This window comes from Streptomyces sp. NBC_00490, assembly GCF_036013645.1.
In the GTDB taxonomy this organism is placed as follows: Bacteria; Actinomycetota; Actinomycetes; order Streptomycetales; family Streptomycetaceae; genus Streptomyces; species Streptomyces canus_F.
In genome coordinates, this window is record NZ_CP107870.1 from 171,781 (window position 1) to 229,451 (window position 57,671).

Annotated in this window: 47 protein-coding genes and 4 pseudogenes (2 of these 51 only partly in view); 32 read left to right on the forward strand and 19 right to left on the reverse strand. The window is 69.8% G+C overall.

Annotated features, from left to right (window positions below; translation table 11 throughout):
- The 5 genes from OG381_RS49155 to OG381_RS49175 form a co-directional block, all read left to right on the forward strand.
- A protein-coding gene (locus OG381_RS49155; RefSeq protein WP_327722936.1) for an NAD-dependent epimerase/dehydratase family protein crosses the window boundary here: on the forward strand, window positions 1-15 show its final stretch. Its footprint begins 954 nt before the window's first position; the window shows 15 of its 969 coding nt (coding positions 955-969); its start codon lies off the left edge, out of view; the stop codon is at window positions 13-15.
- A gap of 119 nt (window positions 16-134) precedes the next feature.
- On the forward strand, window positions 135-1,712 hold the full coding sequence (locus OG381_RS49160) for an NAD(P)/FAD-dependent oxidoreductase (RefSeq protein ID WP_327722937.1): 1,578 nt from the start codon (window positions 135-137) through the stop codon (window positions 1,710-1,712).
- On the forward strand, window positions 1,709-2,713 hold the full coding sequence (locus OG381_RS49165; protein WP_327722939.1) for an alpha/beta hydrolase: 1,005 nt from the start codon (window positions 1,709-1,711) through the stop codon (window positions 2,711-2,713). The genes OG381_RS49160 and OG381_RS49165 overlap by 4 nt, the downstream gene beginning before the upstream one ends.
- A gap of 34 nt (window positions 2,714-2,747) precedes the next feature.
- Window positions 2,748-5,006 (forward strand): MMPL family transporter, encoded by a 2,259-nt coding sequence (locus OG381_RS49170; protein WP_327722941.1) that lies wholly within the window; start codon window positions 2,748-2,750, stop codon window positions 5,004-5,006.
- A gap of 107 nt (window positions 5,007-5,113) precedes the next feature.
- A complete protein-coding gene (locus OG381_RS49175) occupies window positions 5,114-6,727 on the forward strand; it encodes an AMP-binding protein (protein ID WP_327722942.1) in 1,614 nt (537 codons plus the stop codon).
- Window positions 6,728-6,824: 97 nt separating this feature from the next.
- On the opposite strand, the gene OG381_RS49180 is transcribed toward OG381_RS49175, so the two are convergent.
- A complete protein-coding gene (locus OG381_RS49180; protein ID WP_327722943.1) occupies window positions 6,825-7,427 on the reverse strand; it encodes a TetR-like C-terminal domain-containing protein in 603 nt (200 codons plus the stop codon).
- A 218-nt stretch (window positions 7,428-7,645) separates the two neighbouring features.
- Here OG381_RS49180 and OG381_RS49185 point away from each other — a divergent pair, with 218 nt between their 5' ends.
- From OG381_RS49185 to OG381_RS49200, 4 genes are all read left to right on the forward strand, one after another.
- Window positions 7,646-8,887 carry a cytochrome P450 gene (locus OG381_RS49185; protein WP_327722944.1) on the forward strand — a complete coding sequence of 414 codons (1,242 nt, stop codon included), beginning with the start codon at window positions 7,646-7,648 and terminating at the stop codon, window positions 8,885-8,887.
- A gap of 35 nt (window positions 8,888-8,922) precedes the next feature.
- On the forward strand, window positions 8,923-9,666 hold the full coding sequence (locus OG381_RS49190; protein ID WP_327722945.1) for a nuclear transport factor 2 family protein: 744 nt from the start codon (window positions 8,923-8,925) through the stop codon (window positions 9,664-9,666).
- Between the two features lie 14 nt (window positions 9,667-9,680).
- Window positions 9,681-10,643: a bifunctional transcriptional activator/DNA repair enzyme AdaA gene (locus OG381_RS49195; RefSeq protein ID WP_327722946.1), complete on the forward strand. Its 963-nt coding sequence runs from the start codon at window positions 9,681-9,683 to the stop codon at window positions 10,641-10,643.
- Between the two features lie 372 nt (window positions 10,644-11,015).
- Window positions 11,016-12,698, forward strand: coding sequence for an FAD-binding oxidoreductase (locus OG381_RS49200; RefSeq protein ID WP_327722947.1), 1,683 nt, complete (start codon window positions 11,016-11,018; stop codon window positions 12,696-12,698).
- A gap of 66 nt (window positions 12,699-12,764) precedes the next feature.
- On the opposite strand, the gene OG381_RS49205 is transcribed toward OG381_RS49200, so the two are convergent.
- Complete coding sequence (locus tag OG381_RS49205; RefSeq protein ID WP_327722948.1) at window positions 12,765-14,729, reverse strand: FAD/NAD(P)-binding protein; 1,965 nt, start codon at window positions 14,727-14,729, stop codon at window positions 12,765-12,767.
- Window positions 14,730-15,144: 415 nt separating this feature from the next.
- Between OG381_RS49205 and OG381_RS49210 the strand changes: the two genes are divergently transcribed.
- Window positions 15,145-15,435, forward strand: coding sequence for an acyl carrier protein (locus OG381_RS49210; RefSeq protein ID WP_307038317.1), 291 nt, complete (start codon window positions 15,145-15,147; stop codon window positions 15,433-15,435).
- 83 nt (window positions 15,436-15,518) lie between these two features.
- On the opposite strand, the gene fdxA is transcribed toward OG381_RS49210, so the two are convergent.
- The 3 genes from fdxA to OG381_RS49225 all read right to left on the reverse strand — a co-directional run bounded on the left by fdxA (window position 15,519) and on the right by OG381_RS49225 (window position 18,794).
- On the reverse strand, window positions 15,519-15,839 hold the full coding sequence (fdxA, locus tag OG381_RS49215) for a ferredoxin (protein ID WP_327722949.1): 321 nt from the start codon (window positions 15,837-15,839) through the stop codon (window positions 15,519-15,521).
- A gap of 71 nt (window positions 15,840-15,910) precedes the next feature.
- Complete coding sequence (locus tag OG381_RS49220; RefSeq protein ID WP_327722951.1) at window positions 15,911-16,936, reverse strand: 2-oxoacid:ferredoxin oxidoreductase subunit beta; 1,026 nt, start codon at window positions 16,934-16,936, stop codon at window positions 15,911-15,913.
- Window positions 16,926-18,794: a 2-oxoacid:acceptor oxidoreductase subunit alpha gene (locus OG381_RS49225; protein WP_327722952.1), complete on the reverse strand. Its 1,869-nt coding sequence runs from the start codon at window positions 18,792-18,794 to the stop codon at window positions 16,926-16,928. Before OG381_RS49225 ends, OG381_RS49220 begins: the two co-directional genes overlap by 11 nt.
- A 321-nt stretch (window positions 18,795-19,115) precedes the next feature.
- Between OG381_RS49225 and OG381_RS49230 the strand changes: the two genes are divergently transcribed.
- Together OG381_RS49230 and OG381_RS49235 are read left to right on the forward strand one after the other, a co-directional pair.
- Window positions 19,116-21,476 (forward strand): ATP-binding protein, encoded by a 2,361-nt coding sequence (locus OG381_RS49230; RefSeq protein WP_327722954.1) that lies wholly within the window; start codon window positions 19,116-19,118, stop codon window positions 21,474-21,476.
- On the forward strand, window positions 21,476-23,116 hold the full coding sequence (locus OG381_RS49235; RefSeq protein ID WP_327722955.1) for an AMP-binding protein: 1,641 nt from the start codon (window positions 21,476-21,478) through the stop codon (window positions 23,114-23,116). Before OG381_RS49230 ends, OG381_RS49235 begins: the two co-directional genes overlap by 1 nt.
- Window positions 23,117-23,249: 133 nt before the next feature.
- Here OG381_RS49235 and dxs read toward each other — a convergent pair whose 3' ends face one another.
- The 6 genes from dxs to OG381_RS49265 all read right to left on the reverse strand — a co-directional run bounded on the left by dxs (window position 23,250) and on the right by OG381_RS49265 (window position 31,073).
- Window positions 23,250-25,577 carry a 1-deoxy-D-xylulose-5-phosphate synthase gene (dxs, locus tag OG381_RS49240; protein WP_327722956.1) on the reverse strand — a complete coding sequence of 776 codons (2,328 nt, stop codon included), beginning with the start codon at window positions 25,575-25,577 and terminating at the stop codon, window positions 23,250-23,252.
- A 73-nt stretch (window positions 25,578-25,650) separates the two neighbouring features.
- A complete protein-coding gene (locus tag OG381_RS49245; RefSeq protein ID WP_327722957.1) occupies window positions 25,651-26,589 on the reverse strand; it encodes a Gfo/Idh/MocA family protein in 939 nt (312 codons plus the stop codon).
- Window positions 26,586-27,695: an Ldh family oxidoreductase gene (locus OG381_RS49250; RefSeq protein WP_327722958.1), complete on the reverse strand. Its 1,110-nt coding sequence runs from the start codon at window positions 27,693-27,695 to the stop codon at window positions 26,586-26,588. The genes OG381_RS49245 and OG381_RS49250 overlap by 4 nt, the downstream gene beginning before the upstream one ends.
- Window positions 27,696-27,783: 88 nt before the next feature.
- Window positions 27,784-29,100 carry a M20/M25/M40 family metallo-hydrolase gene (locus OG381_RS49255; protein WP_327722959.1) on the reverse strand — a complete coding sequence of 439 codons (1,317 nt, stop codon included), beginning with the start codon at window positions 29,098-29,100 and terminating at the stop codon, window positions 27,784-27,786.
- Window positions 29,081-30,037, reverse strand: coding sequence for a sugar phosphate isomerase/epimerase family protein (locus OG381_RS49260; RefSeq protein WP_327722960.1), 957 nt, complete (start codon window positions 30,035-30,037; stop codon window positions 29,081-29,083). Before OG381_RS49260 ends, OG381_RS49255 begins: the two co-directional genes overlap by 20 nt.
- Complete coding sequence (locus OG381_RS49265) at window positions 30,027-31,073, reverse strand: Gfo/Idh/MocA family oxidoreductase (protein WP_327722961.1); 1,047 nt, start codon at window positions 31,071-31,073, stop codon at window positions 30,027-30,029. The genes OG381_RS49260 and OG381_RS49265 overlap by 11 nt, the downstream gene beginning before the upstream one ends.
- 806 nt (window positions 31,074-31,879) lie before the next feature.
- On the opposite strand from OG381_RS49265, the gene OG381_RS49270 reads away from it, so the two are divergent.
- From OG381_RS49270 to OG381_RS49305, 8 genes are all read left to right on the forward strand, one after another.
- A complete protein-coding gene (locus OG381_RS49270; RefSeq protein WP_327722962.1) occupies window positions 31,880-32,551 on the forward strand; it encodes a succinate dehydrogenase in 672 nt (223 codons plus the stop codon).
- Window positions 32,552-32,553: 2 nt separating this feature from the next.
- Complete coding sequence (locus OG381_RS49275) at window positions 32,554-34,503, forward strand: fumarate reductase/succinate dehydrogenase flavoprotein subunit (RefSeq protein ID WP_327722963.1); 1,950 nt, start codon at window positions 32,554-32,556, stop codon at window positions 34,501-34,503.
- Window positions 34,500-35,246, forward strand: coding sequence for a succinate dehydrogenase/fumarate reductase iron-sulfur subunit (locus OG381_RS49280; RefSeq protein ID WP_327722964.1), 747 nt, complete (start codon window positions 34,500-34,502; stop codon window positions 35,244-35,246). The genes OG381_RS49275 and OG381_RS49280 overlap by 4 nt, the downstream gene beginning before the upstream one ends.
- Window positions 35,247-35,324: 78 nt before the next feature.
- On the forward strand, window positions 35,325-36,020 hold the full coding sequence (locus OG381_RS49285; RefSeq protein WP_327722966.1) for a response regulator transcription factor: 696 nt from the start codon (window positions 35,325-35,327) through the stop codon (window positions 36,018-36,020).
- A 160-nt stretch (window positions 36,021-36,180) separates the two neighbouring features.
- Window positions 36,181-37,710, forward strand: a complete 1,530-nt coding sequence (locus tag OG381_RS49290; RefSeq protein WP_327722967.1) for an FAD-binding oxidoreductase — start codon at window positions 36,181-36,183, stop codon at window positions 37,708-37,710.
- 89 nt (window positions 37,711-37,799) lie between these two features.
- A complete protein-coding gene (locus OG381_RS49295; RefSeq protein WP_327722968.1) occupies window positions 37,800-38,039 on the forward strand; it encodes a hypothetical protein in 240 nt (79 codons plus the stop codon).
- Window positions 38,039-38,416, forward strand: coding sequence for a fic family toxin-antitoxin system, toxin component (locus OG381_RS49300; RefSeq protein ID WP_307038335.1), 378 nt, complete (start codon window positions 38,039-38,041; stop codon window positions 38,414-38,416). Before OG381_RS49295 ends, OG381_RS49300 begins: the two co-directional genes overlap by 1 nt.
- A 94-nt stretch (window positions 38,417-38,510) precedes the next feature.
- On the forward strand, window positions 38,511-39,089 hold the full coding sequence (locus OG381_RS49305) for a TetR/AcrR family transcriptional regulator (protein WP_327722969.1): 579 nt from the start codon (window positions 38,511-38,513) through the stop codon (window positions 39,087-39,089).
- A gap of 35 nt (window positions 39,090-39,124) precedes the next feature.
- On the opposite strand, the gene OG381_RS49310 is transcribed toward OG381_RS49305, so the two are convergent.
- Entirely contained in the window at window positions 39,125-39,724 is a 600-nt protein-coding gene (locus OG381_RS49310; RefSeq protein ID WP_327722995.1) for a TetR/AcrR family transcriptional regulator, read from the reverse strand.
- A gap of 176 nt (window positions 39,725-39,900) precedes the next feature.
- Here OG381_RS49310 and OG381_RS49315 point away from each other — a divergent pair, with 176 nt between their 5' ends.
- Both OG381_RS49315 and OG381_RS49320 read left to right on the forward strand, forming a co-directional pair.
- The gene (locus OG381_RS49315; protein ID WP_327722970.1) at window positions 39,901-40,833 is read left to right on the forward strand and encodes an alpha/beta hydrolase family protein; all 933 of its coding nucleotides are present in this window, start codon (window positions 39,901-39,903) and stop codon (window positions 40,831-40,833) included.
- A 611-nt stretch (window positions 40,834-41,444) separates the two neighbouring features.
- Window positions 41,445-41,621: pseudogene (locus OG381_RS49320) on the forward strand (DUF6009 family protein); the annotation flags it as partial.
- A 92-nt stretch (window positions 41,622-41,713) separates the two neighbouring features.
- On the opposite strand, the gene OG381_RS49325 reads toward OG381_RS49320, so the two are convergent.
- The gene (locus OG381_RS49325; RefSeq protein WP_327722971.1) at window positions 41,714-42,589 is read right to left on the reverse strand and encodes a LysR family transcriptional regulator; all 876 of its coding nucleotides are present in this window, start codon (window positions 42,587-42,589) and stop codon (window positions 41,714-41,716) included.
- 122 nt (window positions 42,590-42,711) lie between these two features.
- Between OG381_RS49325 and OG381_RS49330 the strand changes: the two genes are divergently transcribed.
- Both OG381_RS49330 and OG381_RS49335 read left to right on the forward strand, forming a co-directional pair.
- Window positions 42,712-43,710 carry an NADP-dependent oxidoreductase gene (locus OG381_RS49330; protein WP_327722972.1) on the forward strand — a complete coding sequence of 333 codons (999 nt, stop codon included), beginning with the start codon at window positions 42,712-42,714 and terminating at the stop codon, window positions 43,708-43,710.
- An 88-nt stretch (window positions 43,711-43,798) separates the two neighbouring features.
- Window positions 43,799-44,656, forward strand: a complete 858-nt coding sequence (locus OG381_RS49335) for a pentapeptide repeat-containing protein (RefSeq protein WP_327722973.1) — start codon at window positions 43,799-43,801, stop codon at window positions 44,654-44,656.
- 212 nt (window positions 44,657-44,868) lie between these two features.
- Here the strand turns inward: OG381_RS49335 and OG381_RS49340 are convergent.
- Window positions 44,869-44,963: pseudogene (locus tag OG381_RS49340) on the reverse strand (tyrosine-type recombinase/integrase); the annotation flags it as partial.
- Between the two features lie 16 nt (window positions 44,964-44,979).
- Between OG381_RS49340 and OG381_RS49345 the strand changes: the two are divergent.
- Window positions 44,980-45,138, forward strand: coding sequence for a hypothetical protein (locus tag OG381_RS49345; protein WP_327722974.1), 159 nt, complete (start codon window positions 44,980-44,982; stop codon window positions 45,136-45,138).
- 264 nt (window positions 45,139-45,402) lie between these two features.
- On the opposite strand, the gene OG381_RS49350 is transcribed toward OG381_RS49345, so the two are convergent.
- Window positions 45,403-48,063: an RICIN domain-containing protein gene (locus OG381_RS49350; RefSeq protein WP_327722975.1), complete on the reverse strand. Its 2,661-nt coding sequence runs from the start codon at window positions 48,061-48,063 to the stop codon at window positions 45,403-45,405.
- 19 nt (window positions 48,064-48,082) lie between these two features.
- Here OG381_RS49350 and OG381_RS49355 point away from each other — a divergent pair, with 19 nt between their 5' ends.
- Window positions 48,083-48,310, forward strand: a complete 228-nt coding sequence (locus tag OG381_RS49355) for a hypothetical protein (protein ID WP_327722976.1) — start codon at window positions 48,083-48,085, stop codon at window positions 48,308-48,310.
- Here OG381_RS49355 and OG381_RS49360 read toward each other — a convergent pair.
- A pseudogene (locus tag OG381_RS49360) lies at window positions 48,283-48,471 on the reverse strand (polysaccharide deacetylase family protein); the annotation flags it as partial. The gene OG381_RS49355 and the pseudogene OG381_RS49360 overlap by 28 nt on opposite strands.
- Here OG381_RS49360 and OG381_RS49365 point away from each other — a divergent pair.
- The 4 genes and pseudogenes from OG381_RS49365 to OG381_RS49380 all read left to right on the forward strand — a co-directional run.
- A pseudogene (locus OG381_RS49365) lies at window positions 48,463-48,702 on the forward strand (Tn3 family transposase); the annotation flags it as partial. The pseudogenes OG381_RS49360 and OG381_RS49365 overlap by 9 nt on opposite strands.
- A 1,021-nt stretch (window positions 48,703-49,723) precedes the next feature.
- The gene (locus OG381_RS49370; protein WP_327722977.1) at window positions 49,724-50,146 is read left to right on the forward strand and encodes a hypothetical protein; all 423 of its coding nucleotides are present in this window, start codon (window positions 49,724-49,726) and stop codon (window positions 50,144-50,146) included.
- Window positions 50,147-50,165: 19 nt separating this feature from the next.
- Complete coding sequence (locus OG381_RS49375) at window positions 50,166-50,504, forward strand: DUF6233 domain-containing protein (RefSeq protein WP_327722978.1); 339 nt, start codon at window positions 50,166-50,168, stop codon at window positions 50,502-50,504.
- A gap of 99 nt (window positions 50,505-50,603) precedes the next feature.
- A complete protein-coding gene (locus OG381_RS49380) occupies window positions 50,604-51,146 on the forward strand; it encodes a DUF6882 domain-containing protein (RefSeq protein ID WP_327722979.1) in 543 nt (180 codons plus the stop codon).
- An 813-nt stretch (window positions 51,147-51,959) separates the two neighbouring features.
- Here the strand turns inward: OG381_RS49380 and OG381_RS49385 are convergent.
- Window positions 51,960-52,952 carry an alpha/beta fold hydrolase gene (locus OG381_RS49385; RefSeq protein ID WP_327722980.1) on the reverse strand — a complete coding sequence of 331 codons (993 nt, stop codon included), beginning with the start codon at window positions 52,950-52,952 and terminating at the stop codon, window positions 51,960-51,962.
- 469 nt (window positions 52,953-53,421) lie between these two features.
- Here OG381_RS49385 and OG381_RS49390 point away from each other — a divergent pair, with 469 nt between their 5' ends.
- On the forward strand, window positions 53,422-53,934 hold the full coding sequence (locus tag OG381_RS49390; RefSeq protein WP_327722981.1) for a hypothetical protein: 513 nt from the start codon (window positions 53,422-53,424) through the stop codon (window positions 53,932-53,934).
- 1,147 nt (window positions 53,935-55,081) lie between these two features.
- On the opposite strand, the gene OG381_RS49395 is transcribed toward OG381_RS49390, so the two are convergent.
- Both OG381_RS49395 and OG381_RS49400 read right to left on the reverse strand, forming a co-directional pair.
- Window positions 55,082-55,399, reverse strand: a complete 318-nt coding sequence (locus tag OG381_RS49395) for a hypothetical protein (RefSeq protein ID WP_327722982.1) — start codon at window positions 55,397-55,399, stop codon at window positions 55,082-55,084.
- A 103-nt stretch (window positions 55,400-55,502) separates the two neighbouring features.
- A complete protein-coding gene (locus tag OG381_RS49400; protein WP_327722983.1) occupies window positions 55,503-55,832 on the reverse strand; it encodes a hypothetical protein in 330 nt (109 codons plus the stop codon).
- Between the two features lie 456 nt (window positions 55,833-56,288).
- Between OG381_RS49400 and fxsT the strand changes: the two genes are divergently transcribed.
- Window positions 56,289-57,671 carry the 5' portion of an FxSxx-COOH system tetratricopeptide repeat protein gene (fxsT, locus tag OG381_RS49405; protein WP_327722985.1) on the forward strand. 954 nt of this gene lie beyond the right edge of the window, so 1,383 of the gene's 2,337 nt are visible here — the first part of the coding sequence; the start codon lies at window positions 56,289-56,291; the stop codon falls past the right edge of the window.

Sequence of the window (57,671 nt, forward strand, 5' to 3'; positions counted from 1 at the left end):
TCAACCCCGAGCTGACACACCCGTACCTGACCGCCGGTCACCGGCACCGCCGCCCCACCGCGTCCCGCGGACCTGCCCCGGGACACGACGGCACCGCACCAGCATTCCCACAACGCACGAGAGAGGGCGCACACATGAGCGTCAACCCAGGTGCCCGAGGCGGGCACGGCGGTGACGGCCACGCCGTCGTGATCGGGTCGAGCCTCGCCGGAATGGCCGCAGCGGGGGCCCTGTCCCCGCACATGCGGAAAGTCACGATCATCGAACGTGACCGGCTGACCGTGGAACCTCGCTGGCGGCGAGGCGTGGCCCAGGCACGGCACGCCCACAACCTGATGGCCGCCGGCCACCAGGGCCTGGAGCAGCTCTTCCCCGGCATCACCGACGAACTCCTCACGGCCGGCATGGTCCGCGTCCGGATGCCCGAGGACATGCTGCTGCTCGCCCCCGGCGGCTGGATGTCACGCTTCGAGACCGACCTCGCGATGCTGACCGGCACCCGCGACGTCATCGACGCGGTGGTGCGCCAACGCCTGCGCTCGGACCCGAAGGTGGAGTTCGTCGAGGAGCACGAGGCCCTCGGACTCCAGAACGGACGCGGCGACACCGTCACCGGCGTGTGGGTGCGCGGCAGGGACGGCGAGACGCGCACCGGCTGGGGCGAGAAGTACCTCATCGACGCGGACTTCGTCGTCGACGCCACCGGCCGCAAGTCCAAAGCCCCGCAATGGCTGGAGGACCTCGGCTACGAGCGCCCGCGCGAGTGCGTCGTCGACGCGAAGACCGCGTACGCCACCTCCATCTACGAGCCTCCTGCCGGCCATGCCGCCGACTGGTCCTGCATGCTGCTGATGGCCTCGGCCGACGTCCCCCGCCAGGGCATCCTCAACCCGATCGAGGGCGGGCGCTGGATGGTGTCGGTCTCCGCCAGCGGCGGAGACCGCCCGCCCACCGACCACGAAGGGCTGCTGCGCGCCGCGGGCACCCTGCGTGACCCGGTGCTGCGAGACGTCATCGAGTCCGCCACCCCGCTCGAGCCGGTCCACGGCTCGGGCCGCACCGAGAACCGCTGGCGGCACTACGAGAAGCTGAGCCGCTGGCCCGACGGATTCCTCGTCATCGGCGACGCGTTCGGCGGCTTCAACCCCTCCTACGGGCAGGGCATGTCCGTCGCCGTCCAGTGCGCCCAGGTGCTGAGCGAACGACTCGCCGCGCACGGCACGCACATCGGACTGGCCGGCCGCCTGCGCAAGGCCTTCGCCCGCACCATGACACCCCCATGGCAGCTGGCCACCGGCATGGACTTCTCCTATCCCTGGGTCTACGAGGTCACCCGCCCCGACGCGGTGACGCGGATCGGCAAGCGCTACGTGGACCGCCTCACCGCCGCCGCGGTCACCGACCAGCACGCGGCCCTGCTGATGCTCCAGCACACCCAGCTCCTCGCCTCACCGGCCGCCATGTTCCGGCCGCGGGTGATCGCCGCCGCCCTGCGCGGCCCCAGCGGCCCCGGCCCGGCCGGACCGCCCAGCAACACCCATGGCATCGGCGCGCGGCACTCCCACGCCGCGGACCTCTCCGTCACGAGCATCGCGGACCTCACCGCCCGACGGAGCCCGAGACCTGCCGCGCCCGCACCCGAACAGGTGCCGTCCACGACCGCATCCAGCGCCCCCGGCAGGCCCCTGCACAACACGAGGAGAACCCCATGACCGTCGTCCCGGCGCCGCTGCCCGAGGCGGACACCCCGCCCTGCGTCGGCGAGGACCTCACCGTCCGCGTGCCCGTGGACGGCACCGACCGGCACATCGCCGGCCGGCTCCTGGTCCCCGAACAGGGGGCGGACACGGTCCAGGTCCTCATTCCCGGCCTCACCTACGACCGCCGCTACTGGACCCTGCCCGGCGCCTACGACTACAGCGCCCACATGCTGCGCGCCGGATACGCCGTGCTGCTGCTCGACCGCCTCGGCACCGGAGCCTCCAGCAGACCCCACGGGGACGACGTGAACCTGGACTCCCACGCGGAGAGCATCCACCAGGCGATCGCACTGCTGCGCTCGGGCACCCCGGCAGGCCACCGCTTCTCCCGTGTGGTGAGCGTCGGCCATTCCTACGGATCGGGCATCGCCCTCGTCGAGGCGGCCCGGTACGCGGACGTGGACGGCCTGGTCATCACCGGCATGCTGCACACCACGACCGACTTCTACGAAAAGGTCGACAAGGTCCACGACTTCTTCCACCCGGCGAACCAGGACCCCCTGCTCGCCGGTATCGGCGCGCCCGCCGAGTACCTGACACAGCGTCCCGGACGCCGCGCCAGGATGCTCGAGTTTGCGGGCGGCATCGATCCGGAACTGTCCGCGCACAACGAACTGATCAAGTCCACCGCCACCTGGGGCGAGGGCAATTCCCTGCCCGAGACCTACCGGCCCGAGCACTCGCGGGCCGTCAAGGTGCCCGTCCTGGTGGTGGTCGGGGAACACGACGCGCTCTTCAGCAGCTCGGACGTGGGCTTCGCGGCCCGCTCCGAGGCCGTGCACGCCTTCGAGCGGGACTACTACGCGCCCGAGGCCCAGCTGGAGACCCACGTGGTCCCCGGCGTCGGCCACTCGCTGAACGTGCACCGCGGCGCCGCCGAGTTCTACGACCTGGCACGCGACTGGTTCGACCGCAGATTTGCGGCCGTACGCGGACCCTCCCGGCCGGCGTGAAGCCGAAGCCCTCACCCACACCATAGGAGGAACGATGTTCGACAGGCTTTCACGCCTGGTGCTGCGCTCACCGCGCAAGGTGGTTCTCTTCACCTTGCTGCTGGTGTTCCTCGCCGGAGCCGCAGGCGGCGGCCTGCAAGACCGGCTCACCTCGGGCGGCTACGAGGCCACCGGCACCGAGTCCCGTGCTGCGGCAGAGGAGTTGGAGAAGACCTTCAAGCACGGCGAACCGAACCTGCTGCTGCTGGTCGAGGACAAGCGGGGCGTCGACGACGCCTCCGTCGCCGCGGCCGGCCGTGACCTGACACAGAAGCTGGCCAAGGAGTCCGACATCACCGATGTCGTCTCCTACTGGACCACCGGCAGTAAGGCGCTGCGCAGCAAGGACGGCGACAAGGCCATCGTGCTCGGCCGGATCGACGGCGACTTCGACGACCAGATCGACTGGGCGAAGAAGATCGACGAGAAGTACTCCGGTACCGTCGACGGCCTCGAGGTCAAGACCGGTGGCTCGGCCATGATGTGGCACGAGAACATCGAGACCTCCAGCAAGGACGCCTCCAAGGCCGAGGGCATGGTCTTCCCGCTGCTCCTCATCGTGCTGGTCGTCATCTTCGGCAGCGCCCTGGTCGCGCTGCTGCCGGTGGCCGTCGCGTTCGGCGCGATGCTGGCGTCGATGGGTGCGCTGTTCACCATCACCTTCTTCAACGACACCTCCAGCGTCGTCGTCAACACCACGACGTTCCTCGGTATCGGTCTGGGCATCGACTACTGCCTGCTGTTCGTGACCCGCTACCGCGAGGAACTGCGCCAGGGCCGGGACATCAACACCGCGATCACCACGACCCTGCGCACCGCCGGCCGCACCATCCTGTTCTCCGCGCTCACCGTGGCCGTCGCGTTCGTCGGCCTGCTCGTCCTGCCGTTCACGATGCTGCGCTCGCTCGCGATCGGCTGCATGACCACCGCACTGGTCGCCGCCGCGGTCACTCTCATCCTGGCCCCGGCGGTGCTGCGCTGGATCGGCCCGCGCGTCGACAAGTGGAGCCTGTTCAAGCGCAAGCAGAACCCGGCCAACGACGGCGGCGGCTTCTGGCACCGCACGTCCACCGCCGTGATGCGCCGTCCGGTGCGGGTCGCCGTGCTGATCCTCGCCGTCGTCATCACCCTCGGCCTGCCGTCCATGGACATGAAGCTGCGGCTGCCCGACGAGGCGGTCCTGCCCGCCGACGCCAAGTCCGCCCAGGTCGCCCAGGTGCTGAAGAAGGACTTCGACACCCGCGAGCAGCAGGCCCTGACCGTGGTCGCGGCCAACGCCGGCGACCCGAGCACGAAGACCGACACCATCGACGCCTACGCCAAGGACCTCTCGAAGGTCGCCGACGTCAGCCGCGTCGACGCCCTGACCGGCTCCTACGTCGACGGTGCCAAGGTCGCCGAGGCGACCGAGGCCAACACCCGCTTCGGGGTGACTGCGGGCACCTACCTGTCCGTGGTGCCGTCGGTCGACGCCTACGGCTCGCAGGGCGAGAAGCTCGTCGAGGCGGTGCGTGACACCAAGGCGCCGTTCGACATCAAGGTCGGTGGCCCGGCGGCGGTCAGCGTCGACACCTTCGACACGCTGCGCGAGAACCTGCCGCTGTCCGGGGCGATCCTGTTCATCGGCATGTTCCTGCTGCTGTTCCTGCTCACCGGCAGCATCCTGCTGCCGCTGCAGTCGATCCTGCTGACCGTGCTCAGCCTCACCGCCACCTTCGGCGCCCTGGTCTTCATCTTCCAGGAAGGCCACATGGCAAGCCTGTTCGGTGACTTCATCATCACCGGCAGCATCACCTGGACCGTGCCGATCATGTGCTTCGGTCTGGCCTTCGCCCTGTCGATGGACTACCAGGTGTTCATGCTGTCGCGGATCAAGGAGGAGTACGACCGTACCGGCGACAACGAACTGGCCGTCGCCAACGGTCTGGAGCGGGTCGGCAAGGTCGTCACCTACGCGGCCGTGCTGCTCTCGCTGGTCTTCCTGGTCCTCATCACCTCCGGCATCAGCTACATGAAGGCGATCGGCCTCGGTATGGCACTGGCGATCCTCATGGACGCCACCCTGATCCGCGGCGGTCTCCTGCCGGCCCTGATGAAGCTGTTCGGCAGCGCCAACTGGTGGGCGCCAGGCCCGCTGCGGAAGTTCCACGCCCGCTACGGCCTCAGTGAGGCCGAAACGGAGCCGGCACCGCCGATCCCCGGCGGGCGCACCGGAAGCGACACCGACACTCCGGTCCCCAGCCAGCCGCACTGACGCCGCACCGGCCGCCGCCGGCCCGACCCCGCACACAGCGGGGCGGGCCGGCGGCGGCCCCGGCTCCAGGCGTCCCCGAGAGGTCCTACGACGGAAGAGAACGGCCGATGCCCAAGACCAAGCGCCCCAAGAACATAGGGGCCCACTTCGACCACTTCGCCGGGAAGCCGGGGCCCATCTGGCACCTGGACCGGCCCTTCGACATCGCCCCCGACGCGGGCCGCGCCTACGACTCCACGTCCCTGGCGCACCTGGTGCAGGACATGTCGGGACGCCTGTACGCGGCGGGACTGCGCCGCGGCGACCGGCTGGCGATCATCAAGCACAACCACATGGACGTCGTCCTGCTGGCCGCGGCCGCCGCCCGGATCGGCGGCCTGCCCGCCATGATCACCTCGACCTTTGCGCCGGACACCCTCGGCAAGATGATGGAGCGTCTGGAACCGAAGGTGATCGTCGCCTCCGACGACGTGCTGGCGGCCGCCCACGAACAGGGCGTCCAGCTGGCCGGACCCGGCACCCGGGTGCTCGCCGTCGAGGGCGAGCTGCTGTCCGGCGACGCCACCCGCCTCGCCGACCTCGCCGGCAGCGACATCCCCGCGCCGGACCTGCGCCCGGACTCCGAGCCGATGCTGCTCACCCACACCTCCGGCACCACGGGCATCCCGAAGTTCGTGATGCACTCGGCGGACACCATCGGCGTGTACGGGGTGATGGAGACCATCCGCATCCCGTTCCTGTCCACGCGCCCCGACGACACCGTCGCCTCCTGCATAGCCTTCGTGCACTCGCGCGCCGTGACGTGGGTGATGGCCCAGTCGGTGCTGATCCCCTCCAAGGTCGTGGTGCTCGGTGGCTCCGACCCGGACGTGGTCGTGGAGACGCTCGGGCGCAACCGCCCCACCACACTGGAGGCCTGCCCCAACATCTTCCAGCGCTGGGAGCACCTGCCGAAGGCGCACCCGGAGCTCTTCAGCGACGTACGGATGTTCGTCTCCACCTTCGACGCCATCCACCCCAGCACGATCCGCACCTTCATGGAGACCAGCCGCCGGCGCCGCCCGGTGTGGGCGCAGAGCTGGGGGCAGAGCGAGATCGGTCCCGCCACGCTGGCGCAGTACCCCAAGCGCAAGGTGATGCGGAAACGATCCGACGACCACGGGACGTTCACCCGGAACGTGGGCCGGCCGGTCCCCTTCGTCACCAAGATCAAGGTGGTCGACCCGGAGACCCGCCGCCCGGTCTCACGCGGCAAGAGCGGCCTGGTCCTGATCAACGGCAAGGGCCGCTGCCTGGGCTACCTCGGCGAGCCCGAGCGCTACAACGAGAAGGTCTGGGACGGCTGGTGGAACACCGGTGACATCGGCGTCCACCGCTGGGACGGCACCGTGGACATCCTTGACCGAGAGGTCGACGTCATACCCGGCACCAGCGGCATCGAGCTGGAGAGCCTGCTGCTGGAACGTCTCGAGGACGCCTCCGAGGTCATTGTGCTCGGCAACCCCAACGGACTGCCCGTGCCGATCATCTCGACCCACAGCGGCACCCTGGACCGCGACGCGTGGAAGCGTGCCACGGCCGGTCTGATCGCGCTCGACGAGCCCCGGATCATCGACTGGGACGACTTCCCGCGCACCGGCACGTGGAAGGTACGCCGGTTCGACCTGCGGGAGAAGGTGCTGCAGAGCAGCGAGACCTTCGGCAGTGGCCGCTGGACATGACCCGTAAGAACCCTTGAGCCTCGGCCCGGACACCCGGGCCGAGGACGGCAGCGGGCCGGCCCGTATCGAACGGGCCGGCCCGCTGCCGTGTCCGGACTCAGGCCCGCGAGGCGGGCACGCCCAGGCCGGCCAGCGCGTGGTCGGCGAGGGAGGCGGCCAGCTCGGCGGTGAGCGGGCCGGTGCCCAGCAGCAGCCGGAACCACAGGGAGCCGAAGACCAGGTCGACTGCCGTGTTCAGATCGATGTCGGTACGCAACTGGCCCTGTTCCTGGGCCAGTTCGAAACGGGCTCGGGCCACCGTCCGGTTGGGCGTGTACACCTTCTTCAGGAAGGCCGCCGCGAGACGTTCGTCCGAGTGGATCTCGGCGATGACGGCCCGCAGGTGCGGACCGATGCCGGGATCGGCGAACAGCCGTGCCGTGGCGGCCAGTTGCTGCTCCAGATCCGCCCGGATGTCACCGGTGCGGGGAAACCTCATGTGCGGGGCGACGGCGTGCAGCAGCGCCTCCATCACGAGCAGGTTCTTGGCGGGCCACCCGGCCCGCACCACCTCCTCGTCCACGCCCGCGCGCCGGGCGGCGTCACCCACGTCGAACGCCTCGTAGGCACGCTCGCGGCACAGTCCGAGCACCGCGTCGAAGACCCGCTCACGCGTCGTCACATCGCCCGCCACCAGGGCGGATTGCTCCACGCTTGTCATGTGCAAAAGCGTATTGCGCTGCCCGTCGGGGCCCGAGCCGAGCGCCCTGACAACAACTGGCCATGCAGGAAATGACGGCTCCCCCGCCACCTGTCCGCTGTGGTTCCGTGAGGCCCACTGGCCGAAAGAGACAGCGAGCCGGCGCGGATCAGCGCGGGCGGAGCCGGATGTCCTGAGCGTTCTGCGACAGGGGACAAACAACTCCAAGCGGAGGACATGTGAGCGGCACGACGACGACGCGGGCTGGTGCCGGGGGCATGCTCGGCTTCGACCCCACCGACCCAGGTTTCCAGCAGGACCCCTACCAGCACTACCGGCGCCTGCGGGAAAGCACCCCCGTCTTCCGCAGCCCGGCGGGCTTCTGGGTGCTCACCCGGCACCGGGAGTGCGACCTCGTCATGAGGGACGAGCGGTTCGGCTATCCGTCGCCCGCGGCGACGGCCCCGGACACGCCCGACGGGACGGCGCTGCCCGGCGGATTCGCCGACCAGCGCCACATGCTCATCTTCATGAACCCGCCGGACCACACCCGGATGCGCCGCGTCCTGCGCGACACCTTCGGACCGCGCGTCATGCGCAGCGCCAACGGCTACATCGAGCAGCGGACCGGGCAACTCCTCGACGAGGCCCTGCACAACGGCCCCGAGTTCGACCTCATCACCGCCCTCGCGCACCGGCTGCCGTTCGGAGTCATCTGCCACCTGCTCGGGGTGCCGGAGCCCGACCACCTGATGATCGAGAAGTGGGCGCAGGACTACCTGGCCGGCGTGAGCCCCTCGTTCACCGTCTCCCAGGCCAACCACCAGGCCAGGGACGAGGCACTGACCGGGCTCAACGACTACTTCCTCGCGCTGGCGGCAGAGCGGCGCCGCGCACCGGGAGAGGACGTGCTGAGCCGCCTCGCGGCCGCGGCCGACCAGGGAGAGATCAGCGAACAGGAGCTCCTGGGCACCTGCATCCTGCTGTTCATCGCCGGACACGGCACGACCACCAACCTCATCGGCAACGGTGCCCTCGCCCTGCTGCGACACCCCGACCAGCTGGCCCGGTTCCGCAGCGAGCCGGAACTGGCGGGCAGCGCCGTCGAGGAACTCCTGCGCTACGACTCGCCCTCCCACCTGTCCATCCGGGTGGCGTTCGAGGACGTCGACCTCGGCGAGGGCAACGTGGTCGGCGCGGGCGAACAGGTCATCGCCGTCCGGGGCGCCGCCAACCGCGACCCCGACGCCTTCCCGGACCCGGACACCCTCGACCTCGGCCGCACCGACAACCGCCACCTCAGCTTCGCCTCGGGCATCCACGTCTGCTTCGGCGCGCCCCTGGCCCGCACCCAGGGCAAGGTCGCCCTCGGCACGCTCTTCCGCCGGGCACCCGGGCTGACGCTGGCCGCCGACCGGTTCGAGTACAAGCCCAGCCTGCTCTCCCGCGCACTGGAAGCCCTCCCGGTCACCACCGGCTGAGTTCCGCGCACCCACCCTCAACCTTGGAGATTCGGATGAGTACCAAGAACCTCATCGTGGAAGGCGTGCTGGAGCTGACCGGCGGCGCCGACACCGACGGCGCCCTCGAGAAGTACTACGCGCCCGACTTCACCCAGCACAGCCCGCTGTGCTCGGACGGTCCGGCGGGCCTGCGCCAGCTGACCGAGCGGGCCAAGGGCGCCGGCGCCCAGTACGAGCTGCTGCGCTCGATCGCCGAGGACGACCTGGTGCTGCTGCACGCCCGGGTCACCGGCCTCGCCGAGGTGCCGCTCATCCTGTTCAACCTGTACCGCGCCGGCGACAACAAGATCCAGGAGCACTGGGAGGCGCTGGGCCCGGAGATCGGCCCGACCGCGTCCGGCCACGACATGGGCGACGGCCCCGCCGAGGTCACCGACCGCGACCGCACCGCCGCGAACAAGGACCTGGTACGCCGCCTGATCGACGAGGTCTACGTCGGCGGCGACCTGGCCGCGCTCGACGGATACGTCAAGGACGGCGAGCTGACCCGGCACGCCCCCGGAGTCGCCGACGGTGTCGCCGGCCTGCGCGAGACGCTCGCCGGCGCCGACTACCTCAAGGTCCACCGGGTCCTGGCCGAGGGCAACTTCGTCTTCACCCACTCCGAAGGCACCCTGAACGGCACACCGCACGCCTTCGGCGACCTGTTCCGCGTCGCGGACGGGAAGATCGTCGAGTACTGGGACATCAGGACCGAGATCCCCGAGCAACTGCCGCACAGCAACGGCATGTTCTGAGCGGGGGAGAGAAGATGAGGGCGGCGCCGGCACCGACACGGCCGCCGGCGGCCGCCGACGGTGACCTCCGCGCGTACGAGAGCGACGAACAGCGCTGGCGAGCGGTCCGGGAACGCGACGACGCCGCCGACGGACGGTTCTACTACGCCGTGACGACGACCGGGATCTACAACCGGCCCTCGTGCGCGGCACGCCTGGCGCGGCGGGAGAACGTGGAGTTCCACGCGTCGCTCGAGGAACTGCACACCCGAGGCTACCGGCCCTGCCGCCGCTGCCAGCCGGGCGAGCCCGAGCCGAACCGGCTGCAAGCCGCCATCGTGGCCCGCACCTGCCTGCTGATGAACACCGCGGTGGCGCCACCGAACCTGGACGACCTGGCGCACAGCGCCGGCTACAGCCGCTTCCACTTCCACCGCATGTTCAAGTCACTGACCGGCCTGACCCCGCACGCCTACTGGACGGCGGTCCGGGCACAGCGGGTGCGCGAAGAGCTGATCCGCGCGCGGACCGTCTCCGACGCGATCTACCAGTCGGGCTTCACCACCACGGGCCAGTTCTACGCCGTCTCCTCGTCGATACTGGGCATGACCCCGCAGGAGTACCGCGCGGGCGGGGCGGGCCTGGAGATCCACTCGGCCATGGGCGCCACCGACGCGGACCCGGTACTGGTGGCGATGACGGCGACAGGAGTCTGCGCGGTTCTGGAGGGCCCGGAGCACGCGGCCCGCGCGCGGCTGGCGGAACTCTTCCCCTATGCGGTGCGCCGTGCCGACGACCGGGGCTTCGAAGCGCGACTCGCCCACGCACTGGCTCACCCCGCGGCCGGGCATCCCGTCGATGCGCTTCTTCCGCGGGATGTCCGCCGAGTCTGCCGGCATGAGCGGATCCGCCGACTGCTCCGCATCCATCTGGACCCGGCATCCGCCTCCGGTCCCGCCCCGGCCCCCGGCAAGGAGACGGCGCTGCACGTGAGCTGAGCGCCCGCACCACCACACAGCCCGCCCGTGACGTCTGCCGGGCGGGCTTCTTCATGCACCGTGGCGTGATCTTTCCTACGAGCCGACCACCCAGGTCCGCGGCGGGCACATCAGGATCTCGCCATGCGGCGTCCTTTGTCACATCGCCGTCGCCGAGGCCGTCTTCGGTCTGAATCCGCAGGCCGCACACGCCGTCGGGCCTGGCCCGTACGACGGTCCGGGAGCCTCCTCGCCGTGTTTGTCAGCCGTTGCGAAAATGCGCCGGGCGGGCGGGAAAGCCGCCGAGTACGAGCGCAATTTTCTGAGTGCCGGTGGCGTGAACCGATCTATAGCGTGGCCGTATTGACTCATCAGGACAAAGGGGTTGGCTCGATGGCTCGCCACGCTGAAGGTATCCACAGGCGGAACTTCCTCACCGGGGGCGCGGCTGCCGGAGGAGCCGCCCTCCTGACCGGAACGGCCCTCGCCACACCGTCCGCAGCGGCTGACCAAGCCGTACCGGCGGCGGGGCCGATCACCACGGTGGCCCCCGGTGACAAGCGGTACAAGGACCTGGTGCAGGGCTGGAACCAGAGATGGTCCTCCGCACCCGAGAGGATCTGCCTCGCCGAGACGACCGCGCAGGTCCGCTCCGTCGTCCAGGCGGCCGTGACCGCCGGGAAGCGCCTGACGGTGCGCAGCGGCGGCCACTGCTTCGAGGACTGGGTGTTCAACCCCGACGTACAGGTCATCCTCGACATGACCAGGATGGACCGGATCTACTTCGACCCCGACAAGAACGCCGTCTGCGTCGAAGCCGGCGCGCAGGTGCTGAACGTGTACGAGCGCATGTACCGCACCTGGGGCGTCACCATCCCCGCCGGCACCTGCTTCCAGGTCGGCGTCGGCGGCCATGTCAGCGGCGGCGGCTGGGGCCTGCTCTGCCGCCAGATGGGGCTGATCGTCGACCACCTGTACGGCGTCGAGGTCGTCTGCGTCGGCGCCGACGGCACGGCGACGGTCAAGGTCGCCACCCGCGAGCCGAACGACCCGAACCGTGACCTGTGGTGGGCCCACACCGGCGGTGGCGGCGGCAACTTCGGTGTCGTCACCCGCTTCTGGTTCCGCTCTCCCGGAGCGACCGGCACCAACCCCGCGAAACTGCTTCCGCAGCCGCCGGCCGAGGTGTTCCTGCACGCCACCGCCTGGCCCTGGGCCGATATGACCAAGGACCGCTTCGCACGGCTGGTCAAGAACTTCGGCGACTGGCACACCAAGAACCTCAAGTCCGGCACCGTCAACGACAACCTGACCAGCGTGCTGTGGCTGAACCACAAGTCGGCCGGCTACATCGGCCTGGTCACCCAGGTCGACGCGACCGTCCCGGACGCGCAGAAGATACTCGACGACTACCTCGGCGCCATCACCGCCGGCCTGGACGTGGCCCAGGAGCCGATGACCACCCCCATGGGCGAGGTGGCGGCCATGCCCGACCTCGCAGCCCCGCGCCGGATGCCCTGGCTCCAGGCCGCCCGCTACATCGGCACCACCAACCCGACGCTGAACGACCCCACCTTCAGGTCCGACTTCAAGTCCGCCTACTACCGCAAGACCATGCCGACGGCCCACATCGACGAGTTCTACCGGCACCTGACACGGGACGACCTCGTCAACTCCACCGCCGCGGTGCAGGTGAGCTCCTTCGGCGGCCAGGTCAACGCGGTCGCCCCGGACGCCACCGCCGCCCCGCACCGCGAAGCCGCGTTCAAGGCGGCCTGGGGACTGTGGTGGAACGACCCCGCGGCCGAGGACATCTCACTGCGCTGGATCCGCGAGTTCTACCACGGTGTCTTCGCCGCCACGGGCGGTGTCCCCGTCATCAACGACGTGACCGACGGCGCCTACATCAACTACCCGGACATCGACCTGAGCGACCCGAAGTACAACACCTCCGGCGTGCCCTGGCACGACCTGTACTACAAGTCCGGCTACGCCCGGCTCCAGAAGGTCAAGCAGGCGTACGACCCGCGCGACTTCTTCCGCCACAGCCAGTCGGTGAAGCTGCCGACCACCTGACAGGGCCCGCTCGACCCGCCGCGCCCTCACCGTCCACCACGGTGAGGGCGCGGCACGGTCATGCCGTCACGCCGCCTCGCTCCCGGCCGTCGCACCCGGCAGGGTGTACGCCGGCGCGGACGCCAGCGACAGCACGGCACGAGCGATCGCGTCGGAGTCGCCCAACGTCACCGAGTTCACCCCGGGCCTGATACCGGCGGCCGTCACCCAGTGCACGGACTCGGTGGGCACGCCGTACGCGAACCGCCGCGGGTGCGCCCGGCCCGAGGCGTCCACCAGACGGTAGGGCCGCTCGGTGACCGCGAGACCACCCGTCTCGTACGTCCGCGTGCCGGGACCCTGGATGCGATAGCGGCTGCACTGGCCGGTCGCCCGCAGATGGAGCAGCAGCGGGTCGGCGGTGCGCCGCAGGTCGATGTCGGGCAGCCGGGCCTCGATCAGCACCCCGGCCCGCACCTCGGAACCGGGCACCTTCGGCGAGGACGCCACGAACTCCCCTGCCTCCTCGTCCAGTTCCATCCGCACGTCGGGGCCCACGATGGTGAGGACACCGGCCTCGATCAGCGCGATCATCTCCCGGATGCGGGAGGCGGGCGGCCCGATCGACAGGAACGCGTTGAGCGGGGTGTACCAGCGGTCGAGGTGGTCGCGGTGCGAGTCCGCGGTCAGACCGTTGTGGTCGATCAGCAGCCGTATCTCGTTGCGCAGATCCCGCAGCGCGTCCAGCGCCGCCTTCAACGGCCCCGACACATTGCCCTCGAGAGCGTCCGCCACGTCCTGGCCCAGCCGCGTCAGCAGCCACTCCTGCCAGGCGTCCGGACTGTCGAACCGTGCCCCCTCGTCGGGGCGGGTGACGCGCCCCCAGTCCCAACGGTCGGCGGCGGCCACCCCGTACGCGTCCAGCACCTCGCCCTCGGCGGAGCTGTCCCACGGCGCGTCCAGCAACTCCTTGCGGAAGGCGTCCACGACCTGTGGCTCCTCGGTGCGGGCCAGCAGCGCGGTGTAGTAGACCGTCTCGGCCTCCTTGGCGATCAACGGCCAGATGTCGGCCCGGAAGTCCAGGCCGCCGCAGCGCGCGCCCCGCGCCCGCAACTCGGCCACCTTCGCCTCGTCCAGCAGCAGCGGGTGGTGCCGGCCGTGGGCACCCTTCTCGTTCTCGCCGCGCGCGTGATACGGCACCCCGCGCCGGGAACCGGCGTGCAAGGCGGGCTCACGGCCCGAGGGCCGATAGACCAGCCGCCCGTCCACCTCCTCGTACACCCCACCGCGCCCCTGGGTGAACAGCGCCATGTAGTCGAAGAAGTTGAGCCCCAGCCCGCGCAGCAGCACCGGCTCACCCGCTTTGACGAACTCCAGGTCGATGTCGGCCGGATTGACCGGCCGCACATGCCGCAGCCCCAGAGCCTGGGCCTTCTTGTGCAGCCGGGCCAGCGTGTCGGGGTCCTCCGCCTCCACATGCCCCAGGGACAGCACCACCGCGTCCAGGCCGGTCAGTTCGCGGCCGTTCTCCAGCCGCACGGTCTGCGTCGCCTCCGGCCCGTCCGCCGCGTCGTCCAGGGCGACGGCGCGAGTGTGGTGGACGACGATGTTGACGTGGAACGGGGCGAGCGCGACCACCCGGTTGAACACCCACTCCAGGTAGTGGCCGTAGAACGCGCGGGTCGGATACGTGTCGGGGCCCATCCCGCGCGCCTCCGCGTGAAAACCGTCGTCCAGACCGGACTCCCCGGGTTCCAGCGACGCCATCAGCTGCGCCCACTCGTACAGGCTCGGTCCGGTCTCCAGCGGGCCCTCCATCTCCACCGACTCGTCGGTGAAGAGAGTCACCTGGGAGGCGACGGTGTTCATCAGCAGATGCCGGGACTGGCTGCCGCGCCATACACGGCCCGAGCCCGGCCGCTCGGACTCGACCACGTGCACGGTGAGTCCGGTGTCCGGGGCGAGGGCGGCGTTGGCGCAGACGCGTGCCAGCACCGACAGGCCGCGGGGCCCGGTGCCGATGATGCACATGGTCAGTCGCTGGTTCCCCATCTGTTGCTCCTGCTCGGCGTAAAAAGGCGTGGAAAGGCATGGATAGGCACGGCAAGGCGTTGACTCACGGGAGAGACGAGGGAGCCGCAACGGCCTGTCATGGCACGGCTCCGGTACGAGGGAAGCAAATCCTCTTTGCCGAATTCGGGTCAACGAATGGCTGCCTGAGGCGCCGCGCCGGTGCCGCCAACCGATAAAACGTGCCAGTGTTCTGCCGCACCACGAATGCCGTGGCGTCCTATTGCGCGGTCCTGGGCACACGCTCCACCGCGCTTTGCCATACGACTGTCATGCCGCCCGGCTCCGGCAGCGGCGGGGCGAGCTTCAAGCCCGGCTTTAGCCCCCTTGCGGACACTGGCCGGACCCCGCCCTTTCAAGGGCCCACACCCTGGCCGCCATCGCCGAGGAGCACTCCATGACGACCCGTACCTCCGGGCAGGCCGCACTTGCCGCCGGGCTGCACGGCTGGCTCACCGCTCGTCTCGCGCTCTACCTCGACCGTCCCGAGGAATCCCTGGACGACCGCACCCCTCTCGTCACCTACGGCATGGACTCGGTGACGGCACTGAGCCTGTGCGGCGACCTGGAGGACGAGCACGGCCTGATCGTCGACCCGAACCTGGTCTGGGACCATCCCACGATCGCCGCCATCGTCGACCATCTGACACCACGTCTGACGACTCAGGGCATGGACTGGAACCTGTAACCACGTCGCCCCGGCCCCGCACAGACCGAAGCAGCGCGCGTCCGCCGATACACCGGCGGACGCGCGCTGTTCGTCACCACGGCTCAGGCACTGAGGACGGGCGCCTCCTGGACGACCGGGTGGTCGCTGCCCAACGGGCCTATCGCACTCGCCCCGCCCGGCGAGCCGACCGTCTCGAACACCTCGGCGTTGGCCGGGCCGAACGCACTCCACTGCTCCGGCAGATCGTCCTCGTAGAAGATCGCCTCGACCGGGCAGACCGGCTCGCACGCCCCGCAGTCCACGCATTCGTCCGGGTGGATGTAGAGCATGCGCGGTCCCTCGTAGATGCAGTCCACGGGGCATTCGTCGATGCAGGCCTTGTCCTTCACCTCGACGCAGGGCTGAGCGATGACGTACGTCATGAGGGGGCTCCTCTGAACGGAAAAGGAAAAAGGAAAAGAGGGAACGGGAACGGGGGTGGGGCCGGGTGGGATCACACGCCGACGGTCCAGGTGTCGCCGCCGGCCAGCAGGGCGGCCAGGTCGCCCTTGCCGTTCTGTTCGATCGCCGCGTCCAGCTGGTCGGCCATCTGGACGTCGTAGACGGGGCGTTCGACGTCGCGGAAGACACCGATCGGGGTGTGGTGGAGGGTGTCGGGGTCGGCGAGGCGGGAGAGGGCGAAGGCGGTGACGGGGGAGGGGGAGTGGGCGTCGTGGACGAGGATGTCCGCCGCGTTCTCCGGGGTCACGTCGACCACCTCGAGGCCGCCGGTGTTCCGGTCGCGGACCACGCCGCGTGAGCCGTCGGTGCCGAAGCGGATGGGCTGCCCGTGTTCGAGGCGGATGACCGCTTCCTCGGCCTGCTGCCTGTCCTTGAGGACTTCGAAGGCGCCGTCGTTGAAGATGTTGCAGTTCTGGTAGATCTCGACGAGGGCGGTGCCGGGGTGGGCGGCGGCCTGGCGCAGGACCTCGGTGAGGTGTTTGCGGTCGGAGTCGACCGTGCGTGCCACGAAGGACGCCTCCGCGCCGATGGCCAGTGACACCGGGTTGAAGGGGGCGTCGAGGGAGCCCATCGGCGTCGACTTGGTGATCTTGCCGACCTCGGAGGTGGGGGAGTACTGGCCCTTGGTGAGGCCGTAGATCCGGTTGTTGAACAGCAGGATCTTGAGGTTGACGTTGCGGCGCAGGGCGTGGATGAGGTGGTTGCCGCCGATGGACAGGGCGTCGCCGTCGCCGGTCACCACCCACACGCTCAGGTCCCGCCTGGAGGTGGCGAGTCCGGTCGCGATCGCGGGTGCGCGGCCGTGGATGGAGTGCATGCCGTACGTGTCCATGTAGTACGGGAAGCGGGAGGAGCAGCCGATGCCGGAGACGAAGACGATGTTCTCTTTGGCCAGGCCCAGTTCCGGCATGAAGCCCTGGACCGCGGCGAGGATCGCGTAGTCACCGCAGCCGGGGCACCAGCGCACTTCCTGATCGGACTTGAAGTCCTTGGGCAGGAGGCGGAGTTCAGTGGTCATGGATCGTCGCCTCCAGTGCGTGCGCAAGCTGTTCTTCCTTGAACGGCATGCCGTTGACCTGAGTGAAGGGCCGTACGTCGACCAGGTAGCGGGCACGCAGCAGCGTCGACAGTTGGCCCAGGTTCATCTCGGGGACGACGACATGCTCGTATCGGCTGAGCACGGTGCCGAGGTTCCGCGGGAAGGGGTTGAGGTGGCGTAGGTGGGCCTGCGCGATGGACTCGCCGGCCGCTCGTAGCCGTCGTACGGCTGCGGTGATGGGTCCGTAGGTGGAGCCCCAGCCCAGGACGAGGGTGCGTGCCTCGTGCGGGTCGTCGACCTCGATATCGGGTACGTCGATGCCGTCGATCTTGGCTTGGCGGGTGCGGACCATGAAGTCGTGGTTGGCGGGGTCGTAGGAGATGTTGCCGGTGCCGTCCTGCTTCTCGATGCCGCCGATACGGTGTTCCAGGCCCGGCGTGCCCGGGATGGCCCAGGGGCGGGCCAGGGTCTGCGGGTCGCGTTTGTAGGGCCAGAAGACCTCGGTGCCGTCGTCCAGGGTGTGGTTGGGGCCCTGGGTGAACTGCACGGTCAGGTCGGGGAGTTCGTCGACGTCCGGGATCCGCCAGGGCTCGGAGCCGTTGGCCAGGTAGCCGTCCGACAGCAGCATCACCGGGGTGCGGTACGTCAGTGCGATGCGGGCCGCCTCCAGCGCCGCGTCGAAGCAGTCCGCTGGCGTCTTCGGCGCGATGACCGGGACCGGCGCCTCGCCGTTGCGGCCGAACATGGCCTGGAGCAGGTCTGCTTGTTCGGTCTTGGTGGGCAGGCCGGTGGAGGGCCCGCCGCGCTGGATGTCGATCACCAGCAGCGGCAGCTCCAGCGACACCGCCAGACCGATCGTCTCCGACTTCAGGGCGACGCCCGGGCCGCTGGTCGTCGTCACGGCCAGGCTGCCGCCGAAGGCGGCGCCCAGGGCGGCGCCGATGCCGGCGATCTCGTCCTCGGCCTGGAAGGTGCGGACGCCGAAGTTCTTGTGGCGGCTCAGTTCGTGCAGGATGTCGGAGGCGGGGGTGATCGGGTAGGAGCCCAGGAACAGGGGCAGGTCGGCCTGGCGGGACGCGGTGATCAGTCCGTAGGACAGGGCCAGGTTCCCGGAGATGTTGCGGTAGGTGCCGGTGGGGAACGCGGTGGCGGCGGGGGCGACTTCGTAGGAGACGGCGAAGTCCTCGGTGGTCTCGCCGAAGTTCCAGCCGGCGGTGAAGGCGGCCAGGTTCGCCTTCATGATCTCGGGTTTCTTGGCGAACTTGGTCTTCAGGAAGCGTTCGGTGCCGGCGGTGGGCCGGTGGTACATCCAGGACAGCAGGCCGAGCGCGAACATGTTCTTGCTGCGTTCGGCTTCTTTGCGGCTGAGGTCGAATTCCTTGAGGGCTTCGACGGTCAGCGTGGTCAGGGGTACCGGGTGGAGGCTGTAGCCGTCCAGGGAGCCGTCGTCCAGCGGTGAGGTGGCGTAGCCGACCTTCTGCAGGGCTCGTTTGGTGAACTCGTCGGTGTTGACGATGATCTCGGCGCCGCGTGGCAGGTCGGCGATGTTGGCTTTGAGGGCGGCCGGGTTCATCGCGACCAGGACGTTCGGTGCGTCGCCGGGGGTCAGGATGTCGTGGTCGGCGAAGTGCAGCTGGAAGCTGGAGACACCGGGCAGGGTTCCGGCGGGTGCCCGGATCTCGGCGGGAAAGTTCGGCAGGGTGGACAGATCGTTGCCGAAGGTCGCTGTCTCGGAGGTGAAACGGTCACCCGTGAGCTGCATACCGTCACCCGAATCGCCCGCGAAGCGGATCACGACACGGTCGAGACGCGTAACTGGCTTGGCCTGAAGGCTCACTGTGGTCGGTCCCTCGCTTCATTGCGGACTCTCACGCGGCCGCCCATTCGACCGCCCCGGACTTGTGAAGGGCTAAATCCGCCAGAACCCGTCTCGTCGCCAGGTGACCGCGAAATGGCTGGAACGAGGTTCTCCACCGGGTTCCCGGCCTGGTCGGAGGGGTTGGAGCGGCCGACGGGGACGAACCGGACGGCCGGATTCTTCAGAGGGCCTTAAGTCATGGTCGAGTCACGGTCCCTAGCGTTCAGTCGCACACCGTGGAGTACCGGGAGTACCCGAGCCTGTGGCGCAAGTCGGCGCCCGGTGGTCCTGAGGGGAAACATGCTGACCGATTTGCCGGTGCACGAGCCGACGACGGAGATGGTGGGTCGCGAACTGGAGCTGACGTCGGTGTGCGGACGGCTCGAGGACTCCTCCCTTCGGCTGATCACGCTCGCCGGCGCCGGTGGCGTGGGCAAGAGCCGCCTGGCCGCCGAAGCCGCCCGTCTGCTCGACGACACCTTCCCCGGCGGCATCCGCACCGTGGACCTGCCCGCCTGCCCCGGCCCCGAAGAGGCGGTGGCCACCGTCGCCCGCGCCGTCGACGCACTGCGCCAACCCCTTCCCGCAGCGCACGAACCGTCGACGGCGGCCGGCGCCGCGCCCGCACACGACCTGAAGAGCGGCCTCGAGCCCCGCCCCCGAGCGCTGCTGATCCTCGACGGGGTGGAGCACATCGCCGCCCGGCTGGCCCCTGTCGTCGCCGATCACCTGGCCGGCTGCCCCTGGCTCACCGTCCTCGCCACCGGCCAGGAGGTCCTGCGCATCTACGGCGAGCAGGTGGTCCCCGTCGCGCCGCTGCCCCCACCCGGCCCGCTCTTCGAACCCGACGTCGCCGACGTACAGGACAACCCGGCCGTGCAGCTGTTCACCCGTCGCGCCCACGAGGTGAACCCCGGGTTCGCGCTCACGGCCGAGAACGTCACCTCCGTCGTCGACATCTGCAACCTGCTGGAGGGCGTGCCCCTCGTCCTGGAACTGGCCGCACGCCGGCTGCGGCTGTTCCCGCTCCAGGAGGTGCAGTCGTGGCTGCACCGGGGCGGCGACAGCCATCTGGCCGGGCTCGTCGACGTACCGCCCCGGCAGCGCTCCCTGCTCGCCGCCGCCGAATGGAGCTGCCGCGGCCTGACCGACGGTCAACGGACGCTGCTCGCCCGGCTGGCGCTGTTCCGGCAGGGCGCCACCCTCGCCACCGCCGAGAAGATATCCCCGCTGTCTGCCGCTGAGACCGCCGCCGCGATCGAGGAGCTCCTCGACCGCAACCTGCTCCGGCTCGACGAGAGACAGCACACCGACAGCCGGCTGACGATGTCGCGCACCATCCGCGTCCACAGCCTCGCCGTCCTCGACGGCGACGCGGAGGAGGCCGCGGCGGCCCGCCGGGTCCACACCCGCCACTACCAGAAGCTGATGCACTCCCTCGAAGGCCGCTTCCACGGCTCCGAGCAGCAGCGCTGGCTGCGGCTGGCCGCCGCCGAGCACGACAACGTCCTGGCCGCCCTCGACCACGTGGCCGAAGGGGCCGACCTCGCGCCGCGCGCCGCCCTGGTCACCGCCTGCCTGCGGCCCTGGCTGGTCCGCGGCGAACTCAAGCCGGGCCTGCACTGGTTCGACTCCACCGCACAGGCCATGCACGAGGCGGACGGCCGGTCCGGCAACGAGGAGGAGACGGACCTGCGGCTGCGGGCCCGGCTGCACACCGGCGCCGGCCTGCTCGCCGCCGCCCTCGGCGACCACGACGGAGCCGCGCACCGCCACCGCCGGGCCGTCGCCCTGTACAAGCGGCTGCGCGACGCCAGGGCCGGGGCGCTGGCCTCGGCCCGCATGGGGCACGCACTGTTCCGGTGCGGCGACCAGGCGGTGGGCCGGTCCCTGCTGATCGCCGCCCGCACCGCCCTGGAGGGACAGGGCGACACCGTGGGATCCGCGGAGGCCGCCGCCTCCCTCGCCGAGGTGATGATGGCCTCCGACCATCGCCAGGACGCCCTCTCCCTGCTGGAGCGGGCCGAGCGCATCCAGCGGCAGAACGGCGAGATCCGTGACCTGGCCCGCACTTTGCACCTGCGGGCCCAGCTCGCCTGGGACGAGGACGACGAGGCCGGGGCGCAGTCGGCACTGCGGCAGAGCCTGACTCTGTATGACTCGATCGACGAGCGCACCGAACTGGCCGCGGCGCTCGACTCGTTCGCCCTGCTCCTGCAGCGCGGCGCCGGCCAGCCGCAGCGCGCCACCCGGCTGCTGGCCGCCGCCGAGAACCTGCGTCGCCGCACCGGTGTGAAGGTCGACAGCGAACGCTGGGACCGCCTTCAGGGCGCGGTCACCGAACTGCGCAGCCAACTCGGCTGGAGCGTCTTCGCCACCGCCTGGGTCGAAGGGCTGCGCCTGCGGCCCGAGACGATGGTCGGCGAAGCGCTCGCCGCGGTCCAGCCGGGCCAGGGCGCCGAGCGCGGCGAGGCCGCCGCACTCACCCCCCGCCAGCTCCAGGTGGCGCTCCTGGTCGCCGAGGGAATGACGAACCGCCAGATCGCCTCCCGGCTCAAGATCGCCGAATGGACGGTCGTCAACCACGTCCGCAACGTGATGCGCAAGCTCGGCTGCCGCTCCAGGGTCCAAGTGGCCTGGGCCGTCGGCAGGAGACGCTGATGACGGCATCCCGTCCCGCACCGCACAGCCCCACCCTGCGCACCGGCCCGGGGGCGGCAAAACCCACGGCGTCCGCCGCCCGGGCGCCGATCACCCCCGACGGCAGCGTCCCCCTCGCCGATCTGCTGGCCGCCGTACGGCCACCCGCCGAGCAGATCCGCCGCTTCACCGGCGAGGGACACTGGCGCTCCGCCACACTCCTGCACGACCTGCACCGCAATGCCGCGGCGCACCCGCACCGCACCGCGATCGTCGCCCACCGCGCCCACCACCCGGCCGCCACCCGCGTACTGCGCATCTCCTACGGCCAGCTCGTCGGTTACGTCGACCGGTTCGCGCACGCCCTGGACGCCCTCGGCGTACGGGCCGGCGACCCCGTCGCCTTCCAACTGCCCAACCGGTGGGAGACCTGCGCCCTGCTGCTGGCCTGTCTGCGGATCGGCGCCGTCGCCGTGCCCGTGATGGCCGGATACGGAGCCCGTGACCTGGAGAGCGTCCTCGGCGCGGCCCAGGCCCGGATCTGCGTTGTCCCCGACCGGTGGGAGGGCACTACCCCCGCCCAGGTCCTGGCCGACCTCGCACCCACCCTGCCCTGGCTGCGCCATCGGGTGGTCCTGGGCGACGCGGCCGCCACCGGCGCGGTCGACTTCACCCGGCACTTCGTGCACACTCCCCACGAACGCTACCGGCGCGACGGCTGGCTGCCGCTGCCCGCCGGCCTCGCCGACCGGATCAGCCTCGCCGTCACCTCACTGGGCCTGCACCGCGCACACAGCATGGCCATGCACACCCCCAACACCCTGCACGCCGGCCTGGACCCGCGCTCGCGGGTCACCGCGTTCACGGCACTGCCGCTGGCCACGCTGCCGTCACTGCTGCACACGATGGTCGGCCCGCTCACCCACGGCACCACCGTGGTCCTGCAGGACGTCTGGGACCCGGAGACCGCACTGGACCTGATGGCCTCGGCGGACGTGCGCGCCGTGCTGGCCACTCCCGCGCAGTGGGCGGAACTGGTCGCCGCCCAGGAACAGCGGCCGCGCCCGCCGGGCCGGCTCGAGCACGCGCTCCTTCCCGGCGGGGCCGACGCCACCACGCGCCTGGCACACCAGGTCCACGAGACGCTGCGGGTGCCGCTGGACGTGACGACGAGTCCGGCGCGGGACGCCGACGGCGACCCGGCGGCCCTGGCCGACTCCGGCCACCAGCGGCCGCACCGCCGCGGCCCCGCCTCACCGCTTGCGGTATGGCAGCGCGAGAGCGGTGGGCTGCGCCCGGTCTGGGACGGGGACGACTGGACCGACACCGGCCCGCACGAGGAGGACCGTACCGTCGAGGAGGTCGGCGGTGTCTTCCTGGTCCCGGTCACCGAGGTCGAGGAACACCTGCTGACCCATCCCCACGTCGCCGAAGCCGCCGTCGTCGCCAGCACCGACCCCGAACACGGCGAGCTCGCCTGTGCCGTCGTCGTCCCCGAAGGCGACCCGCCCTCCCTCCTCGATCTGCGCGCCCATCTGCTGGCCCGGGGCATCCTCACCTCCCACCTGCCCGCCCGTCTCGAACTGGTTCCGGCGCTCCCTCGCTCCGCGACCGGCCGCGTCCTGCGCCACCGCCTCCAGGACACGCTGCCCACCACCTGACCGTCATGAAGCGGGCCGGGCGAAGTCCGCTGCGGTTCGGCGGCGCCCCGAAGGGGCGCGGGGAACTGCGCGAGCAGCCACGACGGCGCCGCAGACAGACAACAACGCGTCCACTGCACTTCCAGCGGAGCGCTTAGGCAGCCGTGCCGACCGGCCGCACCCCGGCGCTCTGCCGGTCGAGCGTGGCGGCGATGTGCAGGGCGATGTCACCGGGGGTGAGACTCAACTTCCTTAGGATCTCCGCGCGTTCGGCATGTTCCAGGAACTCCTGGGCGATGCCGAACTTCCGCAGCGGGGTGTCCACCCCGGCCGCCCGCAGTGCCTGCGCGACCGCCGAACCCACGCCCCCGGTCAGCTCGTTCTCCTCGACGGTCACCACCAGCCGGTGCCGGGCGGCCAGAGGTATGAGGCCGGGGTCGACGGGCTTGACCCAGCGAGGGTCGACGACGGTGCAGCCGACGCCCTCGCCGGCCAGCAGGACGGCGGTGTCCAGCGCGGTCTGCGCCATCGAACCGACCGCGACGACCAGGACGTCCTCCCGTTCCCCGCGGTGCAGCACGTCGATCCCGCCGATTGTGTCGACCGCGTCGAGATCCGCGTCAACCACCCCGCCGGGGAAACGCACCGCGGTCGGCCCGTCGGCGGCCACGGCCTGTCGGAACAGCTCGCTCAGCCGCCTGCCGTCCCGCGGTGCGGCGATCCGCAGCCCCGGCACCATCTGCAGGATCGACATGTCCCACACACCGTTGCGGCTCGCCCCGTCGTCACCGGTCACCCCGGCCCGGTCCAGTACGAGCGTCACCGGCAGCCGGTGCAGGGCCACATCCAGCAGCGCCTGGTCGAAGGCCCGGTTGACGGACATCGCGTGCATCGCCACCACCGGATGCAGACCGCCCAGCGCCAGCCCGGCCGCCGAGGTGACCGCATGCTGCTCGGCGACCCCCATGTCGAAGGTCCGCTCGGGGAAAGCCTGGGAGAACGCCGACAGACCCTTCTGCTCCATCAGCCCGGCGGTGACCGCGACCACGTCCCGGCGCTCGCGGCCCGCCGTGACCAACTCCTCGGAGAACACGGACGTCCAGGTGCGCTCCGGCACGGCGGCGACCTCACCGCGGCGGGCACGCGCGGTGTAGGAGCCCCGGGCCCGGTAGCGGTCCGGATCGTCGGTCTCGGGGGGCGTGTGACCGGCACCCTTGACGGTCACGGTGTGCACCAGGACCGGCCCGCCGTGCTGCCGGGCCTGTTCCAGCGCCCTCTCCAGGGCCTCGATGTCGTGCCCGTCGACCGGACCCACGTACTTCAGCCCCAGCCCCTCGAACGGATTCTGGGCGACGGCCACCTCCCGCAGGTTCTGCCGGGCACCGTGCAGGCCCTCGTACAGCGTGCCGCCGGGAACCGGGGTCCGCTTGGCGACGACCCTGCCCCACTCCAGGAACCGCTCGTACGCGGGCGAGCCGCGCAGCCGGGTCGCCCGCCCGGCCCCCGACGCGGCCGAGCGGCCGTTGTCGTTGAGGACGATGACGACGGGCCGGTCCTTGGCCGCCGCGATGCTGTTGACGGCCTCCCAGGCCATGCCGCCGGTCAGCGCGCCGTCACCGATCACCGCGACCACCGCACGCTCCCGCTCACCGTTGAGCTGATGTGCCTTGGCCAGACCGTCGGCGTAGGACAGGGCGGTGGAGGCGTGCGAGTTCTCCACCAGGTCGTGCACCGACTCGGCCTGCGAGGGATAGCCCGACAGGCCACCCTCCCGACGCAGCGAGTCGAACCGGTCGGCGCGCCCGGTGAGGATCTTGTGCGCATACGTCTGATGGCCGATGTCCCACAGGATCTGGTCCCGCGGCGACTCGAACACCCGGTGCAGCGCGAGGGACAGCTCCACGACACCGAGGTTGGAGCCCAGGTGCCCGCCCTTCTCGGGAACCTTGCGCACCAGCAGGTCCCGGATCTCACCGGCCAGCGCCCGCAGCGCGTCGTGGTCCAGACGGCGCAGGTCCCGCGGGGAGTCCACCGTGGCCAGCAGCGAGCCCAGCTCCTCCTCGCGTGCCCGGTGACCGGCCGCCGGCACGAACCGGATACCGGCGCCCGGCTCCAGACCGACCTCCGGGCCGGTGCGCGGCGGGTCGCAGGCGATCAGGATGTTGTAGTGGTTGGGGAAGTGGCAGGCGTCCCACCCCAGGACGGTGCCGATCCGCTCCCGGCCCACCCACACCTCGTCGCCGCGATCCAGCACACCGGCACCGGCGATCTCCGCGAAGCCGAGGAACCCGACCCGGTCGACGGTGCCACCCGGCGGCGTGTCCACCTGGTCGGTGGTGACCAGCTCATGCACCTCGCCGCGCTGCACACACCGGCTGGTGTGCTCCTCGAGCACCATGCCCCGGTCGTGACGGTGGTGCTTGAGGACCTTGACGACGGTGCCGTCGACGCTCTTCTTACGGCCGTTCTCCGGGTGTGCCATGACGTTCGGCTCCTTGGCGGTACGTGGCGGGAGGTGAGGCGGGGGGACGGCGGCGGGGCGGGACCACGCCGGTTCAGCCCCGGCCGGCAGGGGGTTCGGCGGCGTAGACCTGACCGACGAGCTCGAGCGTGGCCAGACCGTTGGGCCAGGTCTTGCGCTCGCCGCGCAGTACTTCCCCGAACTCCCGCAGCACGCCGACGTACTCGTGGGCCAGCGAGCTCTTGAAGTCCGGATAGCCGGCCAGCATGTCGGTCGTCAGCAGGCGGCCGTCGGCGAGGAGGACCTCGACGTCCTTGCGCTCCCCGTGCTCGTATGCCCAGTCCAGGTCCACCACGGCGGTGACACCCTCGCTGTCCTGAAGGGTGATCACCGCGAGGCGGTCGATGCCCGCCGGGTCACGGCCCACGCTGGCCTCCTTGAAGGCCACGTCGTCACCGAGGAACAGGTGCACCACGTCGAAGGCGTTGGGCCCGTTGTCCGCCACGCAGCCGCCACCGCAGCGCGCCGGGTCGAGATACCAGCGGTCCTTGCCGACGTGCTCCTCGATCTTCTCCCAGTAGCGCACGGTGAGCCGCTCCACCGGCACGTCCGCCGGCAGCGACTTCAGCAGGTCCAGGACGTTGGTGTTGTAGCGGCGGTGGTAGGCCGTGAACAGCGCCACCCCCTTCTCCTCGGCCAGGTCACGCAGCGTGCGCCCCTCCTGCACGGTGATGCCGAGCGGCTTCTCCACACACACCGCCACACCCGCGGCCAGGGCGTCCCGGCAGACCTCGAAGTGCACGTCGTTGGGGACGTTGACGACGACCGCGTCCAGCTCGGTCGAGGCCAGCAGCTCCCGGTGGTCGGTGAAGACCGGGATCGTGCCCCGGTGCGGTTCCAGGGTGGCCTCGTTCAGGTCGCACACCGCGGCCAGCTCGATGTCCTGGACCTCGCCGGCCAGCGCGTCGACGTAGAAGCGGGAGATGACGCCCAGGCCGATGATGCCGATACGGATACGGGGCTGAGTGGTCATCGGGTCCCTCCAAGGGGGGTCGGAACGGTCAGGGAGTGCTGGGCGGCGACCGCCTCCAGCTCGGCGAAGAGCGAGGCGGCCAGCGGAACGCCGTGCTCACGGGCGCTGCGGGCGTGCTGCGCCTCGGGCCAGCCCGGGTAGCGCACCGGGGAGTCGGGGTCCAGGGCGGGGGCGTCGAGCAGGGCGCCGAACAATTCCTCCGACTGCTTGAGGAACGTGCCCTGGTCGCGCAGCCTGCCCGGCGCGATGGCCAGGACGAAGAAGCCGATGTTGTCGTCACGGCCCTTGGTGGACGTCGGGCCCATCTCGGCGCCCGGCAGCAGCGCCGCCAGCGCCTCCACCATCAGGCTCAGCGCATAGCCCTTGTACGAGCCGGTCTCCGGCCGGCCGCCCAGCCACTGCAGATGGGCCTCGCCACGGTCGAACGCCGTGGGGTCGGTGACCGGCCGGCCCGCGTCGTCGACCAGCCAGCCCTCCGGGACCGACCGTCCCGCACGGGCCGCGGCCCGCACCCGGCCGGTCGGCACCACCGTGGTCGACATGTCCAGCACATACGGCGGGTACGGTCCGGCCGGTGCGGCGATCGAGAACGGGTTGGTGCCCAGCAGCGCCTCCGCGGCACCCGGCGGCCGGATGATCCGCTGGCCGCCGCAGTTGCCGGCCAGGAACCCGAGGGCGCCCTGCTCGGCCGCGTGCGCGGTGAAGTGGCCGGCGCATCCGAAGTGGGTGCCGTTGAACAGCGACACCATGCCGACGCCGTGGGTTCCGGCGCGTTCCAGGGCCAGATCCATCGCGGCCCGCGCCGACCACAGGCCCAGCGCGTCGTGCGCGTCGACGAGCAGGGCCGCGCCCCGGTCGGCGACGATCTCCAGGTCGGCGGCGGGATCGGCGCGCTTGTCGTCGAACAACGGCAGATAGAGACGGGTCAGGTTGGCAAGGCCGTGCGAGGTGACACCGGTCAGGTCGCCGTGGACCAGGGCACGGGCGGCTATCTCGGCCCGGTCGGGGGCCAGACCGCGCCGGGTGAACACCTCGGCGGTGAATGCGGCCAGCTCGTCGTAGTCCAGGCGAACGGCGGTGCGGTCGACGGTCGCAGTGGTGGTCATCTTCTCCTCATTCACAGAAATTCACGGGGGCCGTGACGGATCGACAGGGGCCATGAGCGGCCGCCGGGTCGTGAGGTCCGGCCCGCCCTCAGAGCAGTTCGGTGTGCGCGGTCGCGGCGAACGCGGTCAGCAGCCCGGCCACGTCCCCCGCGAACGCCTCCAGTTCGGCCCGCTCGGCGAACTCGCTGTCGGCGTGCGCGTGGTTGGCCTCCAGGTCACCCGGCCCGAGCACCGCGGTGAACACCCCCGGCAGGCCGCCCGTCCAGATCGCGTCGCAGGTGAAGGCCGGCAGGTCGGCGGGCCAGCGGGGCAGACCCACCCGCCCGGTCAGCAGCTCCTCGGCCCAGCCGTCGTGGGCGTCCAGCGTGGGAAGCCGTCGTTTGAGCCAGTCCACCCGGGTGATCAGCGCACCGTCCGCCGCGGTCTTCGCCAGCAGCGTGCTGTCGGCGAACAGGGCACGGAACCCGGTGAGCCCCGCCCGCACCTCGTCGTGCAGCGCCTTCTCCAGAGCGGCGCCCTCGGCGGCGGACCCGTACGACAGGTTCAGCAGTAACTGCCCACTGCCGTACACCTTGTTGTGCAGCGGCCCCGTCTGCAGGCCCGCCACACACACCTGCCCGCTGCCGGCCTGGGTGGGCAGCGTCAGCGCCAGATGCCCGGCCAGATGGCCCAGCAGCACACTCGCGTTGTGCCCGGCGGCCGGGGCGTCGTCGATCGCGTCGTCCCCGTCGACCTGCACGCGGGCGGTCATCGCGGCCGTGGAACGGGTCAGCAGCCGCCCGCGCGTGGGCTCGCAGAAGATGTTCAGCCGGCCCGTGTAACCCTGTTCGACCAGCGGCCGGGTGCCGAACACCCCCATGGCGCCGCCCTCTTCGCCGGACACCACCTGGATCAGCACACCGATCTCGGTGCCGATCCGCGGATCCTCGGCCGCCGCCGCGCGGATGCCGGCCAGCAGCGCCACCGCGGGCCCCTTCGCGTCGATGGCACCACGCCCGAAGAACGTGTCACCGTCCAGCTTCACCGGCTGCCGCCCGGCGACGGTGTCCATGTGCACGTTGAACATCACCGTCGACTGGCGGGGCAGCTCCGGCCCCAACCGCAGCACCAGACTGGGCTGCACCCGCAGGAACTCGGGATCGCGGGCGATCGCGGCACGCACCGCGGCCGGCACCTGCTCGTCGGTGAGCTCCTCCGCCGCGCACACGCCGTGCCACTCGACGGTGAACCCGAAAGCGCGGGCCGCCTCCGCGTAGGCGCGCTGGGCCTCCCACAGCCGGACCTCACCGTTCGGCGTGCCCTCCAGCGGGCCGGCCGTGGTCAGCGACAGCAGATGCAGCAGCAGCTGGTCGTCGTCTCGGGTCAGCGGCGCGTGGCGCGTTCCCTCAGCGGTCGGAGCGGACACGACTGGACTCCTCTCGAACGGTACGGCGGGGATCAAGGACTTCGGTGGCGACGAGCTGCTCGAGATGGCGGCCGTACTCGGCGAACAGGACGGGCCCGTCATCGCCCAGCTCGGTACGGCTCTCGTGGGGCCGCAGGGCCAGATGCGGTTCGATCGACCAGACGCCCGCGTAACCGGCCTCCAGCAACAGCCGCAGACAGTCCGCCACCCGGCTCTCGCCCTCGCCCGGCAGGGTGTAGGCGGCGCCGGCTCCACTGCCCACGGCGTCCTTGACGTGGACGTGGGCCACCGCCTCCGGACAGAGCTCCAGCAGCCGCACCAGTTCGTCGTACGCCCGGTAGTGGTAGGCGGCACCGTTGCCGGTGTCGAACAGCAGCCGCAGCGCGGGACTGTCGACCTCGGTCAGCAGCCGCCACATCCGCTCCGCGCTGCGCCCCGCCCAGCCGGCACAGTTCTCGTGCAGGAGCACCAGCCCGTACTCGGCGGCCCGCGCGGTCAACACCCGCATCCGGCGGATCACCTCGGCGCCCCAGTCGGCGTCGTCGAGACCGTCGTTGGGATACGACATGACTCTCACGTAACGGGTGCCGAGCGCCGCGCAGCGGGGGCCGAGCCGCTCCAGCTCCCACAGATCGGCGTCGATGCCCTGGCTGATCGGCCGTGACCAGTCGGCGATCCGCGAGTCCACGCAGGCGATGCCGAGACCCGCCGCACGCACCGTGCGCACGCAGGTGTCGAAGGCCTCGCCGTCCAGGTCGGCGAGGGCGACCCCGCCGATGCTGCGCAGCTCGATCAGCTGCCAGCCCAGGCTCGTGACCGCCGCGATCTGGTGGTCGAGGCTGCGTCCGGCCTCGTCGCCGATGCCGGCGTAGAGGATCCCGGGCACCGCCTCCCCCCGCGGAAGCGGGCCGACGGCCACGGTGCGGTCAGGAAGCATGAGGCACGACCTCCGGCTGGAAGGCCGAGACCTCGGCCCCCAGACGGGACAGCCGCGCGTGCTCCTTCGCCTCGGCGAGCAGTGTGGTCACACCGGCGTTGAGCTGGAAGTCGGGCTCCAGGTCGGCGCCGTAGGCGAACTGCTCGTAGGCGTGCACCAGGAACCGGGCGAGCGAGTCGTCCCGGAACACCGGCTGCGGAACCAGACCCTCGATCGAGGTGGTCAGGTGCGCGTGGTCGTCGCTCTCGCTGATCGGGTAGTGGCCCACCGCCCAGCCCCGGCTGAAGCCGAGCCGGATGACCCGCTCCCGCAGCGGCGAGGCGAGGTCGGAGAAGATCTCCGTCTGGCAGCCCGCCGTGTGGTCCAGGAAGAGCCGCGCGGCCCCCATCTCGGGCACCACGACGTTCTTCACCCGCAGATCGCGCAGTTCGGCGCCCACGGTCTTCGCCTCGCCGGCCAGCGACAGCACCACCCCCACCGAGTGCGGAAGCTCCACGTCGAAGGCGGTCGGATGCCCCTCGGTGGCCAGCGTGCGGGTGATCCGGGGCTTGCGCTGGGCGATGAACACCGTCTCCAGCTCGCCCAGTTCACCGCCCTGCACCAGATCGTGCAGCCGCAGGGTCAGCGCGCTCTGGAGCCAGTGCGCGACCACCATGAGCTCCAGCTTGCGCTCGCGCCGCAGGTCATCGATTTCGGGCAGCTCGGCAACAGTGGCCACCAGGGGCTTCTCCACAAGGATCTTGCGGAAACCGAGATCGGCGAGCTCGGTCAGCGGGGCCAGGCGGTGCGTGGGCGGGGTGCACAGATGAACGATGGTGTTCTCGGGGTCCAGCAGCTCCCGCGCCCGGGTCAGACTGTCCACGGCGATCACATCGGAGTCCGACAGCTGCGGCGTGCGAGGGTCGGCGTCATAGACGACGGGTGGCTCGTCGGAGAAGAGTCCGGCATAGCGCTCCATACGGCGCAGACGGCGCAGCACACTCCAGTGCAGTCCGTGGCCGGAGCGGCCGAAACCGACGATCAGCGTCCTCAGCATGGTGGGTTCACTCCTCGGGCAGGCTCGGTCGGTGGTAGCGGTGGGCCGCCTGGGCGGCGATGAGGCGCTCGACGCTCGCCCGCACCCCGGCCGCCGGCCCGTATCCCTCGCACACGGCCGCCAGACCGGGCCGGTACGAGGGGATGCGCGATGGCGAGGTTCATAACGTCCTTTTCTTAACTTTTCGGGCAGTCGAAGGGCAGCAACGGACACGGGCCCGGGTGAGCGACGTGGTGCGGCGGTCCGGGCCGCGACAACGGGGGAGAGGAAGAGCCGAACCAGCGCGTCAGAAGCAGCGGCGGGTCAGCCGGACGGCGTCGAGGAGAAGCGGGCGAAGCCCACCCTCAGGTCGCACCCTCAAGCAAAGGCCACCGCGCCCGGTGGTCCCGACCAGGGCGGTGAAGCGCTGCCACATACACGGCTCCAAAGGTGTGTCAGCGGATACGTCGGCGAGTGCGTCGGCTCTGTCATCTCGTGTCTCCCGTTTCGGCGGATCGGGATGCAGCGAGCGTGCCGACAGACGTCAACACCCGTCAACGAAACCGCCCTTCGAGGCCCGCACTCGCACGCAGAACCGCCTCTGCCCCCCTGCCCGCTGCCACGCCCGCCCCCGACCCGGCCCGTCCTGCCATACGCCCTACACGCCCCCACACGGCCCTTGCCATGCGCTTGCCATCCACGGACCACACCCCCGCACACCACGGCCGCCGAGCCCCGCTCCAGCGTCCGTCTTGGATCTCTCGACCCGGCCCGCCCTACCGTCTTATGACATGGCTTTGGCAACACGGACAGACCGACGACCGTCCATGGCACGCACCCTGTGGGACAGCTCCATCGGCAAGAAGACCGTCATGGCCGTCAGCGGTCTGATCATGCTGCTGTACCTGGTCCTGCACATGCTGGGGAACCTGAAGATCTTCTTCGGCACCGACGACTTCAACGGATACGCCCACTGGCTCCGCACACTGGGAGAGCCGGCCCTGCACTACGAATGGGTGCTGTGGGGCCTACGCGTGGTACTGGTGATCGCGGTCGTCGCCCACGGAATCTCGGCCTACCAACTCAGCCGCCGCGACATCAGGGCACGCCCCACCCAGTACGTCCACAAGAAGCAGAGAGCCACCTACGCGACGAGAACCCTGCGCTGGGGCGGCATCATCCTCGGCCTGTTCATCGTCTGGCACCTGCTGGACCTGACGACCGGCACGGTCCACTCGGGCGGTTTCCAGGAGGGGCGGCCGTACCAGAACGTCGTGGACACCTTCTCCACCTGGTACGGCAACGTCATCTACATCCTGGCGGTCTCGGCCCTGGGCCTGCACATCCGGCACGGCTTCTGGAGTGCCGCCCAGACCCTGGGCGCCGGCAACCGCACCCGCGACCGCGCCCTGAAGGCCACAGCCAATGTTCTCGCACTGCTGCTCACGGTCGGCTTCCTCGTCGTGCCCGTGAGCGTGATGACCGGAGTGGTGAGCTGAAGATGACTTCCTACATGGATTACGAGACCGGTGAGCCGCTCACCGACGGTAAGGCGCCCTCCGGCCCGGTCAACGAGCGCTGGGACAGGCGCCGCTTCGAGGCCAAGCTGGTCAACCCCGCCAACCGCCGCAAGCACACGGTGATCGTCGTCGGGACCGGTCTGGCGGGTGGTTCCGCGGGGGCCACGCTCGCCGAACAGGGCTATCACGTCGTGCAGTTCTGCTATCAGGACTCCCCGCGCCGCGCCCACTCGATTGCCGCGCAGGGCGGTATCAACGCGGCGAAGAACTACCGCAATGACGGCGACTCCATCCACCGGCTCTTCTACGACACCGTCAAGGGCGGGGACTTCCGGGCGCGGGAGTCGAATGTGCACCGGCTGGCGCAGATCTCGGTCGAGATCATCGATCAGTGTGTGGCGCAGGGGGTGCCGTTCGCGCGGGAGTACGGCGGTCTGCTGGACACGCGCTCGTTCGGTGGGGTGCAGGTGTCGCGGACGTTCTATGCGCGGGGTCAGACGGGTCAGCAGTTGCTGCTGGGTGCGTATCAGGCGCTGAGCCGGCAGATCGCGGCCGGGAACATCGAGATGCACGCGCGTACCGAGATGCTGGATCTGATCGTCGTGGACGGGAAGGCGCGCGGGATTGTCGCCAGGGATCTCGTCACCGGGAAGATCGACACCTACTTCGCTGATGCCGTCGTGCTGGCTTCGGGTGGTTACGGCAATGTCTTCTACCTGTCGACGAACGCCATGAACTCCAACGCGACGGCCGTCTGGCGGGCCCATCGCCGCGGTGCCTACTTCGCCAACCCGTGTTTCACGCAGATCCACCCGACGTGCATTCCGCGCACCGGCGATCACCAGTCGAAGCTGACGCTGATGAGTGAGTCGCTGCGTAATGACGGCCGGATCTGGGTGCCGAAGGCCAAGGGCGACACCCGTCCCGCGCATCAGATCCCCGAGGACGAGCGGGACTACTACCTGGAGCGCATCTACCCGTCCTTCGGCAACCTGGTCCCTCGCGACATCGCCTCCCGGGCCGCGAAGAACGTCTGTGACGAGGGCAGGGGAGTGGGCCCCGGCGGCCAGGGCGTCTACCTTGACTTCGCGGATGCCATCGCGCGCATGGGCCGTAAAGCCGTCGAGGCCAAGTACGGCAACCTCTTCGACATGTACCAGCGGATCACCGACGAGGATCCGTATGCGGTGCCGATGCGGATCTATCCCGCCGTGCATTACACGATGGGCGGTTTGTGGGTCGACTACGACCTCCAGACCACCATTCCGGGCCTGTTCGCGGTCGGCGAGGCCAACTTCTCCGACCACGGCGCGAACCGCCTCGGCGCCTCCGCGCTGATGCAGGGCCTCGCGGACGGCTACTTCGTGCTGCCGGCGACCATCAACGACTACCTGGCCCGCAACCCGCACCACGAGCCTGTCACCGACGAACACCCCGTGGTGCAGGAGGTGCTGGCGGAGACGGAAGACCGGCTGCATCTGCTGCTGTCCGTGGACGGTGACCGCACCCCGGACTCCTTCCACCGCGAGGTCGGCGAGTTGATGTGGGAGTTCTGCGGCATGGCGCGCACCGATGCCGGTCTGCGCAAGGCGTTGGAGCGGATCCCGCAGATCCGCGAGGAGTTCTGGCGCCGCATCAAGGTCCCCGGCACCGGCGAGGAGTTCAACCAGTCCCTGGAGAAGGCGAATCGCATCGTCGACTACCTGGAGCTGGCCGAGCTGATGTGCCTGGACGCACTGCACCGCGCCGAGTCCTGCGGCGGCCACTTCCGCGAGGAGTCCCAGACCCCCGAGGGGGAGGCGGCGCGCAAGGACGAGGAGTTCGCGTACGCGGCGGCCTGGGAGTTCACCGGCACCGGCGAGGCTCCGAGTCTGCACAAGGAAGACCTGGTCTTCGAGTACGTTCACCCCACCCAGCGGAGCTACGCATGAAGCTCACCCTGCGCGTCTGGCGCCAGAAGAACGCCCACGCCGAAGGCGCCATGTCCACCTATCAGGTGGACGGGATCTCCTCGGACATGTCGTTCCTGGAGATGCTCGACACCCTCAACGAGGAACTCATCCTGCGCGGCGAGGACCCGGTCGCCTTCGACCACGACTGCCGTGAAGGCATCTGCGGCGCCTGCTCGCTAGTCATCAACGGGGACGCACACGGGCCCGAGCGGACGACCACCTGTCAGCTGCACATGCGGTCCTTCCAGGACGGCGACACGATCGACATCGAGCCGTGGCGGGCCTCGGCCTTCCCGGTGATCAAGGATCTGGTGGTCGACCGGACCGCGTTCGACCGGATCATCCAAGCCGGCGGCTACATCACCGCACCCACCGGCGCCGCACCGGAGGCCCACGCCACGCCGGTGCCCAAGCCGGACGCGGACGTCGCGTTCGAGCACGCGGAGTGCATCGGCTGCGGGGCCTGCGTCGCCGCGTGTCCCAACGGGGCGGCGATGCTGTTCACCTCGGCCAAGGTCAACCACCTCAACGTGCTGCCACAGGGCGGGCCCGAGCGGGAGACCCGGGTGCTGGACATGGTGGCGCAGATGGACGAAGAGGGCTTCGGGGGCTGCACGCTGGCCGGCGAATGCGCGACCGCCTGCCCCAAGGGCATCCCGCTGGTCTCCATCACCGCCATGAACAAGGAATGGCTACGAGCCACCCGCAAGGCGCCCCGTTGACCCACCCCCCACCCCCTCCCCACTACACCCGGATCCGGCCTTTAGCGATCCTCTGCCACCACATGCGCACACTGCGTCATGACCCATCCTTCGGCAACCCTCCCGAAGAGCACCACCACCCTTCTCCTGGCCGAACCCCACACAGGCCGGCGGGCCCGCCGCGCCGCGCTCCTGGCCGCCGAGCCCGACTTGGAGGTCATGGCCACCTGCTCGGACGAAGCGGAGGTCCACACCCAGCTCGAGCGCCGTATCCCCGACGTGGTCCTGACCGACCCGCGGCTACCCGGAACGGGCCCCCACGGCACCGGACTGATCCGACGCCTCACCCAGGGCCCGCACCGCATCCCGGTACTGGTGCTCGCCGACCCCGAGCCACTGCACGCGGCCCTCGAGACGCTCCAAGCGGGCGCCCACGGCCTGCTGTTCAAGGACACCGACGACGACCGGCTACCCCGTGCGGTACGCCTGGTCGCCGGCGGCGAGGCGGTGCTGTCATCCCGGATCACCTGGCCCCTGATCGACGCCTGCGTACAGCGCTCTCCGCTCCCCGCCCTGGACCGCCTCACCCCACGCGAACGTGAGGTCCTGGCACTGACCGGCGCGGGCCTGTCCATCCGGGAGATCGCCGACCGCCTGGTCATCTCCCACTTCACCGCCCGCACCCACGTCAGACGCACCATGGTCAAACTCGGCGCCCGCCGCCGGGCCGGCCTGGTCGCCATCGCCTACGGAGCCGGCGTGGTCCACCCCCGCACACGCCAGCCCGCCCCCTGACCCTCCGACCCCACCCACCATCCCCAACCCCGCCCTCCACATCCGACTATCGGCAGATTTAGCCGTGTGCAAGGGACACCCGAAAGGCTCGCCCCGTACGACCCACGCGTACGGCAGCTCGCTACGCCGTGGCCAGGAACGCGACCACAAAGGGGATCCTGTGATCAGCAGACGCTCGCTCATACGCACCGGTGCAGGCGTTGGCGCGGCCGCCGCGCTGACCGTCTCGACCGGCGGGATGCTGCTGGCCGGAGCCGGCTCCGCGTCAGCCGCGCCTTCCTGGGACAGCCTGCGAGCCGCACTCAACGGCACCCTCGTGCTGCCCGGCGAGTCCACCTACGGTCAGGCGATCCAGCTCCACCAGGCCAAGTGGGACGCGATCCACCCCCAGGCGGTCGCGTACTGCAAGACCGCGTCCGACGTCGCCACCTGTATCCGCTTCGCCCAGAACAACAGCCTCGCCTTCTCGGTCCGCAGCGGTGGCCACAGCAACGCCGGCTACTCCACCTCGCCCGGCCTGGTCGTCGATGTCTCCCGCCTCAACTCCGTGCGCACCACGGGATCCACGGTCCGCCTCGGCCCCGGCGCCCAGGGCGTCGATATCACCAACACCCTCTCCGCGCTGGGCCTCCAGGTCGTCTCCGGCACCTGCCCCACGGTCGCGATGGGCGGCTTCCTCCAGGGCGGCGGCCTCGGCCCGGCATCCCGCAAGTACGGCACGGCCGCCGACCGCCTGGTCTCGGCGAGGGTGGTCCTGGCCGACGGCAAGTCGGTCACGGCCTCGGCCAACGACAACCCGGACCTGTTCTGGGCCCTGCGCGGCGGGGGCGGCGGCAACTTCGGCGTTGTCACGGAGTACGAGGTACGCCCGGTCTCGATCCCGTCCCTCACGCTGTTCAACCTGACCTTCGCCTGGTCCGACGCCGCCGACATCGTCCAGGCCTGGCAGCAGTGGATCATCAGCGGTCCGCGGGAGCTGAACACGCAGCTGCTGTTCACCCTGGCGACCGACCAGGGCGGCGAGCCGCACGTCATCCTCACCGGCACCTACGCGGGCGCGCAGGCCGCCGCCGAGACCGCCCTCAACACCTTCATGACGTCCCACGGCAAGGCCAGCGTGACCCGGCAGGTCGTCGAACTGCCCTACCAGCAGGCCATGATGACCATCTTCGGATGCGGCACGCAGACCGTCAGCGAATGCCACCGCGTCGGCTACTCGCCCGAGGCCGTCCTGCCCCGCGAGTACAACGCCACCTACCGCAACACACTCTTCAGCAAGGCCCAGACCCGCACCTCCATCCAGGACACCCTGGCCCGAATGGAAGCCTCCCTGCGCCCCGGCCAGTTCCGCGTCCTGGCCCTGCTCTCCTACGGCGGCCGCGTCAACGACTACGGCGTCGGCGCCACCGCCTACTCCCACCGCACCACCGAGTTCGAGGTAGGCATCCAGCTCGCCCACACCACAGCGGCCCCGACCCAGGAAGACCGGGCCGCAGGAGATGCCTGGCTCAACACCACCTTCACCACGGTCGAGACGGCCGGCAACCACGAGTCCTACCAGAACTTCATGGACCCGGCCCTGCCCAACTGGCAGCAGGCCTACTACGGCCGCAACTACCCCGTCCTCCAGGCAGTCAAGGCCAACTACGACCCCCACCGCTACTTCAACTTCGCCCAGGCCATCGCCTGACCCTCCCCCTCTCGGCGGTCCGCCCACCCCTGGTAGGAGCGGACCGCCGCCCCCCAACAAAGTCTGGTAACACCTGTTACCATGCCTCTATGGCAAAGACACAACTGGGCGCCCGCGTAGACGACGAGGTCGCCGAACTCGCCAAGGCCCGAGCCAAGGACCGCGGCCTGAGCATCGGCGACTACATTGCCGAACTCGTCCGCGAGGACACCGACGGCCTGCGCGCCCGCGGCCTGGACGCCGCCCGCCGCTTCCTCGACGAACACCAGGCGATCTTCGACGAGGCCGAGGACGCCGACCGCACCGCTCCGGGAGCCCACGCCGCGTAATGGACCTGCACATCGACGTCCCTTGGATCCTGCAGGTCGCCGAGATCGCAGGCGCCCGCGACCCCGCCCCCGACGACTACGGCATCCCGGTCGCCGCGGTAGCAGCCCACAAGGCCGAGCTCCTGGACCAGCCGGTCTACGACGGCCCCTACGCCCGCGCGGCCGCCCTGGTCCACATCCTCGGCCGCTGCCGCTGGCTGGAGCGCTCCAACATGGCTGTAGCCGCCGCGACCGGCGTCATGTACCTCGAAGCCTCGGGCATCCCCCTCAAGCCCACCCGCAACGACGCGATCGCCCTACGCGACCTCCTCCGCGACCCCACCTGCACCACACCTCGCATCGCGACCCTGCTGCGCACCTGGCCGACAGCCACCTGAGGACACCCACCCCACTGTTTGCCTAAACCTATTAGGCAAACACAAGATGACCTCAGCCGAACCACCCCGCACCGGCTCCGAGAGGTCAAGAACCATGGCGCGCGCAGGACTGACCGCACAACGCCTCACACAGGCCGGCGCCGACCTCGCCGACGAGGTCGGCTTCGACGAGGTCACCGTCTCCGCGCTCGCCAGACACTTCGGCGTAAAGGTCGCGAGCCTGTACTCGCACGTGAAGAACTCCCACGACCTCAAAACGAGGATCGCCCTCCTCGCCCTGGAGGAACTCGCCGACCGAGGCACCACCGCCCTCGCCGGCCGAGCCGGAAAAGACGCCCTCACCGCCCTGGCCGACGTCTACCGCGACTACGCCCACGAACACCCCGGCCGCTACGCCGCAGCCCAACTACGCCTCACCCCAGAAGCAGCCGCAGCCAGCGCCGGTGCCAGACACTCCCAGATGACCCGGGCGATCCTGCGCGGCTACGACCTGACAGAACCCGACCAGACCCACGCCGTCCGCCTCCTGGGCAGCACCTTCCACGGCTACATCAGCCTGGAAATGGGCGGCAGCTTCAGCCACAGCGCCCCCGACACCCAGGAAACCTGGACCCGCATCCTGGAAGCCCTGGACACCCTCCTGCGCAACTGGCCAACCACCCCCGCCCCCTGACCACTCACCACTGGGCCATTCCCCTCCCTCGCACGTCAGGACGTGCGGGGTTGCTGCTGGAGCCCTTGGAGGAGGAGGTCGATGAGGCGTCGGGGGTCGTAGCGGGGGTCGTTGTCGTGCCCGATGCAGAGGTTGCCGATGCCGCGCATGAGCTCGTAGGGCTGCGTGCCGGCCCTGATGTCCCCAGCCTCCACCGCGGCGTCGAGCAGCTCAGCACAGACGGGCAGCAGCCGATCCAGGAAGTAGGAGTGCAACGCGGCGAAGCGGTCGCTGTCGGACTGCAGCGCATCGGCGAGCCCGTGCTTGGTGACCAGGAAGTCAACAAAGAGGTCGATCCACTGACGCAGCGCATCGATCGGTGAACCGGCACTGCCCAACAGGGTCGGCCCGGCCTCGGCGCACGCCTCGATCTGATGACGGTAGACGGCGGTGACGAGATCCGCCCGAGTCGGGAAATGGCGATAGATCGTGGCCATCCCGACCCCCGCCTGGGCCGCGATCTGCCGGATCGGCGCATCGACACCAGAGCTGACGAACACCGCTGCGGCGGCAGCGAGCACCGTCTCCCGATTGCGCTGAGCGTCAGCCCGCTTACCTCGGGACGGCGACTCCCCTGCAGGGCTCCCGTTGGCCACCACGAAGTCCTCGTCCTCCCACACCGATTGACAAAACGGAGCAGCGCTCCGAATACTAAGTGGAGCAGCGCTCCGATTCATCCTAACCGAAACGGCTCGCTCCTGCCCCCTGCCCTCTTGCCACTAACTCTTCAGAGCCCCAGCCACCCGGCAGCCACCACCAAAGGAACCTCACCGTGAGCACACCCACCCCGGTTCTGTCCTTCAGCCCCGTAGTCCTCTCCGTACCCGGACGCCCCGTAGACCTCCAGGTTCGCGTCACCGCGCCCGCAACAGGAACCAACCTCCCCGTCATCCTCCTTTCCCACGGCCACGGCCCCTCCAACAACCTCTCCTCACTCAACGGCTACGCACCGCTGGCCAACCTCTGGGCAGCACACGGATTCATCGTCATCCAGCCCACCCACCTCACCTCCAGGACACTGACCCACCTCGTCGCCGACGCACCCGGCGCACCCGACTTCTGGCGCTCCCGCGCCGAGGACATGACCCACATCCTCGACCGGCTCGACGTGATCGAACGCACCGTGCCGCAGCTCGCCGGACGGATCGACCCCACCAAGATCGCCCTCGCAGGACACTCGTTCGGAGGCTTCACCGCCGCCCTCCTACTCGGCGCCGGACTCACCGACCCCGACACCGGAAAACTGGTGCACCTCGCCGAACCCCGGATCAAGGCGGGCGTACTGCTCGCCGCGCCCGGCAGGGGCGGCGAAGCCTTCAACGGCCCCATGGCCCAACAGTGGCCGATCATCGGTGCCGTCGACTTCTCCACCATGACCACCCCCGCGCTGATCGTCGCCGGCGACAAGGACGACCCCCACCACTTCACAGACATGGGACCGGACTGGCACACCGACCCCTACACACTCGCCCCCGCCCCCAAAACCCTGCTCACCCTCTTCGACGCGGAACACGGCCTCGGCGGAATCGCCGGATACGACGCCGCCGAAACCACCGACGAGAACCCCGAACGAGTCACCGCCCTCGCCCACCTCACCGCGTCCTACCTCCACACCCAGCTCCACCCCGGCGCCCCCACCTGGCAAACGGCATGCGAGGCACTGTTGGCCGGCCCCGACCCGGTAGGACAAGCCGAATCCAAGTAGGTCGAAGGGGCACACACCTTCGACGAAGTGGTGGATGCGGATGGCGGCCGCCGAGGGGCCCAGTCAGTCCGGGCACTGTGGCATGCCTACGGCCGTCCCACCCAAACCATCGATCAGACCGAGACCTGCGACGCAGCCTGGCAGACCTGGTAGGAGCTGGCTGGCAAGGTTTCCAGGAAGTCCTCGCTTCGACGTCGAGGCCATTCGGGCCAAGGCACGGCCCGGAAGCGGAGTCGCCGCAGCGTAGAAGCTGCGGCGGCGAAAACGAAGCCATCACGTCCCTGGCCGGCCGCTCTGCGAAGACGCGTCCCTTGGGTTCTTTTTTCCAGGGCCACTGGCGGGGGAACTTCCAACGCTCCGCGCTCACAGTCCTGGTTCCTGCCAGGAGGACCAACGGGACTGACGGGACTCTGCTTTCCGGTTCCCGGACAAACGGCGAGAGGACGCTACAGTCCCGCGGGGCTCGGTCCCGTTTGAGTCCCGTCTGGAAAAGTGCAGGTCAGACTAGCCTTCCCCGTACTTCTACCTGGCAAAGTCTTGACCTGGTGTTTTGTCGCGGGACTCAATGCGGGACTGGAGGACTGCTGCGGCATTGAGCCCCGCGAGTCCGCAAATCCCGCTACTCCCGTGAAGGCCGCCTCGTCGGCTACACCACCCTTGCCGCGGTCGCCGAACGGGACCCCGACAGCGGCCTGTTCGCCCGCAGGACCTTCTTCCTCCTGCCGCACGACCGCGACAGCGACCCCACCGGCGACTACCAGGTCGGCGCGAAGACGCCTCGCTCACAAAAAGGCCGCACGCGTCGCGCCGCGCTTTGGGTTGTACCCCTCAGGCTGGACGATGCCTGCCGGCTATGGTCATCGCCCGGCCTGGTCCCGGTTCAGGATGGCGGGGCGGTCAGGACGGCCTTGGCCGTCAGCCGGAGGTTCCTGATCATCGGATTCGGGTCGCCCTTGCGGCTGACCAGGACGACCCTGCTGGGGGGTGCGCCCTCGATCGGGACGGTGACGAGGTCGGGACGTAGCGAGCTGCGCCGATCTCCGACCGGTAGGACGGCAATCGCCCTGCCACTCGCGACGAGTTCGAGCTTGTCCTCGTAGCTCTCGACCGGCGGCACGTCGGCCCCGAGGATGCGGTACGAAGTCCAGTCCGCGGTCTCGAACGCGCACGGCGCTGCCGCTTCGCCGGCCAGCTCTTCCGCGGTCACCGACGCGCGGTCGGCCAAGGGATGACCGCGCGGGACCACAAGCATCCGGGGCTCCTCGTACAGCGGGGTGGTAAACACGTCGTCGGCGGCGAGCGGCAGCGGGGCCCGCGCGATCAGGGCGTCGACGCGCTTGTCGGACAGTGCCCCGACGTCGCGGCAGCTCAGATGCCGGGTGCTGATCTCCGCGTCAGGGTGACGGCGGCGCAGTTCCCGTACGGCGGCCGTGATCACGAGGTCTTCGAGGTAGCCGATGGCGATGCGTTCGGTCTGGGTTTGTTCGCGCACAACCGTCTCGGCCTGGCGGGCGGCCTGCAGCAGGGCTTGGGCCTGGGGGAGGAATGTCTGGCCGGCCGGAGTGAGCCGGGTGCCCTGGGGGGTGCGGTCCAGCAGTCGTGTGCCGAGATACTTCTCGAGCCGTTGGATCTGGCGGCTCAGCGCCGGCTGGGCCACGTGCAGGTCGGCGGCGGCCCGGCCGAAGTGCTGGTGCGCCGCCACCACGGTGAAGTAGCGCACCAGCCGCAGTTCCAGGTCCTGTCCGAGATCGTTCACCCTTGCAGCGTACGTGTCATGCCGTTTCGGAATGACGAGGTTGCCGAACCGGTCTTGGACGGCCATGCCGTCCTGGATCTTGACTGAAGGAGCAACGTCTCCCCGAGAAAGCGACAGGCGCGATGAAGGCGATCCAGTTCCACGAAGCAGGCGGGCCGGAAGTTCTGCGGTACGACGAGGTGCCGGTTCCCGAGATCGGCCCGGGCGAGGTGCTCGTCCGCGTGCACGCGGCGGGCATCAACCCGCCGGACTGGTACCTGCGTGAGGGGATGAAGGTCATGCCGGCCGAGATGAGGCCGGTGCTGGAGTTCCCTCTGATCCCCGGAACGGACATGTCGGGCGTGGTCCAGGCGGTCGCTCCGGACGTACGGGGGTTCGCCGCCGGTGACGAGGTCTTCGGCATGCTGCGGTTCCCCGGATTCGACGGCCGGACGTACGCCGAGTACGTGGCCGCACCGGCTTCGGACCTGGCTCACAAGCCGGCCGGTATCGACCACGTGCAGGCGGCCGGGGCACCGATGGCCGTGCTGACGGCCTGGCAGTACCTGGTTGAACTCGGCCACGACGTGCCGTCTCCCTTCACCGGCCAGGTGCACCGGCCGGTGCCGATCACGCCGGGGATGACCGTGCTGGTCAACGGGGCGGCCGGTGGAGTGGGCCACTTCGCGGTGCAGCTGGCGAAGTGGAAGGGGGCACACGTCATCGCGGTGGCCTCAAGCCGGCACGAGCAGTTCCTGCGCAAGCTCGGCGCCGATGAGTTCATCGACTACACCACGACGCGGGCCGCGGACGTGGTCAGCGGCGTCGACCTGGTGATCGACACCGTCGGTGGCCCGGACAGCTCACGCTTCCTGAGCGTGCTCAAGCGCGGCGGCACCATGCTTCCGGTGTTCTTCGCCGAGTACGACCCGGAAGAGACGGCGCGTCTGGGCATCACCGTCTCGAACATTCAGGTGCGTTCCAACGGCCCCCAGCTCGCTGGGATCGGGCGCCTGTTCGACGAGGGCAAGCTCCAGGTCGGGGTGGACAGCACCTACCCGCTGTCCGAGGCGGGCCACGCACACACGCGGGCCGCGCAGGGCCACATCCAAGGCAAGATCGTGCTGACGGTGGTCTCGTGATCGCCGAACTCCAGCAGGCGGTGGCGCGCTACTCCCACGCCCTGGACGAGCTGAATGTGGCCGAGCTGGAAGCGGTCCTGGAGGCGTGGTGACGGACGCCGAACGCGACGCACACGCAGCCCGTCTACGCGGACTGCTCTACCTCGCCTGTCCCGACGCCACAGCTCAAGGGATCGAGGACACAGCGAGGGCTATCGCCATATCCCCAGACGACTTCCCTCACGCAGCAGTGCCACAAGCCGCACGGCTCGCCGCGAATGCTGAGGGGCAGATCCCTCGGCAACGACTGAACCTGGACGACGCGGATCTGGCTGGCGCGGACCTGGGTCACGCGTACCTGCACCGTGTGGGCCTGAGCCGTGCGGACTTGAGCCGAGCGGACCTATCCAACGCGAACCTGACCAGCGCGTGTCTGACCGATGCGCGCCTGATCGGCTCGAACCTGATGGGCGCGGTCCTGACCCAAGCGCGTCTGGCTGGCGCGGACCTGGCCGAAGCGAACCTGGGTGGCGCGGACCTGACCGAAGTGAATCTGAGCGGCGCAGTCCTGACCAACGCGGACCTGCGCCATGCGGTCCTGGTTGGCGCAAGGCTGAAGGGCGCGAACCTGATCGGCGCATATCTGAACGGCGCGGTCCTGAGCAGCGCATATCTGGACGGTGCGCGTCTGACCGGCGCGATCCTGACCGACGTGAGCCTGACTGGCGCGAACCTGGTCGGCGCGATCCTGACCGACGTGAGCCTGAGTGGCGCGGACCTGAGTGGCGCGGACCTGACCAACTCGTTCTTCGTACATACGGTTTGGTCTGTGCGGACGGTCTGGCCTGTTGGTGTTGCCCGGCAGATGCGGGAGCGCTCCGTGCCCATCGGCAACGGCCAGTGGCAGGTACAAGGCTCTGGTTCCAACGGAGCCGAGGTGGAAGTACCACCCGTACCCGTCAGTTGATCTCTACCGAGTTGCGTGTGAACGCAGGGCGGCGCCCGCAAGGGGTGCCTGTTTGCGAACTGGTGCTCCCGCACGGACGGGCCGTACTCGGGTTCCGGTAAAAGGCGTACGGCGGCGGTGGCGGGTTGTGTTCGGGCGGTGCTGCGCCGCCCCGCGGGCACGAACGGCTCGAGCGCCGGCCCGCAGCTGCGCGAGCACACCAACGACGTCAATCAGGTCCGCGTCCGGTCGCGACTGCTCGGCATGAGGTGCGCGTACATCTTCAGCGTTAGGCCGGATCGGAGTGTCCGAGGTACTCGGCGAGGGCGACTTAGCAGGATCGGATGCTAGACGCCCTGCACAGCTGGACGCAGACCAGCGCACCCGTCCCCGACAACGAGTTCACCGAGGAGAACAGCGGGAGCGACGGACAACGGCCGCCCGTCTCGTCGGCCTCCGGGATACCACCGCCCGCCAGCACACACACCATCCAGGCGACCTGACACCACCGCACCACACCCCGGGCTCTGGCCTGCCCGGCGACGGCCTCGCCCCGTCTCCCGCACCGAATCACCACCGATCCCCCGGCGGAATCCCCACCAGCAGCCACCCGTGCCGTCCCGCACATTCGGACACCGCATCGAACACCACCCGGAAACGACGAAGATCCCGCCCGATCTTCCGATCGGACGAGATCTCGTCAACTACTCCCGAGCTAACTCAAGAACAGTCGCGTGCAGGGAGTGCAGGGTTTCAACGGCTCGGGGTCAGGACGGGTCGCCGTACTGGAGACCGCGTCCGTTGGTGCCGACGTAGACGCGCCCGAAGGTGTCGGGGTCGCCGGTGACGACGGCGGTGCCGCCGATGTTGCCCCACTGGTGGGCGTCGTCGTTGACGCGGAGCCAGGTGGCGCCCATGTCGGTGGAGCGGAAGACGCCGGTGACGTCCTTGACGGTGCCGATCAGGTACAGGGCCTGGTAGGAGGCGCCGGGCGCCGCCTTGCCGAAGCCGAGGGCGGAGGCGGACTTCACCGTGGTGAGCGTGGTGAACGTCCGGCCGCCGTCGGTGGAGTGCAGCAGCCCCTTGCCGCCGTCGGCGATCCACAGGTCCCCGGCGATGCCGGGAACGGCCGTGAGCTTGCCGGCGGACAGGCCGGTGGCGCGAGCGCTGAAGGTCGCGCCGCCGTCGGTGCTGGCGTAGAGGCTGCCGTCGGCCAGCGAGTAGAAGGTCTGGGCCGAGGAGCGGTCGGCGACGACCACGGCGCCGGTGCCCAGGCCGCCGACCTTCGACCAGCTTGCCCCCTTGTCGGTCGAGCGGTACGGGGCCTGCCCGTCCTCGGTCCAGACGATGGCGGAGCCGTCGGCCGAGAGCGCGACATCGCCGCTGTCGGCGCTGCCCACCGGCTCCGAGGTGAAGCCGGTCCAGGTGCTGCCGCCGTCGGTGGAGTAGGCGCCGTCCTGATCGCCGCCACGGCCGACGCGGACCATCATCGAGGGGTTGGACTGGGCGAAGTCGATGTTCGTGCTGGTGACCATCATCGGGTTCTTCAGCCGCCCGGCGGGCACCTTGGTCAGGGCACTGGAGGAGCCGTAGTGGAAACCGCCCAGGTCACCCATGGAGGAGATGACGGTGGCACCGCCGGGCGGGGCGACCGCGTCCAGCACGGCGGTCTCCTCCAGCCCTTGGGCCCCGACGATCCAGTGGCTGGTGCCACCGCTGTCCGAGGCATTGGCGTCCTTGCTGCGCCAGATGCCGCTGCCGGTGCCGTACAGCACGTGCCCGGAGGCGAAGGGGTCGATGGCCAGGGCGGTCATCCAGTGCCCGACGTCGGTACCGACGTAAGGAGCGCCGGAGGCGTCCCGCTCCGACTTGTCGGACAGTGCCTTCCAGTTCGCGCCGCCGTCGGTGCTCCGGTAGATCTCGTCATCGGGCCACCAGCGGTCGAGGGTGGTGACCATCACCGTGGACGGCTTCTGCGGGTCGACGGCCAGACCGGAGAACCCGTAACCGCCCTGGGACGGCGAGATGTTCTTCCACGCCCCACCCGCCGGCGTGTACTTCCACACCGAGCCCGCGGTGACGCCGTTGGGTCCGACGACATCGGTGTACGACAGGTACAGCGAGCCGTCACCGGAGAGCACGCCGTGCTGCGGCATCTGGCCGGTGGGCTGCCCGGAGACGGCCTGCCAGGTGCTGCCGCCGTCGGTGGAGCGGTAGAGGGAGCGGGACTTGTCGGCGACGCCGACGTAGACGTCCTTGCTGCCGGCCGGGCCGTACGTCACGAAGGAGATTCCCGCGCCGCTGCCGGCGCCGTCCTTGACGGGGAACGAGGAGACCTGCCCCCAGGTCACGCCACTGTCGGTGCTGCGCCACAGGCCGTTCTTGCGCGTGCCCAGCAGCAGGGTGGTGTGGTCGCCGGGGTCGATCGCGAGCCGTTCGCCCGCCCCGCGGCCGTCCTCGTTGCTGCCCAGCTTGAAGGGCAGCTCGGTGCGCTGGAAGGTGCGGCCCTGGTCGGTGGAGCGCAACAGCGCACCGTTGCCCGCCCAGCCGTTGGTGTAGGTGCCCGCCCCGATGTAGAGCCGGTTGGGGTCGACGGGGTTGGTGGCCAGCGAGTCGATGCCCAGCAGGTTCCAGTCCTTCTCGCCGAACCGGTCGGTCAGCGGGATCCACTGCTCGGCCCCGGTGTCCCAGCGGTAGGCGCCACCCATGTCGGTGCGCGCGTACAACAGCCCCTTCTCGCTCGGGTTGAACACCAGCCCGGTGACGTAACCGCCACCCACCACCTGGGCGTTCTTCCACGCATACGGTCCGGCCGCGGCCGTGGTCTGCGCCCCACCGGTCCCGGTCGACGGGGTCTCGGCCGTCTTCACCAGCTTCCACTGCTGGTTGGTGCTGTGCCTGTCGGGATACTGCATGACCGTCGCACCCTGGGCGGTGGAGCCTCCGGAGACGTCCAGGACCAGGCCGCTCCTGCGGGAGGTGAAGGTGACGGCGTCGGAACCGCTCACATCGTCGATCCGCCACTCCTGGGAGGCGGCGGAGCTGTCGGTCTGCTGCTCGGCGGCGGCCCGCTCGGCGGTCGAATTGCCCGCTATCCCCAGCACTTTGCCGCTGTTGCGGTTCATCAGCTCGTAGTAGCCGTCCCCGGTGGGCTTCAGCTTCCACTGCTGGTTGGCGGTGTTCTGGTCGGTCCACTGCTGGATGCGGGTGCCGTCGGCGGTGGAGAAGCCGTCGACGTCCAGCACCTTGCCGCTGCGCACCGAAACCAGCCGGTAGTAGGCATCGCCGTCGACCGTCGCGGCCTGCGAGTCCTCCTGGGTGAACAGGAGATACGGCACGACGAGGGCGGGTGCGCCGAGCAGCAGGCCGGTCGCGGTCCAGCGCCGACGGTGACGCCCGCGGCGCCCGCCGGTCGTGGGGTTCTTCATGGGGAGGTGCTCTCCTTGCATGCCGTTCACCAGACAAAGGCGGATCCAGGTCCCGAAGGCCGGATCCGACTCCTTGTCGTCACAGACTGTGCAAAGGGTTGCCGAAGCCGAGATCATTTTTCAGATCAACTCGTCGCAGGCGCAGGCGCAGGCGCAGGCGCAGTGGTCGCTGACGCGCGGCGATGCTCGGCCGCTGGGCTCGGCCGGCGCCGACGACGCTCAACGCACCGGGAAGCCGAACGAGTAACCCTGCTGCCTGAGTTCGGGAAGGATCCGGCGCAGAGCCTCGACGGTCTGGGAGCGGTCGCCGCCCGCGTCGTGGAAGAGGAGCGTCGGCCCGTTGGGCAGCTCCCGCTCGGCGGTGGCGACGATGGCGTCCGCGCCCGGCTGCTCGAAGTCCAGATGATCAAGTACGCCACCGCGATCCGTACCCGTACTGCCTCCACCGAGGCGATCCTGCGCCGCTTCACCCGCAACGCCTCCCACCCCACCTACGCGGCGATGCTGGAGGTCGGCCGCGCACAGAAGACCATCTTCGTGGCCCGCTACCTGCGGCTTCGGGATCTCCAGCGGGAGATCGAGGAGGGCCTGAACGTCATGGAGTCCTCCAACGGCGCCAACTCCGTGATCGGGGCTGGCTATGCCAAGAGCACCCTGGTCGAGGACGGGGAAACCGCAGCGCACAGCCAACATGCGAAAACCCGACCCTGGCGGTGACCAGCTACTTCTCACCGCGCCCTCCGGCAGGCGCAGGCGGGGGCGGTGCGGCGTGGTCCGGCCTCGGGCAGCTGCCTCACATCCGGCTGCGCATTCGGCAGGTCAGGCCTGCGCAATCGACACTGCGGCGCGGCGCAATCGGCTGTGACGGCTGCGCATTCGCGGCTGCGACCACTGCGCAGACTGTCCCGGCCAGCCAGACCTGGGGCGTTCCGGTGAGGGGCGGTGCGCAGGCTGCGCAGCTGCGCGGTGGTGGCTGGCTTCGGTCGCTGCGCAATGGCCGACCGGTTGCACAGCCACCGCGATGTCGATTGCGCAGGCCGCTGACCTGCATGGTCTGGTCTGTGGTCGGGGTCGCAGGGGCCGTGGTCGGGGGTGGTGGGAGCCGTGGTGCGCCCCAGGCCCTCACCTCCTGACCACACCGGATCACGCTGCTCCTCCTCGGCCGCTGACGCGACGGGGCTGCCCGCACCGCAGCCGCGGGCCCCGTCGCGTCAGCGGATCCGCTGCTCCGGGGCTCACCGGAGAGCCTCACCCGAAGGGGGCGATGAGCGGGGTGGTCAGTCACCCCGCCGGTGTGTCCAGCTGACCTGCTCCGCGGGGTGGTGACGGGCCGCCAGATAAGCGCGGAGGGCCCGTCGCGGAGGATGTCGGTGAGGGAGGCGACCAGGATGGGTATGGCATGCCGACTGCCAGACCCGTCGCAAGCACTCGACCGTCCCGTCGGAGCGTGCGCCGGCCGACCCTTACACCCGGCTACGGCACGGCTGAAGTCCGACGCTGCAATTTTCATCCGGGCTGAAGGCCGAGGTTGCCGCGTCGAGCAAGTCCTGGTGGGAAAGGTGCTGTTGCAGCGAGTACGAGTGATCAAGAGCGGTGCGCTGTCGGCGCCGTCTCCTACCCTGCGGTTACGTTCAGCAGTTCAGGTGGGGAGGGGACGACGATGGGCGGCAATGCGTGGAGTCACACGGGCCCGTATCAGCCAGACCTGGCGGTCGCATTCCGGCAGGCTCAGGAAGAGACCCCGGCACGGGACAACCACGGCTTCGTGGGTCGATCCATCGAAGACCTGTGGCGCGATGCGGAGTGGCAGGAGTACATCTTCACTGGCGGCACGTGCACGGTGCTGGACTTCCCCCTCATGATCGACGCCACGGATACCGACGATGGTCCGTTCATGCGGCCGCTGACTGACGATGAAGTGCGCGCGTGGGCTCCCCACGGCCGACCCACATACGAGGAGTGGGACGACGCCCTCGATTCCGAGCGGCTGGCCTTCCCGGGCCGCGCTCAAGGAAACTGCACGGTGCTCTACCGTGACGGCCGACCCGAGCAGATCGGCTACTGGGGCGTCACGGCCGACTAGGGAACGGCACCCCCGCACGGTGCGGCCCCTGGATGCGTCCGGGGCCTTCCTGCTCCGTTTCTTGGAGCGGGTGCAGGAGCGGGATCTGGCCCGTACCCGGCGGTGGATCACCGACGAGGAACGCCGCGAGGCCGAACGTCGGCGCAGCATCGAGGCCCGCCCGCCGGTGCCGGACTGGCTGATCGAGCAGAGCATCGGCCACCACGCCCCGCCGGTGTACGTACACGTCGGCGGCTGCCACATGGCGGGCAAGCGGTCCAAAGGCGCGACGAGGGAGCAGGCGGTACGGGCGCTCACGGAAGGCGTGGACCCGTGCCCGCACTGCTGCCCCGACACCGACCTCGGCATCCTCGAGTGACCGTAGCTCCCAGAGACCGTCCGGGAACGTTGTTCGTGGTGTTGACGGGGTGTGAGGGGCCATCGTCGGCTGGTCGGTGGCCTCTGGCAGACTCACGGAATGGGAATGTTCAAGCGGGCCAAAGAGGCGGAGAGCGCTGGTCAGGCCGAGGGGCCAGCCGACCTGACCGCGTTGTTGCTGCAGGGCGAAGAAATGATCGACCAGTTGGCTCGTGCGCACATGTCCTGGGGGCTGGGCTCGGCGGATCGCTGGGATCTCGATCAGACGACCGGCATCATCACCTGGACGTTCCCCGATAAGACTGCAGCGGCACCGGCGCAGATCCTTGGTAGCTTCAGCCGCGCCTCGGGCTCATGGCTGTGGGCCTGGGCCAACACGAGCATCCTCCCTGAAATGAGCCGCGACGCCAGCATCTTCCGGGACTGGGCCGAAGCTCACGGGCATCCTCACCTCGCCCAGCCGAAGATCGACGCTGACGAGAAGGCTGCTTCGTCACTCGTGGCCTTGGCTGTTCGGGTCACCAATGCGACCGGCTATTACAAGAGCCCGGGAAACAACTCCTCCGTCGTCATCACGTTCGGTCCGGTCACCTTGACCGCTGCCGACGGCACTGTTTCCAGCTTCAGCATCCATATCGGCTAGCGCGGCCCGAGTGGGCCACCCCCGGGAGCTGGGGGTGCCAGCGGCTTGGCGAGGGTGAGGCAACCGCTTCGCGCAGCTCGGCCATGATCTCCTCGTACCGCTGCCTGCTCACGCTCCCGACCTTGGGTAAGTCGGCCATGTCAGCCCCTGCTGCCGAGGCGCAGACTCCTCCTGCCGACGACAAGCCCCGGCCCCACACGGCAGCGTCAACCCGCTGCCCGATCCACAGCAACCAATGGCCAACGCTCCCTGGCAGGGAGGTTCACGGACGGTCTCCCAGGAAGGCGAGAGCGCTCGCCTTCCCCTCGAGGCCGACGAAGGCCGGCATGTTCGGGAACCCGCAGCACACAGCCAACATGCGAAAACCCGACTCCGGCGGTGACCAGCCACTTCTGACCGCGCCCTCTGGCAGACGCAGCCAGGGGCGGTCGTCGTGGTCCGATCTCGGGCAGCTGCCTCACATCCGGCTGCGCAATCGGCCGGGCCGGACCTGCGCAATCGGCACCGCGGCGGCTGCGCAATCGGCTGTGACGGCTGCGCATTCGCGGCCGCTCGCACTGCGCAGACTGTCCCGGCCAGCCTGGCCTGGGGCGCTTTGATGGGGATCTCTGAAAACGACCAGGGGTACTCGTCGCCCCACTCGGGGGGCCAACTGCGAATAGCCGCTATGGTCCGCCTCGTACCGGTGGAGTTACCGACTGATGAGCAGGCCGAGACGTACGGGACGTTCACTACCCGGTGCTGACGGTGGCGCTGGTGACCGGCGGCTGAGACATCGCAGCCCCGGGCCGCTCGCGAAGGGGCTTCGCCGCCTCACGCCGGGCTGATCAGGCCATCCTCGTTCATGACGAAGCGGCCCGTGCCGAGGACCTTCCGGTCGCTGAGCCACTGCAGCGACAGGTTGTGCAGATTCTGGTGTTGGTGTTCCCAAAGCATCTGGTGTCCAGTACCGCGCACTTTGACTATGAGCTTGTTTTTGGGTCCGATGGCGTCGTACAGCTCGGTGACCGAGAAGTTGAGCTCCGGATCCGAGCTCGTCGGCGCGCCCGCCGGCGTGTTCGCCGTCGTGTCGTGCTCCCCATACACGATCATCACGGGCACGATTCCGCCGAGGGCATTGCTCTGTGCCACGGTCGTTCGGTTCCATCCCCACCGGACGAAGTTCCTGACACGGTTCAGGCCTTCCGGTGGACCCCAGGTGCTGCCGACCGGTTCGCTGTCCATGATCGCCTTCCACACCACGTCCACCATGCCGGGTTCCCGCTGGTTCGGGGAGCGCAGCTCGCCGTCCCACGCGCTCACAAAATTCCCTTTCGTCATGAGGGACATCGGAACCCCGGGGAGCGGTAGCGGGTGGCTCGGTGCGGTCGACGTGGCCTCGGGCGGGAAGATCGGCGCGAGCAGGAACATGCTCTCCACGTTTTCCGGCCACTTTTGTGCGTATTGTCCCATCGTGAACGCGGCCGCGGACCAGCCGACGAAGGCGACCTGCTGCACGCCGCACATCTTCTTGATGTACTTCACGACGGTGTGCAGCTCGGCTTGGTCGCTGTCGGAGTTGTTCAGCTGGTAGGGGTAGTTGGGGTCGCACGGGACGAAGCCCGGCGGCCGTGGAGCGAGCAGCTTCTGGTCCTTCTTGCTGAGGTTGCACGGGTCGTCCATCTTGGGACGAGGTGACCGCCCGGAGCCCTGGAGGTCCATCATGAAGACGTCGAAACCGGCCTCCGCCAGTGCCTCGGCCCAGCCATACGTCTTGTACTGGAGATCGAAGCCGGCGAGCACCGGAGCACTCCTGCCGTGAAGCATGAGCACGGGTTTGCCTGCCGCCCAGGGGAACAGCGGGTACGTGCCGTTCCGCTCCCGTACGAAGAGGTGGACCGTCTCGCCTGTGTTCGCGGGAACGCTGGACGTGTGGGGGACCAGGTGGTCGGTCAAAGTGACGCTCGGCCACAAGGGCGGCCACCACTTCGGCTTTGGTGGCCTTGGCACTGACGCTGGCTGCCATGACTCTGGCCACCATTTTGGCCTTCGTGGCCGTGGCCACGGCCATGGCAATGGCCACGGCCAGTTTTGTCTTGGTGGCCGCCAGTCCCTATCCATGGGAATCATCCGTTCCGTGTACTTGGTCCGGGGGCTCATCCCCTTTGAGTCAGCATCGGGAGCCTGCGCGCCCGGCGCCACAGCACGGCCGCCGGTCTAGGCCAATGGGGTCGACCCTCCGATCGGCGTCGCCGAGTTACACGACATGTCGCCCGCTAATCCAGTCAACAGCTGGGTGTCGGCCGCTCGCGCAGCCGACCGAGACGGTGACCGGCTAATCCTGGCGGGACCCGGCGAGGAACACCTCGACCATGACGGTGGCCGCCTGGACTGTCAGAGCGAGTCTGCCTGGGGAATCAAGCCGCGCAACTCCGAGGACACCCCGAGCAGGGAGTGGGGAGATTCAAATATCCCCATCAGGCAGACGGACGACTCCGCCGAAGTGGCCGAGCTGCGCGCAGAGCTCATGCAGGAGCAGCACGCCCGCGCCCTTGCCGAGGCGGAGGCACGGCACCTCAAGGAGCGCCTGGCGGAACGCGCGGGACACCTCGCGGATCTGCAGCGTGCTCTCGCAGAGCTCACACCCGCCCTGGAACGGGCGGCCATCCCCACACCCTCGCCCCCTGCCACGGCCCTGACCGTTCCCGTGCCTGCCCCCGCCGTGGCCCCGGCCGGGCCGGAGGCGGCATCCGCCGGCCGCGACCAGGAGCAGGGCGAGCGGCGGCGCTGGTGGCCCCGCCGCGGCTGACCACCCCGCACCGCGCCGCGCCCGACCCGGCCGGGATCTCCTGCGATATCTGCTGCACAATCTCCTGCGCTATCTGTTGCGCGAGCCTTTCGGGATGCTGCGCGTTGTTGCTGGTGACCACGCCTTTTTGGGCATGGTCGGGGGCCGGACATCCCCCCTGGAGCCTCCCTCAGCCACCCACGATCAGGAAGAAGGAGATGGGGCGGGGCTGGGGCAGAGGTCGGCCCGGCGGAGGGACCGGGCGCCCTGGAGGGGTGTTGCGCGTCGGCGGCGCCTCCGCGCTGCCCGGCCGCTGAAGCGTCCGGCCGCTGAAGCGTCCGGGCGGTGGAGCGTCCGGGCGGTGGAGCAGGGGGCAGCGGGCGGCGGCGAACGGCGAACTGCACTGCTGCGCCAAGGCGTTGCGGTAGGGGACAGCGGACAGTTGGCGAACTGCGCTGTTGCGCCAGGGTGTTGCGGTGGAGGTTGCGCCAAGGGGTTGCGCTGGAGGTTGCGCCAGGGTGTTGCGCTGGAGGTTGCGCAGCCTCCTGGCGGGCGCTCCCGTCACCCCTGGTCAGGAGCCCACTGGGGCGTGGTCTGGGTGCTGACATCCCCCTCAGAGCACCCCACGACCGCCCCGGCACAGAAGAAGAAGGGTGGGAGGGAAACGGGCGGGACGCGGCGAGCACCTCGGGGGATCAGGCGCCGACCCGTTGCTCGCGCGCGCCGGGCGGGGCCGCGCGCGGTCGAGGCGGCGCGGTGTCCGCGCAGCACTTGATGGGACCCGGCGGCACCTGGCCGGACTTCCCGGACCGAGGAGGGTCTCCCAGGAAAGTAGTCGGCACGCCCGGGGCCCCTTGACCACCTCCCCTGATCTGCGGCTTCGCCTGCCCCGCCGGGTCGGCTGAGGCAAGTTATAGAGCAAGTTGAGGGGCAAGTTGTAGGGCAACTTGTAGGGCAAGCCGCCCGTAGCAGGGCCGCCCAGGGAAGTAGTCGGCGCGTTCGGCACCCCTTGACCAAGCCCTCTGACGTGCACGTTCCCCTGACCGAGCCGGATCGGTGAGGCGCCCTGCGAAAAGGGCGCAGCACTCGCGAACGACGGAGTCGTGCCGCTCACTCATCCGGACGGCCCACCAGTGCAGATGCCGTTTCGTGCGCGGGCGTGGTGTGTTCAGTCGTCGTCGGTCTGCTCGGGCTGGCCCGGGTAGAGGCAGTACACGCACCGGGAGGAAGCATCGGTGCGGCCCATGCAGCGCTGGCAGATGCCGCGTTCGAGGACTGGGCCGCGGCCGTCGGCGCATCCGGGACAGGTCATCACCGGCTGCTGGAAACCGAAGCTGATCACCCAGCCAGCGCCTTCGGCAGCCTTGCGGGCGATCCGGGAGACCTCATCGGCGGAACGCTCGTCACCGTCGTCGCCTGTCTGGACGGCCAGGTAGACGGCGAGGCAGTCGTCGGTATCGCACACGACAGCTATGCCGGTAGGCATCCAGTCCCCCTCCCCGGGCGCGGCCCGTAGGCGGCCACGCCGATCCGAACCTCGTGCTGAGAGGTATGCCCCGTGCCCGGGCGCTCACCCGGCACGGCAGTGGTCACGGCGATGGTCCTGCCGTAGCCCCGCCAGACGTCGCTGGCCCCTCGGACGCCGGGCCAGGCATGGGCGTACCGGCGGCTTGTTGCCGTACGCGGGTGATGTGGTCCAGGCCCTCGCGGTGGGCGGGAGGGTCAGCCAGGAAGCGGTCTTCGTGTTTTCGCCACATGGCCTCGGTCCGGGCCTTGGACGCTTCCGGGATGAGGGCTGGCAGCGTCGCCAGCACGGTCAGGGCCAGGCCCACCCATACGACCCGGCCGGGGACGTCGGCCAGGGCGGACACCAGGGCCGCGGAGCCGCTCACGGAGGCAACGGACACGGGGATGTTCATGACGGGGCTACTCCTTGACGGATGTGGTGGCTGAGCGGGGCGGCCTTGGGCTCTTGTCGCCTCTTGGGCTGCAGGTGGCGACACAGACAGGGACGCGCAGACGATGTCGCTGGACAGTGACGGAGCGCAGGGTTAGCGGCGCAACCCCGCTGTCGTGACGGGGTCGCACGATGACTAGGGCGTCGGATACCGGAGCTGCCCCTAGCGCTGGCCCGGGCACGGGCGAGGCCCGGACCGCTGGCGGTCCGGGCCTCGCCTTACTGAAAGACGTGTAACTCCGTCCTGCTGCACACCTGAGTTATGGGGCGCAGACCGGACGATGTGACGCGGCATGTTTGGACGGATCGGGGCGTCCGCCAGTCGGCCTCCTGGATAGAGAACGAACGGCTGCCGCGGGCGTGGCCCCGGTTCTACGCTGGACTATTCAGCACAGCACAGCGCGGGGCCGGGGGAGCAATGAGCGCGGGTACGGTGGCGTCTGACGGTTCGTCGGCACGGCGGTGGTTCATCAGCCACGCCGGTGCGGATCGGGCGTGGGCGGAATGGATCGGCTGGCAGCTCCTGGACGCCGGGCATGAGATCGAGCTGGATTACTGGGACTGGGGTGCGGGCGACAACTTCGTGCTGAAGATGAACGCCGCTCTGGAGCGGGGCCGGTTTTTGGCGTTGTTCTCTCCGGCCTACTTCGAACCGAAGCGGTTCACGACTCCGGAGTGGACCGCGATGGTCGCGAGAAGGGAGAAGATCACCCCGGTCCGTATCGCGGAGGCGACCCCGCCGGCGATTCTGAGTTTCCTCCTGGCCCCGGACCTGTTCAGGCTGGACGACTGCACCGCGCGTGAGGCGCTGTTGCGCGCGGTGAACGGCCCGTCCCGGCCTCGACAGGCGCCGTCGCGGCCGCCGGGGATGCTGGCCCGGGTGAGTGGCAGCGGACCGCGCCTGCCGGGGAGCCTGCCGCGGGTGTGGAACGTGCCGGCCCCGAATGCGGCGTTCACCGGACGCGACAGCATGCTGGTTTACCTGCGGGAGCAGTTGGCGTCCGGTCAGCGGGTGGCGGTCCAGGCTCTGCATGGCCGGGGTGGGGTGGGTAAGACGCAGTTGGCGATCGAGTACGCGCACCGGTTCGCCGGTGAGTATGAGCTGGCGTGGTGGATCGCCGCGGAAGACCCGGCCCTCATCCCGGACCAGCTTGCCGCGCTCGCCCTCCACACGGGTGCCGCGCCCGCGGGAACACCCGCTGCTGACGCGGTCTCCGCGCTCCTCGCCGAACTGCGGACGCGCTCGCGTTGGCTGTTGGTGTTCGACAACGCCGAAGACCCCGACACGCTGGCACCGTTCCTGCCGGGCAGCACTACCGGGCATGTGTTGATCACCTCCCGCAACCCCCACTGGCACAACTACGCCGTTCCCCTCGACGTCGACACCCTCTCCCGGACCGAGTCGGTGGCCTTGCTGCGCGCTCAGGGCGCCGTCCTGACCGACGCGGACGCCGACGACATCGCCGCCGCCCTGGATGACCTTCCCCTCGCGCTCGCGCAGGCGGCCGCGCTCCTGACCCGGGGCTTGTCCGCGGCGGATTTGAAGGAGGAGCTGGAGGAGAACCTGGTTCAGGTGATGGGGCAGGGCCATCCGCCCGGTTACCCGACCGCCTTGGCCGCGCAGGTCCGCCTCACCCGTACCAGCCTGGAGACCGACCATCCCGGGGCGGCCGCGGTGGTGGACGCGCTGGCGTTGCTGGCACCGGAACCGTTCCCCCTCACTACCTGCGCCGCCAGCCGCCTCCCCGACCAGGCCTCCACTCTCCTGAAGGAGACGGTGGGTTCGCGGCTGGCAGCGGTG

Coding starts and splice junctions, on each gene's coding strand:
- OG381_RS49275 (WP_327722963.1), top strand. CDS start 32,554: ATGACTTCCTACATGGATTACGAGACCGGTGAGCCGCTCACCGACGGT.
- dxs (WP_327722956.1), bottom strand. CDS start 25,577: ATGGCACACCCGGAGAACGGCCGTAAGAAGAGCGTCGACGGCACCGTC.
- fdxA (WP_327722949.1), bottom strand. CDS start 15,839: ATGACGTACGTCATCGCTCAGCCCTGCGTCGAGGTGAAGGACAAGGCC.
- OG381_RS49345 (WP_327722974.1), top strand. CDS start 44,980: ATGCTAGACGCCCTGCACAGCTGGACGCAGACCAGCGCACCCGTCCCC.
- OG381_RS49285 (WP_327722966.1), top strand. CDS start 35,325: ATGACCCATCCTTCGGCAACCCTCCCGAAGAGCACCACCACCCTTCTC.
- OG381_RS49220 (WP_327722951.1), bottom strand. CDS start 16,936: ATGACCACTGAACTCCGCCTCCTGCCCAAGGACTTCAAGTCCGATCAG.
- OG381_RS49195 (WP_327722946.1), top strand. CDS start 9,681: ATGAGGGCGGCGCCGGCACCGACACGGCCGCCGGCGGCCGCCGACGGT.
- OG381_RS49370 (WP_327722977.1), top strand. CDS start 49,724: ATGGGCGGCAATGCGTGGAGTCACACGGGCCCGTATCAGCCAGACCTG.
- OG381_RS49280 (WP_327722964.1), top strand. CDS start 34,500: ATGAAGCTCACCCTGCGCGTCTGGCGCCAGAAGAACGCCCACGCCGAA.
- OG381_RS49235 (WP_327722955.1), top strand. CDS start 21,476: ATGACGGCATCCCGTCCCGCACCGCACAGCCCCACCCTGCGCACCGGC.
- OG381_RS49180 (WP_327722943.1), bottom strand. CDS start 7,427: ATGACAAGCGTGGAGCAATCCGCCCTGGTGGCGGGCGATGTGACGACG.
- OG381_RS49165 (WP_327722939.1), top strand. CDS start 1,709: ATGACCGTCGTCCCGGCGCCGCTGCCCGAGGCGGACACCCCGCCCTGC.
- OG381_RS49250 (WP_327722958.1), bottom strand. CDS start 27,695: ATGACCACCACTGCGACCGTCGACCGCACCGCCGTTCGCCTGGACTAC.
- OG381_RS49260 (WP_327722960.1), bottom strand. CDS start 30,037: ATGCTTCCTGACCGCACCGTGGCCGTCGGCCCGCTTCCGCGGGGGGAG.
- OG381_RS49205 (WP_327722948.1), bottom strand. CDS start 14,729: ATGGGGAACCAGCGACTGACCATGTGCATCATCGGCACCGGGCCCCGC.
- OG381_RS49350 (WP_327722975.1), bottom strand. CDS start 48,063: ATGAAGAACCCCACGACCGGCGGGCGCCGCGGGCGTCACCGTCGGCGC.
- OG381_RS49160 (WP_327722937.1), top strand. CDS start 135: ATGAGCGTCAACCCAGGTGCCCGAGGCGGGCACGGCGGTGACGGCCAC.
- OG381_RS49190 (WP_327722945.1), top strand. CDS start 8,923: ATGAGTACCAAGAACCTCATCGTGGAAGGCGTGCTGGAGCTGACCGGC.
- OG381_RS49400 (WP_327722983.1), bottom strand. CDS start 55,832: ATGAACATCCCCGTGTCCGTTGCCTCCGTGAGCGGCTCCGCGGCCCTG.
- OG381_RS49170 (WP_327722941.1), top strand. CDS start 2,748: ATGTTCGACAGGCTTTCACGCCTGGTGCTGCGCTCACCGCGCAAGGTG.
- OG381_RS49295 (WP_327722968.1), top strand. CDS start 37,800: ATGGCAAAGACACAACTGGGCGCCCGCGTAGACGACGAGGTCGCCGAA.
- OG381_RS49245 (WP_327722957.1), bottom strand. CDS start 26,589: ATGACCACTCAGCCCCGTATCCGTATCGGCATCATCGGCCTGGGCGTC.
- OG381_RS49210 (WP_307038317.1), top strand. CDS start 15,145: ATGACGACCCGTACCTCCGGGCAGGCCGCACTTGCCGCCGGGCTGCAC.
- OG381_RS49270 (WP_327722962.1), top strand. CDS start 31,880: ATGGCACGCACCCTGTGGGACAGCTCCATCGGCAAGAAGACCGTCATG.
- OG381_RS49395 (WP_327722982.1), bottom strand. CDS start 55,399: ATGCCTACCGGCATAGCTGTCGTGTGCGATACCGACGACTGCCTCGCC.
- OG381_RS49265 (WP_327722961.1), bottom strand. CDS start 31,073: ATGCTGAGGACGCTGATCGTCGGTTTCGGCCGCTCCGGCCACGGACTG.
- OG381_RS49305 (WP_327722969.1), top strand. CDS start 38,511: ATGGCGCGCGCAGGACTGACCGCACAACGCCTCACACAGGCCGGCGCC.
- OG381_RS49330 (WP_327722972.1), top strand. CDS start 42,712: ATGAAGGCGATCCAGTTCCACGAAGCAGGCGGGCCGGAAGTTCTGCGG.
- OG381_RS49380 (WP_327722979.1), top strand. CDS start 50,604: ATGGGAATGTTCAAGCGGGCCAAAGAGGCGGAGAGCGCTGGTCAGGCC.
- OG381_RS49230 (WP_327722954.1), top strand. CDS start 19,116: ATGCTGACCGATTTGCCGGTGCACGAGCCGACGACGGAGATGGTGGGT.
- OG381_RS49385 (WP_327722980.1), bottom strand. CDS start 52,952: ATGCTTCACGGCAGGAGTGCTCCGGTGCTCGCCGGCTTCGATCTCCAG.
- OG381_RS49300 (WP_307038335.1), top strand. CDS start 38,039: ATGGACCTGCACATCGACGTCCCTTGGATCCTGCAGGTCGCCGAGATC.
- OG381_RS49175 (WP_327722942.1), top strand. CDS start 5,114: ATGCCCAAGACCAAGCGCCCCAAGAACATAGGGGCCCACTTCGACCAC.
- OG381_RS49355 (WP_327722976.1), top strand. CDS start 48,083: ATGCCGTTCACCAGACAAAGGCGGATCCAGGTCCCGAAGGCCGGATCC.
- OG381_RS49200 (WP_327722947.1), top strand. CDS start 11,016: ATGGCTCGCCACGCTGAAGGTATCCACAGGCGGAACTTCCTCACCGGG.